This is a genomic window from Caulobacter sp. LARHSG274, from assembly GCF_052871235.1.
Genome location: NZ_JBIXJO010000004.1, coordinates 222,649 through 271,607 on the forward strand (window position 1 = coordinate 222,649; position 48,959 = coordinate 271,607).

The 48,959-nt window shown below is 69.4% G+C and carries 48 protein-coding genes and 1 pseudogene (1 of these 49 running past the window's edge); 28 read left to right on the top strand and 21 right to left on the bottom strand.

The annotated features are described in order from the left end of the window. Positions 1 to 55, bottom strand: partial view of a DUF1328 domain-containing protein gene (locus ACIPQB_RS11265; protein WP_446485315.1) — the 5' end (the start) only. 122 nt of this gene lie to the left of the window's left edge; 55 of the gene's 177 nt are visible here — the first part of the coding sequence; the start codon lies at positions 53 to 55; its stop codon lies off the left edge, out of view. 112 nt (positions 56 to 167) lie between these two features. On the opposite strand from ACIPQB_RS11265, the gene cobT reads away from it, so the two are divergent. The 3 genes from cobT to ACIPQB_RS11280 all read left to right on the top strand — a co-directional run bounded on the left by cobT (position 168) and on the right by ACIPQB_RS11280 (position 3,993). After that, the gene (gene cobT, locus ACIPQB_RS11270; protein WP_446485316.1) at positions 168 to 2,096 is read left to right on the top strand and encodes a cobaltochelatase subunit CobT; all 1,929 of its coding nucleotides are present in this window, start codon (positions 168 to 170) and stop codon (positions 2,094 to 2,096) included. Continuing rightward, positions 2,093 to 3,178 (top strand): esterase-like activity of phytase family protein, encoded by a 1,086-nt coding sequence (locus tag ACIPQB_RS11275; protein WP_446485317.1) that lies wholly within the window; start codon positions 2,093 to 2,095, stop codon positions 3,176 to 3,178. Before cobT ends, ACIPQB_RS11275 begins: the two co-directional genes overlap by 4 nt. Positions 3,179 to 3,693: 515 nt before the next feature. Then, positions 3,694 to 3,993, top strand: coding sequence for a hypothetical protein (locus ACIPQB_RS11280; RefSeq protein WP_446485318.1), 300 nt, complete (start codon positions 3,694 to 3,696; stop codon positions 3,991 to 3,993). Between the two features lie 289 nt (positions 3,994 to 4,282). Here ACIPQB_RS11280 and ACIPQB_RS11285 read toward each other — a convergent pair whose 3' ends face one another. From ACIPQB_RS11285 to ACIPQB_RS11305, 5 genes are all read right to left on the bottom strand, one after another. After that, entirely contained in the window at positions 4,283 to 4,597 is a 315-nt protein-coding gene (locus ACIPQB_RS11285; protein WP_446485319.1) for a glycine zipper domain-containing protein, read from the bottom strand. A gap of 144 nt (positions 4,598 to 4,741) precedes the next feature. Next, positions 4,742 to 5,740, bottom strand: coding sequence for a glycine zipper 2TM domain-containing protein (locus ACIPQB_RS11290; protein ID WP_446485320.1), 999 nt, complete (start codon positions 5,738 to 5,740; stop codon positions 4,742 to 4,744). A gap of 129 nt (positions 5,741 to 5,869) precedes the next feature. Further along, a complete protein-coding gene (gene ubiG, locus ACIPQB_RS11295) occupies positions 5,870 to 6,631 on the bottom strand; it encodes a bifunctional 2-polyprenyl-6-hydroxyphenol methylase/3-demethylubiquinol 3-O-methyltransferase UbiG (RefSeq protein ID WP_446485321.1) in 762 nt (253 codons plus the stop codon). A 2-nt stretch (positions 6,632 to 6,633) separates the two neighbouring features. Continuing rightward, on the bottom strand, positions 6,634 to 7,020 hold the full coding sequence (locus tag ACIPQB_RS11300; protein ID WP_446485322.1) for a type II toxin-antitoxin system VapC family toxin: 387 nt from the start codon (positions 7,018 to 7,020) through the stop codon (positions 6,634 to 6,636). Continuing rightward, positions 7,010 to 7,528, bottom strand: a complete 519-nt coding sequence (locus ACIPQB_RS11305) for an AbrB/MazE/SpoVT family DNA-binding domain-containing protein (RefSeq protein WP_446485323.1) — start codon at positions 7,526 to 7,528, stop codon at positions 7,010 to 7,012. The genes ACIPQB_RS11300 and ACIPQB_RS11305 overlap by 11 nt, the downstream gene beginning before the upstream one ends. A 205-nt stretch (positions 7,529 to 7,733) precedes the next feature. On the opposite strand from ACIPQB_RS11305, the gene ACIPQB_RS11310 reads away from it, so the two are divergent. Beyond that, positions 7,734 to 8,981 carry an aspartate kinase gene (locus ACIPQB_RS11310; protein ID WP_446485324.1) on the top strand — a complete coding sequence of 416 codons (1,248 nt, stop codon included), beginning with the start codon at positions 7,734 to 7,736 and terminating at the stop codon, positions 8,979 to 8,981. A 71-nt stretch (positions 8,982 to 9,052) separates the two neighbouring features. Here ACIPQB_RS11310 and ACIPQB_RS11315 read toward each other — a convergent pair. Then, positions 9,053 to 9,124: pseudogene (locus tag ACIPQB_RS11315) on the bottom strand (hypothetical protein); the annotation flags it as partial. A 64-nt stretch (positions 9,125 to 9,188) separates the two neighbouring features. Between ACIPQB_RS11315 and ACIPQB_RS11320 the strand changes: the two are divergent. From ACIPQB_RS11320 to ACIPQB_RS11350, 7 genes are all read left to right on the top strand, one after another. Continuing rightward, entirely contained in the window at positions 9,189 to 9,650 is a 462-nt protein-coding gene (locus ACIPQB_RS11320) for a hypothetical protein (RefSeq protein ID WP_446485325.1), read from the top strand. Positions 9,651 to 9,749: 99 nt separating this feature from the next. Then, positions 9,750 to 11,087, top strand: a complete 1,338-nt coding sequence (locus ACIPQB_RS11325) for an alpha-L-fucosidase (protein WP_446485326.1) — start codon at positions 9,750 to 9,752, stop codon at positions 11,085 to 11,087. 35 nt (positions 11,088 to 11,122) lie between these two features. Beyond that, positions 11,123 to 11,851, top strand: a complete 729-nt coding sequence (locus ACIPQB_RS11330; protein WP_446485327.1) for a helix-turn-helix domain-containing protein — start codon at positions 11,123 to 11,125, stop codon at positions 11,849 to 11,851. A 204-nt stretch (positions 11,852 to 12,055) separates the two neighbouring features. Further along, entirely contained in the window at positions 12,056 to 13,000 is a 945-nt protein-coding gene (locus ACIPQB_RS11335; protein WP_446485328.1) for a DMT family transporter, read from the top strand. A gap of 136 nt (positions 13,001 to 13,136) precedes the next feature. After that, positions 13,137 to 13,634 carry a glycine zipper 2TM domain-containing protein gene (locus ACIPQB_RS11340; RefSeq protein WP_446485329.1) on the top strand — a complete coding sequence of 166 codons (498 nt, stop codon included), beginning with the start codon at positions 13,137 to 13,139 and terminating at the stop codon, positions 13,632 to 13,634. 200 nt (positions 13,635 to 13,834) lie between these two features. After that, positions 13,835 to 16,099, top strand: coding sequence for a phosphoenolpyruvate--protein phosphotransferase (gene ptsP / locus ACIPQB_RS11345; RefSeq protein WP_446485330.1), 2,265 nt, complete (start codon positions 13,835 to 13,837; stop codon positions 16,097 to 16,099). Positions 16,100 to 16,255: 156 nt separating this feature from the next. Further along, entirely contained in the window at positions 16,256 to 17,314 is a 1,059-nt protein-coding gene (locus tag ACIPQB_RS11350) for a helix-turn-helix domain-containing protein (protein WP_446485331.1), read from the top strand. A gap of 12 nt (positions 17,315 to 17,326) precedes the next feature. Here ACIPQB_RS11350 and ACIPQB_RS11355 read toward each other — a convergent pair whose 3' ends face one another. Further along, positions 17,327 to 17,722, bottom strand: a complete 396-nt coding sequence (locus tag ACIPQB_RS11355; RefSeq protein WP_446485332.1) for a hypothetical protein — start codon at positions 17,720 to 17,722, stop codon at positions 17,327 to 17,329. A 142-nt stretch (positions 17,723 to 17,864) separates the two neighbouring features. Between ACIPQB_RS11355 and ispG the strand changes: the two genes are divergently transcribed. Then, positions 17,865 to 19,004, top strand: a complete 1,140-nt coding sequence (ispG, locus tag ACIPQB_RS11360) for a flavodoxin-dependent (E)-4-hydroxy-3-methylbut-2-enyl-diphosphate synthase (protein ID WP_446485333.1) — start codon at positions 17,865 to 17,867, stop codon at positions 19,002 to 19,004. An 86-nt stretch (positions 19,005 to 19,090) separates the two neighbouring features. Continuing rightward, positions 19,091 to 19,666, top strand: a complete 576-nt coding sequence (locus ACIPQB_RS11365; RefSeq protein WP_446485334.1) for a YajG family lipoprotein — start codon at positions 19,091 to 19,093, stop codon at positions 19,664 to 19,666. Positions 19,667 to 19,726: 60 nt separating this feature from the next. On the opposite strand, the gene ACIPQB_RS11370 is transcribed toward ACIPQB_RS11365, so the two are convergent. Beyond that, complete coding sequence (locus ACIPQB_RS11370) at positions 19,727 to 20,209, bottom strand: hypothetical protein (protein ID WP_446485335.1); 483 nt, start codon at positions 20,207 to 20,209, stop codon at positions 19,727 to 19,729. 100 nt (positions 20,210 to 20,309) lie between these two features. Then, a complete protein-coding gene (locus tag ACIPQB_RS11375) occupies positions 20,310 to 21,701 on the bottom strand; it encodes an aminotransferase-like domain-containing protein (RefSeq protein WP_446485336.1) in 1,392 nt (463 codons plus the stop codon). 109 nt (positions 21,702 to 21,810) lie between these two features. On the opposite strand from ACIPQB_RS11375, the gene ACIPQB_RS11380 reads away from it, so the two are divergent. Further along, positions 21,811 to 22,488 (top strand): LysE family translocator, encoded by a 678-nt coding sequence (locus ACIPQB_RS11380; RefSeq protein ID WP_446485337.1) that lies wholly within the window; start codon positions 21,811 to 21,813, stop codon positions 22,486 to 22,488. Between the two features lie 62 nt (positions 22,489 to 22,550). Beyond that, the gene (locus ACIPQB_RS11385; RefSeq protein ID WP_446485338.1) at positions 22,551 to 23,030 is read left to right on the top strand and encodes a molybdopterin-dependent oxidoreductase; all 480 of its coding nucleotides are present in this window, start codon (positions 22,551 to 22,553) and stop codon (positions 23,028 to 23,030) included. A 35-nt stretch (positions 23,031 to 23,065) separates the two neighbouring features. Here ACIPQB_RS11385 and ACIPQB_RS11390 read toward each other — a convergent pair whose 3' ends face one another. Then, positions 23,066 to 23,578, bottom strand: coding sequence for a DUF1993 domain-containing protein (locus tag ACIPQB_RS11390; RefSeq protein ID WP_446485339.1), 513 nt, complete (start codon positions 23,576 to 23,578; stop codon positions 23,066 to 23,068). 136 nt (positions 23,579 to 23,714) lie between these two features. Between ACIPQB_RS11390 and prfA the strand changes: the two genes are divergently transcribed. Continuing rightward, a complete protein-coding gene (gene prfA, locus ACIPQB_RS11395) occupies positions 23,715 to 24,779 on the top strand; it encodes a peptide chain release factor 1 (protein WP_446485340.1) in 1,065 nt (354 codons plus the stop codon). Between the two features lie 366 nt (positions 24,780 to 25,145). Next, positions 25,146 to 28,160 (top strand): TonB-dependent receptor domain-containing protein, encoded by a 3,015-nt coding sequence (locus tag ACIPQB_RS11400; RefSeq protein ID WP_446485341.1) that lies wholly within the window; start codon positions 25,146 to 25,148, stop codon positions 28,158 to 28,160. A 66-nt stretch (positions 28,161 to 28,226) separates the two neighbouring features. On the opposite strand, the gene ACIPQB_RS11405 is transcribed toward ACIPQB_RS11400, so the two are convergent. Together ACIPQB_RS11405 and ACIPQB_RS11410 are read right to left on the bottom strand one after the other, a co-directional pair. Continuing rightward, positions 28,227 to 28,751 (bottom strand): GNAT family N-acetyltransferase, encoded by a 525-nt coding sequence (locus ACIPQB_RS11405; RefSeq protein ID WP_446485342.1) that lies wholly within the window; start codon positions 28,749 to 28,751, stop codon positions 28,227 to 28,229. Positions 28,752 to 28,789: 38 nt separating this feature from the next. Next, positions 28,790 to 30,049, bottom strand: a complete 1,260-nt coding sequence (locus tag ACIPQB_RS11410; protein ID WP_446485343.1) for a YihY/virulence factor BrkB family protein — start codon at positions 30,047 to 30,049, stop codon at positions 28,790 to 28,792. Between the two features lie 108 nt (positions 30,050 to 30,157). Between ACIPQB_RS11410 and ACIPQB_RS11415 the strand changes: the two genes are divergently transcribed. Continuing rightward, positions 30,158 to 30,919 (top strand): MOSC domain-containing protein, encoded by a 762-nt coding sequence (locus ACIPQB_RS11415; RefSeq protein WP_446485344.1) that lies wholly within the window; start codon positions 30,158 to 30,160, stop codon positions 30,917 to 30,919. Here ACIPQB_RS11415 and ACIPQB_RS11420 read toward each other — a convergent pair. Both ACIPQB_RS11420 and ACIPQB_RS11425 read right to left on the bottom strand, forming a co-directional pair. Continuing rightward, on the bottom strand, positions 30,916 to 31,212 hold the full coding sequence (locus ACIPQB_RS11420) for a type II toxin-antitoxin system RelE/ParE family toxin (protein ID WP_446485345.1): 297 nt from the start codon (positions 31,210 to 31,212) through the stop codon (positions 30,916 to 30,918). The genes ACIPQB_RS11415 and ACIPQB_RS11420 overlap by 4 nt on opposite strands. Continuing rightward, on the bottom strand, positions 31,209 to 31,460 hold the full coding sequence (locus tag ACIPQB_RS11425; protein WP_446485346.1) for a type II toxin-antitoxin system ParD family antitoxin: 252 nt from the start codon (positions 31,458 to 31,460) through the stop codon (positions 31,209 to 31,211). Before ACIPQB_RS11425 ends, ACIPQB_RS11420 begins: the two co-directional genes overlap by 4 nt. Positions 31,461 to 31,544: 84 nt before the next feature. Between ACIPQB_RS11425 and prmC the strand changes: the two genes are divergently transcribed. The 7 genes from prmC to ACIPQB_RS11460 all read left to right on the top strand — a co-directional run bounded on the left by prmC (position 31,545) and on the right by ACIPQB_RS11460 (position 40,092). Continuing rightward, positions 31,545 to 32,396: a peptide chain release factor N(5)-glutamine methyltransferase gene (prmC, locus tag ACIPQB_RS11430; RefSeq protein ID WP_446485347.1), complete on the top strand. Its 852-nt coding sequence runs from the start codon at positions 31,545 to 31,547 to the stop codon at positions 32,394 to 32,396. A 286-nt stretch (positions 32,397 to 32,682) separates the two neighbouring features. After that, a complete protein-coding gene (locus ACIPQB_RS11435; protein WP_446485348.1) occupies positions 32,683 to 33,783 on the top strand; it encodes a DUF4167 domain-containing protein in 1,101 nt (366 codons plus the stop codon). Between the two features lie 238 nt (positions 33,784 to 34,021). Beyond that, positions 34,022 to 35,065 carry a sensor histidine kinase gene (locus ACIPQB_RS11440; RefSeq protein ID WP_446485349.1) on the top strand — a complete coding sequence of 348 codons (1,044 nt, stop codon included), beginning with the start codon at positions 34,022 to 34,024 and terminating at the stop codon, positions 35,063 to 35,065. A gap of 13 nt (positions 35,066 to 35,078) precedes the next feature. Further along, positions 35,079 to 35,414: a response regulator gene (locus tag ACIPQB_RS11445; protein WP_446485367.1), complete on the top strand. Its 336-nt coding sequence runs from the start codon at positions 35,079 to 35,081 to the stop codon at positions 35,412 to 35,414. Positions 35,415 to 35,500: 86 nt separating this feature from the next. Beyond that, a complete protein-coding gene (locus ACIPQB_RS11450; protein WP_446485350.1) occupies positions 35,501 to 36,250 on the top strand; it encodes a M48 family metallopeptidase in 750 nt (249 codons plus the stop codon). 248 nt (positions 36,251 to 36,498) lie between these two features. Then, positions 36,499 to 39,090 (top strand): ATP-dependent chaperone ClpB, encoded by a 2,592-nt coding sequence (clpB, locus tag ACIPQB_RS11455; RefSeq protein ID WP_446485351.1) that lies wholly within the window; start codon positions 36,499 to 36,501, stop codon positions 39,088 to 39,090. A gap of 432 nt (positions 39,091 to 39,522) precedes the next feature. Continuing rightward, positions 39,523 to 40,092, top strand: a complete 570-nt coding sequence (locus ACIPQB_RS11460; protein ID WP_446485352.1) for an OmpA family protein — start codon at positions 39,523 to 39,525, stop codon at positions 40,090 to 40,092. Positions 40,093 to 40,161: 69 nt separating this feature from the next. Here ACIPQB_RS11460 and ACIPQB_RS11465 read toward each other — a convergent pair whose 3' ends face one another. The 3 genes from ACIPQB_RS11465 to bla all read right to left on the bottom strand — a co-directional run bounded on the left by ACIPQB_RS11465 (position 40,162) and on the right by bla (position 44,367). Next, positions 40,162 to 40,803, bottom strand: a complete 642-nt coding sequence (locus ACIPQB_RS11465; protein WP_446485353.1) for a glutathione S-transferase family protein — start codon at positions 40,801 to 40,803, stop codon at positions 40,162 to 40,164. Positions 40,804 to 40,878: 75 nt separating this feature from the next. Then, positions 40,879 to 43,356: an MASE1 domain-containing protein gene (locus tag ACIPQB_RS11470; RefSeq protein ID WP_446485354.1), complete on the bottom strand. Its 2,478-nt coding sequence runs from the start codon at positions 43,354 to 43,356 to the stop codon at positions 40,879 to 40,881. A gap of 120 nt (positions 43,357 to 43,476) precedes the next feature. Continuing rightward, entirely contained in the window at positions 43,477 to 44,367 is an 891-nt protein-coding gene (bla, locus tag ACIPQB_RS11475) for a class A beta-lactamase (RefSeq protein ID WP_446485355.1), read from the bottom strand. Between the two features lie 94 nt (positions 44,368 to 44,461). Here bla and ACIPQB_RS11480 point away from each other — a divergent pair, with 94 nt between their 5' ends. Next, positions 44,462 to 45,331 carry a LysR substrate-binding domain-containing protein gene (locus tag ACIPQB_RS11480; RefSeq protein WP_446485356.1) on the top strand — a complete coding sequence of 290 codons (870 nt, stop codon included), beginning with the start codon at positions 44,462 to 44,464 and terminating at the stop codon, positions 45,329 to 45,331. Here ACIPQB_RS11480 and ACIPQB_RS11485 read toward each other — a convergent pair. Next, positions 45,328 to 45,600, bottom strand: a complete 273-nt coding sequence (locus ACIPQB_RS11485) for a GNAT family N-acetyltransferase (protein WP_446485357.1) — start codon at positions 45,598 to 45,600, stop codon at positions 45,328 to 45,330. The genes ACIPQB_RS11480 and ACIPQB_RS11485 overlap by 4 nt on opposite strands. 85 nt (positions 45,601 to 45,685) lie before the next feature. Between ACIPQB_RS11485 and ACIPQB_RS11490 the strand changes: the two genes are divergently transcribed. Beyond that, the gene (locus ACIPQB_RS11490; RefSeq protein WP_446485358.1) at positions 45,686 to 46,267 is read left to right on the top strand and encodes a DUF3617 domain-containing protein; all 582 of its coding nucleotides are present in this window, start codon (positions 45,686 to 45,688) and stop codon (positions 46,265 to 46,267) included. 4 nt (positions 46,268 to 46,271) lie between these two features. On the opposite strand, the gene ACIPQB_RS11495 is transcribed toward ACIPQB_RS11490, so the two are convergent. Then, positions 46,272 to 47,471 (bottom strand): acetyl-CoA C-acyltransferase, encoded by a 1,200-nt coding sequence (locus ACIPQB_RS11495; protein WP_446485359.1) that lies wholly within the window; start codon positions 47,469 to 47,471, stop codon positions 46,272 to 46,274. A 218-nt stretch (positions 47,472 to 47,689) separates the two neighbouring features. On the opposite strand from ACIPQB_RS11495, the gene ACIPQB_RS11500 reads away from it, so the two are divergent. After that, positions 47,690 to 48,193, top strand: coding sequence for a winged helix-turn-helix transcriptional regulator (locus ACIPQB_RS11500; protein WP_446485360.1), 504 nt, complete (start codon positions 47,690 to 47,692; stop codon positions 48,191 to 48,193). A gap of 132 nt (positions 48,194 to 48,325) precedes the next feature. On the opposite strand, the gene ACIPQB_RS11505 is transcribed toward ACIPQB_RS11500, so the two are convergent. Then, on the bottom strand, positions 48,326 to 48,472 hold the full coding sequence (locus ACIPQB_RS11505) for a hypothetical protein (protein WP_446485361.1): 147 nt from the start codon (positions 48,470 to 48,472) through the stop codon (positions 48,326 to 48,328). Positions 48,473 to 48,959: the final 487 nt, after the last annotated feature.

Sequence of the window (48,959 nt, forward strand, 5' to 3'; positions counted from 1 at the left end):
CCAGGGCGCCGGCGATCACGGCGACGACGGCCAGGATGAGGGCCCATTTCAGCATGATGGTTTCCTTCCAGGGCTTGGCCCGCCTGCTGCGGGTCTCGCTCAGGCAAACGCGTCCTCGACGCGCGGTGTTCCTTGTTTTCGCCGCCCAGGCTGGGTAACCCATTCCCATGGCCTCCAAGCCCGAAAGCCCGACCGAACCCTTCAAGCGCGCCCTGGCCCACGCGGCGCGGTCGCTCGCCGAGACCCCCGACCTGGAGGTGGTGTTCTCGGGCGAGGGGCCCAGCCTGGTCGGCAAGCGCGCGGTGCTGCCGCACCCGCCGCGCGACCTCAATTCCCGGGAAGCCGCCCGCATCCGCGGCCTCGCCGACCAGATGGCCCTGCGCCTGGCCCACCACGACCCGGTCGCCCACGCCCGGGCCCGGCCCGGCTCGCCCGACGGCCAGGCGGCCTTCGAGGCCATCGAACAGGCCCGGCTGGAGGCGATCGGCAGCAATGCCCTGGGCGGGGTGCGCGCCAACCTGACCGCAGCGCTGGAGGCCCGGCTCGAAAAGCAGGGCCTGACCCGCAACATCGCCACCGACCGCCAGGCCGCCCCGATGGCCGAGATCCTGTCGCTGATGGTCCGCGAGCGCCTGACCGGCGACACCCCGCCCGACGGGGCCAAGGCCCTGGTCGACATCCTGCGCGCCGACATCGAGGCCCGGGCCGGCAAGGACCTCGACCGCCTGCTGGCCTCGATCGACGACCAGGCCGCCTTCGCCCGCGTCACCCGCGAGATCCTCCGCGACCTCGACCTGGGCGAGGAGATGTCCGAGGCCACCGAACAGTCGGACGAGGACGAGGGCGACGAGGACCAGAACACCGAGGCCGCCGACGACGACCAGGGCGAAGGCGAGGGCGACCAGTCCGACGGCGCCTCGCCGCAGGAGACCGAGAGCTCCGAGCGCGAGACCGAGGCCGGCGACGAGGAGATGGTCCAGTCCGACGACCAGGGCGAGGCCGAGGACACCGAGGAGGCGCCGGAGATGGGCGACGGCGCCAAGCCGGCCCGTCCCGACGCCGGCCAGGGCCCGGCCGGCGAGCCGCCCTACAAGGTCTTCACCACCGCCCATGACGAGGTGGTGCCGGCCGAGGACCTGTGCGACGCCGACGAGCTGACCCGGCTGCGGGCCTATCTCGATCAGCAGCTGGCGGCCTTCTCCAGCGTGGTCTCGCGCCTGGCCAACAAGCTGCAGCGCCGGCTGCTGGCCCAGCAGAACCGCGCCTGGACCTTCGACCTGGAGGAGGGGATGCTCGACGTCGCCCGCCTGACCCGGGTGATCATCGACCCCACCGCCCCGCTGTCGTTCAAGCAGGAGGAGGACGTCGAGTTCCGCGACACGGTCGTCACCCTGCTGATCGACAATTCCGGCTCGATGCGCGGCCGGCCGATCATGGTGGCGGCGGTCTGCGCCGACATCCTGGCCCGCACCCTGGAGCGCTGCGCGGTCAAGGTCGAGGTGCTGGGCTTCACCACCCGGGCCTGGAAGGGCGGCAGCGCCCGCGACGAGTGGATCAAGGCCGGCAAGCCGCCGGCCCCCGGCCGCCTCAACGACCTGCGCCACATCATCTACAAGAGCGCCGACGCCCCGTGGCGGCGGGCCCGCAAGAACCTCGGCCTGATGATGCGCGAGGGGCTGCTGAAGGAGAACATCGACGGCGAGGCCCTGATGTGGGCCCACCAGCGGCTGATCGGCCGGCCTGAAGCCCGCCGCATTCTGATGGTGATTTCCGACGGCGCGCCGGTGGACGACTCCACCCTCAGCGTCAATTCGGGCCACTATCTGGAGCGCCATTTGCGCCAGGTCATCGCCGAGATCGAGACCCGCAGTCCGGTCGAGCTGATCGCCGTCGGCATCGGCCATGACGTCACCCGCTACTACCGCCGGGCCGTGACCATCGTCGATGTCGAGCAGCTGGGCGGGGCCCTGGTCGACCAGCTGGCCGGGCTGTTCGACGAGGAGCCCAAGGCGGTCAAGCGGGCCCGGGGCCTGCTGGCCGCGCCGCCGACCGTGCAGCCGTCCGCGCCGAAACCGGCTCGCAAGGTTCCGGCGTGATCGGAGGCTGGCGCACCCTGCTGGTGGCCGGGCTGGCCACCGCCTCGCTGTCGCAGTGCGGCAAGAAGCCGGAGCCGGCGGTGCTGCCGGTCGCCCCGGTCAAGGTCGGGCCCGAGATCAGCCTGGTCACCACGCCCGTGCCGCTGACCACCGCCAATCCGCCGCCGGCCGCCCTGGCGGCGGGGGCGATCGGCCGCTTCGTCTATGCCGGCGGCGTGGCCGTCAGCAGCCCCGACACCGCCCGCCTGCACGGCCTGTCGGACCTGAAGATCGCCCCCAACGGCGCGATCGTCGCGGTCAGCGACGACGGCGACCTGTTCGAGGCCCGGCTGAAGCTGGACGAGGCCGGCCGGCTGGTCGGCCTGACCGACGGCAAGCTCTCGCCGCTGAAGGGTCCCGACGGCCAGCCGCTGCAGGGCAAGGACAAGGCCGACGCCGAGGGCCTGGCGCTGATGCCCAATGGCGACCGGCTGGTCAGCTTCGAGCGCGACGCCCGCATCTGGCTCTATCCGCGGCTGGCGGACGGCAGCTTCGGCCCGCCGCGCCCGGCCCCGATGCCGGCCACCACCTTTCCCGACAACGAAGGCATGGAGGCCCTGACCGCCTATCCGATCGCCGGGCCGGACGCCTATCTGGTCGGCGGCGAGGAGGGCGAGACCTGGCTGTGCCGGCTGTCGACCAGCTGCCAGGGCCTGGCCCCGCAGTCGCCGCCCGACTTCACCTGGGGCCTGACCGCCTTCGCCAGCTTCGAGGGTCAGGCCATCGCCACCCTGCACCGGGCGCTGGACCCGATTCGCGGCTGGCGCGCCCAGGTGCGGTTCGTGGTCGATCCCCGCGCCCCGGCCGCCAAGCAGGTCTGGGCCGCCAGCCTGACCCTGGACGGGGCGGTCAGCCGCGACAATTTCGAGGGCCTGGCCCTGACCCGCACCCCGGCCGGGGCGACCCGGGTCTATCTGCTGGCCGACGACAACGACATGAGCTTCGAGCGCACCCTGCTGATGGCCTTCGACTGGACCGCCCCGCCGCCGGCCCCGCCCGCCCCGCCCGCGCCGCCGAAGGTCAGGAAGCCCCGTCGGCGTTAGGGGGCTGAGGGGGATTTCCGGGCCCATGCGGATCGGGCGCGGCTTGAAAATGACACCAGCGGCAGCTGATTTCCGAACGTTCTCACCCTCCTATAACTTCGTCATCCCGGGCCTCGTGCCCGGGACCCATCGTTCAGCCGACGGTGAAGCGCAATGGCGCGCTGGCGCGCCACTTCGCTGCCCTTGCGGCGGATAAATGGGTCCCGGGCACAAGGCCCGGGATGACGGCGAGAAGGGGAAAGCGAGGAATTGGAGAGGACTTGAACTCGAAGCGCTGGGTATGAGCGCGTGTCCTCATTTTGGCTCCGGCGCCCAGATCCGCGCCGCCTTGCAGCTCGCCGTGTCGCGCCGAACACGGGCCGAAGTAGTTTCTTGTGCAACGCAACATTCTCGTTGACTGACAACGTTGTCATGTTACCGGTACCTATGACGGCTGAGCGGGCGAGATCCCAACGGCCGTCAGAGGAACGCGTCGGGAGGTGGTTGAACCCCAACCCCCTTTCGGAACTAAGATCATGAAGAAGATGTTTGTCCTGGCCGCCACGGCCATGGTTCTGACCACCGCCTCGTCGGCCTTCGCCGCCGAGCAGCACGTCAAGGTTCGCGGCCGCACCGCCGCCGAGGTCCACGCCGACATCGTCGCCGCGGCCACCAGCGTCTGCCGCGAAGAACTCAGCGGCTATGACAGGGACGCGATCACCTACTGCATCCGCGACACCACCCGCGACGCGGTCCGCCGCGTCGACAGCCCGATCCTGACCGCCTACGACAAGGCCGCCTTCCGGCCCAGCGGCCTGCAGAAGGTCAGCTTCTAAGGCCAAGCGGCCTTTGATTTCGACCCTTCACGCCTAATCAGCCCGTCATCCCGGGCCTTGTGCCCGGGACCCAGGGTTCAGCTGACGGTGCGCTGCCTTGGCGCGCCAGCGCGCCACGCCTCCGCCCTTGCGGCGGACAGATGGGTCCCGGGCACGAGGCCCGGGATGACGGCGAAGGGGAGCGAGGGGGCGAACTCAAGAGCCCTTGGTATTAAGGACGAGTCGGGCGGTCTCCGCCCCGCTCCGCCGCTCATCCCGGCCCAGCCGGGATGAGCGGACGGGCTTCCGCTTAGTAGTAGCGGTACTCGTAGTGGCAGTTCTTCTTCTTGGAATTGTGCTTGGCGATCTGGTTGCCGGCGACCGCGCCGACCACGCCGCCGAGCACGGCGCCTTCGGTCTTGTTGCCGTGACCGGCCACGACCGCGCCGAGGGTGCCGCCGGTCAGGCCGCCGACCACCGTGCCCTTGTTGCGGGCGCTCTTGGTGCTCTTGCAGACCAGCACGCGGTGACGCGACTGATGGGCGTCGGCGGCAGTGACCGCGACGGTGGACGCCGTGAAGCCGAGAGCGACTACGACGGCGAGAGTTTTCAGTTGGGCGCGCATGGCGGCCTCCGTTTCTGTGTTGTCCTTGAGTCAAGAACGCTCAAGCTTGGGTTCGGTTCGCAACGTGCGATAAGCCACTGTCGGCTGTTCGACCTGAACCGGGGATGAAACGGCGCCGTCGGCGCCGTTCATCCCTTGTCCAGCTTAGCCCTGCACGCGGTAGCGACCTTCGGCGTCGGGGCAGACCCGCACGTAGCGGGTCTCGGTCCGGCCGTTATAGTCGGTCGGGGCCGGGGCCAGACGACAGCGGCGGCTGTAGTTTTCGTAGTCGGCGCCGACGCTGGCCCGGTACTGGCTGCTTTCGCGATAGGGCACGGTGTCGTCATAGGTCCAGTAGGCGCCCTGGGCGTCGCAGCGGTTCTTGGTCGCGGCGTTGCCGATGCCGGCCCCGACGCCCGCCCCGACCACGGCCCCCAGCACCGTGCCTTCCGGCTTGGCGTTGCGGGCGGCCAGGTTCGAGCCGGCCACCGCCCCGATCAGCGCCCCGATCACCCCGCCGGCCACGGCGTTCTTCTTGGCGTCGGTGCGGCAGGGCTCGGTGTAGGAGGCGTTGTCGCCATAGGCCCCGGCATAGGGCGAGGTGTAGCGCGTCGCGTATTCCGGATAGCGGCGGTCATAGGCCCCGTCGCCATAGCGGCGGTCGTAGTCGGCGCGGGCGCGCTCATAGTCGGCCCGGTCGCGGTCATACTGGGCGCGCTGGTCCAGATAGTCGCGATTGTCGCCATAGGCGCGGCCATCGCCGCTGAACCGCGCGGCGCCGTCGGGATAGCGACGGTCATAGGCCCCCATGCCGTACTGGCGGTCGTAGTCGCGCCGAGCGTCTTCATAGGCCTGGCGGTCGCGCCAGGTCGGGCTGACATAGCGCGCGGCATATTGCGGATAGCGGCGGTCATAGGCCCCGACGCCGTGGCGACGGTCGTAGCGGGCGCGGGCGCGCTCGTACTGGGCGCGGTCGGCCTCGTAGGCTTGCCGCTCGGCCTGGTAGTCAGCCGACCGTTGCTCATAGTCGGCGCGCTGGTCGCCGTAGGTCTGGAGGCGTTGCTGGTAGGCCGGGTCGGGCGAGGCGTATTGCGCCAGAGCAGGCGCGGCGGGGCTGAAGGCGATGGCCGAGGCCATCAACCAGGCTGAATATTTGGAAGTCATCGACAGTCTCCGTTCGGACGAACGGACCGACGGCGGGCCCCCTGAAGCGGGTCGCCAATCCTTTGTGTCCCTGAGACTTAAAGCCCCGGCGACAGTGAAGGTTCCATCGGCGGCGATCTCGTCGAACTGTCAGGCGGGCTTGGTCACCGTCATCATGTAGTTGATGTCGACATCGGCCGAGCGGCTCCAGCGGCCGGTCAACGGGTTGTAGGCGACGCCGAACGGGCCCTGCATCGCCACGGGCTCGCTCGCCAGGAAGGCGCGAAGCTCGTCGGGCTTGAGGAACTGCTTCCAGTCGTGGGTGCCGGGCGGCACCCAGCGTAGCACGTACTCGGCCCCGATCTTGGCCAGGGCCAGGGCCTTGAGCGTGCGATTGAGCGTGGCGACGATCATCAGGCCGCCGGGCGCCAGCAGCCGCGCGCAGGTGCGCAGGAACTCGCCGGGATCGGCCACGTGTTCGATGACCTCCATGGTCAGCACCACGTCGAACGGCCCCGCGCCCTCGGCCAGCAGCTGTTCGGCGGTGGCGGGACGGTAGCCGATCGCCAGCCCCTGTTCGGCGGCGTGGGCGGCGGCGGTCTTGATGTTGTTCTCCGAGGCGTCGATGGCGGTGACGTCGAAGCCCAGCCGCGCCATCGGCTCGCTGAGCAGGCCGCCGCCGCAGCCGATGTCGAGCAGGCTCAGGCCCTCGAACGGCGTGCGGGCGTTGCCGTCGCGCTCGAACCGCGCCAGGGCCTGCTCCCGGATGAAGCCCAGCCGGCAGGGATTAAAGACGTGCAGCGGCGCGAACTTGCCGCGCGGGTCCCACCATTCGGCCGCGATGGCCGAGAACCGCGCCACGTCGGTGGGGTCGATGCTCCAGGAGGGGGGGGCGGAAACGGGCTGGGTCATGGTCAGCGTATGAGCACGACTTCGACCGGAAGGTCCAGATCGGCCCAGGCGCGATCCGTGGTCATGGCGGGCAGCTTTTCGCGAATGGCCAGGGCCAGGCACGCGCGGTCGCCCAGGGACAGGCCCTTGTGGCGGGTGGCGGCGCGGAGGAGGGCGGTCCGCATGGCCAGATCGCGATCGAAATCGGCGACGACGAGCGAAAAGTCGTTCAGTTGGCGATCGACCTGATCGGGCGACAGGCCGCTGTCCAGCAACTTGGACATCACTTCGGCGAGATTGACCGCGCTGATCGCGGCGCCGGGCAAGGCGACCGCGACGTGCTCCCGGCCCCGTTCCCGAAAGGCCAGGGCGAGGATCGCCGAAGAGTCCACCACGACCTCAGTCGTCACGGCGCACCCTGGCCCGGACCATCCCGCTTTCAAGGGTTTCGATCGCGGCTTCGCGCCGACGCTCCTCGATCAGGTCTTCCGAAGCCAGCATGCCGGGAGGCGGCGGCTGGGCCTGTCGGGCCTTCATGAGCCGAATCCCGGTCATGCCGCTGACAAGCGTAAAGCTCTCCTCGCCCAGGTCGGCGATGATGACGCCGCCTGGCCCAGCGCCCAGCGCCTTCAGCACCTCGGGCGGCAAGACCACCGAGCCGTTCGCCTCGACGGTCAGGAAATAGGTATGGGGCGGCGTGTACTGAAAGGGCTTGGCGTCGGCCTCGGCCATGCCGTCGGCCGCCATTGAGGTCAGCCGGGGCGGACCGGGCTCCTCCAGCACGTTCCACACATGCTGATACCGCTTGCCGAGGATGCGGGCGATCTCGGCGCGGGGATAGCCGGCGGCGGCCAGGGCGCGGATCTTGCCGGCGACGGTCTTTTGGCCCCGCAGCAGCGTTTCAAGGTCGGGCGACATGGCGGTTCTCCATCATACGGAAAACAGGTAGGTAGTTAGGTAGGTTGCGGTAAATGAGTCAAGCCGCCGGCCCCGCGACGAAAAAGACAGCTTGGCGACATTGCCGTTGCGCCGTCGCGCCGCTAGAAGACCGCGGCTTGCGCGTACGGCGAGGTTCCGCCGCTCGCGACGCAAGAATTGACCTTAGGTTTTGACGGGGTAGGGCGTGTCACGTCTGGTGATGAAGTTCGGCGGCACCTCGGTGGCCGACCTGGAGCGCATCCGCCGGGTGGCGCGCCTGGTCGCGGCCGAGGTCGCGACCGGCAAGCAGGTGGCGGTGGTGGTCTCGGCCATGTCGGGCAAGACCAACGAGCTGGTGGCCTGGACCGACGGCTCGGGCCGCGCGGCCCAGGGCCTGCCGGAATCGGACGACGAGTACGACGCCGTCGTCGCCTCGGGCGAGCAGGTGACCGCCGGCCTGCTGGCCATGACCCTGCGCAACATGGGCCTGAACGCCCGCTCGTTCCTGGGCTGGCAGGTGCCGATCCTGACCGACGACGCCCACGGCCGGGCCCGCATCGAGGACATCCCGCCGGCCAATCTGGAAGCCGCCTTCGCGGCCGGCCAGATCGCGGTGATCGCCGGCTTCCAGGGCGTGACCCCCGACCAGCGCATCACCACCCTGGGCCGGGGCGGCTCGGACACCAGCGCTGTGGCCATCGCCGCGGCCCTGAAGGGCGCCTGCGACATCTATACCGACGTCGACGGCGTCTACACGACCGACCCTCGGATCGAGAGCAAGGCCAGGCGCCTGGCCAAGATCTCCTACGAGGAAATGCTGGAAATGGCCTCGCTGGGGGCCAAGGTGCTGCAGACTCGCTCGGTCGAGATGGCCATGGCCCATCGCGTCCCGGTGCGGGTGCTGTCGAGTTTCGTCGAGCCGGGCGAAGCCCCGGGCCAAGGTACGATCGTCTGCGACGAGGAAGAAATCATGGAAAAGCGCATCGTCTCGGGCGTCGCCTATAGCCGCGACGAAGCCAAGATCACCCTGCTGGGCCTGCCCGACCATCCGGGCGTGTCGTCGCAGATCTTCGGCCGGCTGGCCGAGGCCAACGTCAATGTCGACATGATCGTGCAGTCGCGCGCCCGCAGCGCCGACACCGCCAACATGGAGTTCACGGTCGGCAAGCGCGACGCCGTCCGCGCCGTCGAGATCGTCCGCAAGGCCCAGAAGGAGATCGGCTTCGAGGACGTGGCGGTCAACGAGGACGTCGCCAAGGTGTCGGTGATCGGGGTGGGCATGCGCAGCCACGCCGGCGTCGCCCAGTCGATGTTCCAGGCCCTGGCCGAGAAGAACATCAACATCCAGGTCATCTCGACCTCGGAGATCAAGATCTCGGTCCTGATCGACGCGGCCTATACCGAGCTGGCGGTGCGGGCCCTGCACGCGGCCTACGGGCTGGACCAGCTGTAGTCGAGCGCGGAGGGACGCCCCCTCCGTCGGCTTCGCCGCCACCTCCCCCGTTGCACGGGGGAGGAGAAGGACCCTCGCTCCTCACCCGCATCGCGGGGGAGGTGGCGCGCTGCGAATACGCAGCGTGACGGAGGGGGCGTCCCGGAGCGTTAGCAAAACGTCGCCTTCTGACGTTATGACGTCAAAACGTCACCCCCAGGAGCGCCCATGTCGGTCTTCCATTTCGATCCCGAGAAGAAGTCCGTCACCTTCGCCGGCGAGGCGGGGCTGGAGCTGCTGTACGACCTGCTGCTGCGGGCCAAGTTCGGCGACGGCTATGAGAAGCCGCTGCTGGTCAGCCCGTGGCTGGCCTCGCTGCTGCGCAAGCTCGACCAGGCCCTGCCCGACGACGGCCAGTGGTTCCCCGAGCAGCCCGGCCGGCCGGTGTTCGACGAGGACGACCTGCTGGCCATGGGCGACGCGGTGATCGAGGAAGGCCATACCGTCGGCTGGTGGACCATGACCGAGCCGGAGAAGCGGGCCTATCTGCGCGAGGTGATCGCCGCCCCGCACCCCCTGACCGACGCCGAGGTCGCGTTCATCGAGCGCGACATCGATGGCGCCGTCGAGCAGGCCCGCCAGCTGGTCGCGGCGGTCAGCGAGCCCCTGGCCCAGCCGGGTCACGGCTAGGGACGTCCACCCGACCTTGACGTCATATTTGAAATAGTATTCTCTATTGAAATCCCCCCGCATCGCGTAGCCTCTCCGAAAAATGCGGGAGGGAATGTCATGCTGGCTCGTCGCCACCTGTTGCTCGGGGCCGCCGCCGCCGCCTTCGCGCCGCCCGCGCTGAGCGCCCAGGTCCTGACCGACGAGCAGCGATCGGCCCTGAAGACCGCCAACACCGACCCAACCCTGGCGCCCGACCTGCTGCTGTCCGAGCAGGACATGGCCTGGTGGCGCGACGCCAAGTTCGGCGTCTTCGTCCATTGGGGGCTCTATGCGATCCCGGCCCAGGGCGAGTGGCGCATGTTCAACGACAAGGTTTCGCCGGAAGCCTACGCGAGGCTCGCCGCGGAATTCCACCCCCGTCACTATGACCCCGACAGCTGGGTCGCGCTGGCGAAGGCGGCGGGCGCCCGCTACATGGTGCTCACGACGCGCCACCACGACGGCTTCGCCCTGTGGGACAGCCCGGCCAGCTACCGCCATTTCGACGCCATGCATTCGGCGGCCCATCGCGACCTGGTCGCCCCGTTCGTCGACGCCGTCCGCCGCCAGGGGCTTCGCGTCGGTCTCTACTATTCGCCGATCGACTGGCGCTTCCCGGCCTATTTCCGGCCGAAGGAACTGCCGGACAACGCCGCCCTGTTCAAGCGCCAGACCTACGCCCAGGTCGAGGAGCTGATGCGCCGCTATGGCCGCATCGACGTGCTGTGGTGGGACGGCGGCTGGCTGGCGCACAAGGGCACGGACGCCGACGCCGCCTGGTTCTGGGAGCCCGACAAGCTGAACCGCATGGTGCGCAAATACCAGCCGAAGATCGTCATCAACCCCCGCTCGGGCTGGCAGGGCGACAACCAGGTCGAGGAAGGCGGCGCGCCGATCAAGGGCCCAATCCGCGCCCGTCCGTGGGAAAAGGCCTTCACGATCAACACGCGCGCCTGGGGCTACACGCCCGAAGACAATGTCCTCAGCGCCGACCAGGTGGTGCGGCTGCTGGTCGACGCCGTGGTGCGCAACGGCAATATCATCGCCAATGTCGGTCCCGATCCCGACGGCGTCATTCCGCCCAGGCAGACCGAGACGCTGAAGGGCGTCGGGCTCTGGCTGGAGCGCCACGGCCGGGCCGTCTACGGCACGCGGCCGGGGCCGTTGCAGCCGGTCGACGGCGTCTATGGCGCGACGACCGCCGGCGACAGCGTCTTTGTCCACATCGTCGGCTGGCCCGCCGACGAACTGTTGCTGCCGCCTCTGCCCCGGAAGGTCGTCGAGGCCCGGAACCTGTCCGGCGAGACGGTCCGGTGGACGGCCGACGCCAAGGGCCATACCCTGGCCGTGCCGCCGTCGTCGCGCGGATCGGCCGTCACCGTCATCGAACTGAGGCTGGCGCCGGAAGCGGCATAGATGACGCGCTGATTGCCGCTGAGGTCGTAGGCACGATGACCGAGTTGATCGCCCAGCTGTCCCTGCGCCGCTACGGCGCCGACGCCGATCCGCACGTGCATGACGATTTCGACCAGATCGTCCTGCCTCGGCGGGGCGTGCTGGAGATGGAGATCGACGGCCGCGGCGGCCGGGTCCAGGCCGGGCAGGCGGCCCTGGTCCGCTGCGGGACCCGCCACGCCTTCGCCGCGGCCGGCGACAACCTGTTCGTGGTGGCCAATATCGGCGCCGAGCTGATCGCGCCGTTCGAAGGACTGAGGGAGCGCGCCTTCCTGCCGGTCGATGCGCCGGTGCGCGGCCTGCTCGACTACATCGCCGGCGACGCGGCGGGCGAGGTGGACGACGCCGTGGCGGCCCTGTGGGCGCCGCTGCTGCTGCGCGGCCTGGCCGCCGCCCCGTCGATCGCCGATCCGCGCCTGGCCCGGGCCGCGGCCCGGGTCGAGCGCGACTTCGCCCGGCCGCTGGCGGTCAAGGCCCTGGCCGTCGAGGCGGGCATGAGCCAGAGCCGCTTCTTCGCCGCCTTCGCCGCGGCGTTCGGCCAGACGCCGCACGGCTACCTGGTCGACGCGCGCCTGCGGGCGGCGCAGCGACTGCTGTCGGAGACGTCGCTGTCGATCGCCCAGGTCGCGCTCCGCACGGGGCACGCCGACCAGAGCGCCCTGACCCGGGCCATGCGGACGCGGCTGGGAACGACGCCGGGGGCGTGGCGGCAAAGGCGCATTTAAACCGCTCATCCCGGCGAATGCCGGGACCCAGATGGAATGGCATTTGGGCTGACGCCAAAGGACTCCGAGCCCTTCCAATCATCCACACCGCTATGGGATCTGGGTCCCGGCATTCGCCGGGATGAGCGGATGTATTGGAGGTTTTGCCTAAACACCCGGAGCTTTCGCCAAGCCTCCCACGCTGCGCTCTGCTACCTGCCGGCCATGACCCACCAGCAGCGCCTCCTGATCGGACTTCTCTGCGGCCTCGTCGCCGGGGCCTTCTGGGGCGGGGTGTTCCTGGCGCCGGAGCTGCTGGCCGCCTTCACGCCGCTGCAGATGACCGCCGGCCGCTATCTCTGCTACGGCCTGGCCTCGGCGGTTCTGCTGGCGCCCAGCGCGCGCAAGGTGCTGGGCCGGCTGACCCTCGCCGACTGGCGCGACCTGGCGGGGCTGAGCCTGCTGGGCAACATCGTCTACTATGTCGGGCTGGCGGTGTCGGTGCAGATCGCCGGGGTCGCGCCGGCCTCGCTGATCATCGGCCTGCTGCCGGTGACCATCACCCTGGTCGGCGCCAAACCCGGCGAGGGCGTGCCCTTGCGCAAGCTGGCCGCGCCGCTGCTGCTGGTCGCCGCCGGCGTGGTCTGCATCAATCTCGCCGCCTTCCAGACCGCCGGCGGCGTCAGCCCCGGGCGGCTTTCGCTGGGCCTGCTCGCGGCGGCCGGGGCGCTGGCGGTGTGGACGGTCTATGCGGTGTGGAACGCCCGCCGCCTGGCGGCGACGCCGCGCTTCACCAGCCACGAATGGTCGCTGCTGACCGGGGTGGTCACCGGCCTGCTGTCGCTGCTGCTGATCGTCCCGGCCTTCGCCCAAGGCCGGGCGCATGCGCAAGGCGACTGGCTGCTGTTCGGCGGCGTCAGCCTGGCCGTGGCCCTGGGGGCCTCGGTGATCGGCAACGGCCTGTGGAACGCCGCCAGTCGCCTGTTGCCGCTCAGCCTGTCGGGCCAGCTGATCGTCTTCGAGACCCTGTTCGCCCTGCTGTACGGCTTCCTGCACGAGGGCCGATGGCCCCACCCCCTGGAGACGGCGGCCATCGTCCTGATGCTGGCCGGGGTGCTGTGGTCGGTGCATCTGCACCGACCGCCGGCCGAGGCTCACCCCGCGCAGTAGGCGATCTCCCCGAACATGACCGCCACCTGAACATCGCCGTTCAGAACGGGTTCAAGGCGCGAATGCGACAAAGGCCTCAACAGCGCCGCACCGGACCTTTCCGGACCTGGCGACGCTTCGCAGATGGAGCAACGCCATGAAGACCTTTGGTAAGTTCACGAAGATCGCCGTCGCCGCGGCCCTGACCGGCGCCGTCGTCCTGCCGGCCTCGGCCGCCCTGGCCGGCGACCGCAGCAACAAGACCGAGCGCGCCATCCTCGGCGCCGTGATCGGCGGCCTCGCCGGCGCGGCCCTGTCGGACGGCGACAACGGCGGCATCGCCATCGGCGCCGTCGCCGGCGCCGCCCTGGGCGCCTCGACGGGCCATGGCGACCGCTACGACCGCGACCACCGCTATTCCAGCGGCTATCGCGACAGCCGCTACGGCGGCGGCTATGGCTCGCGTTACGGCAACGGCTATGGCTACGGCGGCGGCTACGACCGGTCGAGCTATGACAATCGCCATGACCGCGATCATCGCCGCGACCGCTACGACACCCGCTATGACTCCGGCTACGGCGGCGGTTACGGCTATCAGCGCGAGGGCGGCTATTACGGCCAACGCGATGGCGGCTATTACGGCGGCCGCCGCTAAGGCCTGATCCCGCCGACGAACGGGCGCCGTCCTTCCCCAAGGGCGGCGCCTTTTCGCGTCCGGCGCACGATTTGCCTGTCGGCGAACGCTGTGCGGCGCGCGAAATCTGCTATAGCCGCCTGAGCACGATGCGGCTTTCCAACCCCTGGCGCTTTTGTCAGGCTGAGCCGCGTCGAGCCACGGGGAGTGCGCGCGTAAACATGGCGGCGTCAGGGATCGCTGTTCGGGGACCTCGCAGCCTGCTTCGGCAGATTCGCGAGGCCATGGCCGGCGGCGGCCCCGCCCAGGCCAAGCTCGACATGGTGGTGCGCACCATCGCCATCTCGATGGTCGCCGAGGTCTGCTCGATCTATCTGCGCCGCGCCAGCGGCGACCTGGAGCTGTTCGCCACCGAGGGCCTGGATCCCGGCGCCGTCCACGTCACCCGCATGAAGCCGGGCGAGGGCCTAGTCGGCGAGACCATGCGCCTGGGCAGGCCGCTGAACCTGTCGGACGCCGCCAGCCACCCGGCCTTCTCCTACCGGCCCGAGACCGGCGAAGATCCCTACCACGCCTTCCTGGCCGTGCCGCTGCTGCGCGGCGGCCGCTCGATCGGCGTGCTGGTCGTCCAGAACCGCACCGAGCGGGTCTATGGCGAGGACGAGGTCGAGGACCTGCAGATCATCGCCATGGTCCTGGCCGAGATGGTCAGCTCCAGCGAACTGCTGGGCCTGGCCGAGCTCAAGGACGTCGAGATCGCGCCCCACAAGCCCGAGCGGCTGAAGGGCGCGCGGTTCGCCGAGGGACTGGCCTATGGCGTGGCGGTGCTGCACGAGCAGCCGGTCGCCCCCGAGCAGCTGCTGTCCGACGACGCCCTGGCCGAGGAAGCCCGGCTGAAATGGGCGGTCGAGGCCCTGCAGACCCAGATCGACGAGATGTTGGAGGGCCAGCACGGCCTGGTCGGCGCCTCCTACGAGGTGCTCGAGACCTACCGGATGTTCGCCCACGACCGCGGCTGGAACCGGTCGCTGCAGGAAGCCGTGCGCTCGGGCCTGACGGCCGAGGCCGCGGTCGAGCGGGTGCGCTCGGAGCACCGCGCCCGCCTGGGCCAGGCCCGCGACCCCTATCTGCGCGAGCGCCTGCACGACCTGGAGGACCTCAACGACCGGCTGCTGCGCCACCTGTCGGGCGACGTCCACGCCGTGCGGGTCCTGCCCGACGACGCGATCCTGATCGCCCGTAACCTCGGCCCGGCCGACCTGCTGGAATACGACCGCACCAAGCTCAAGGGCATCCTGCTGGAGGAGGGCTCGGCCGCCAGCCACGCCGGCGTCGTCGCCCGGGCCCTGGACATTCCCTGCGTCGGCCGCCTGGCCGGCCTGCGCGACCGGGTCAACGAGGGCGACCCGGTGGTGGTCGACGCCGAGACCGCCGAGGCCTGGCTGCGGCCGCGCTCCGACGTGGTCAAGGCGCTGAAGGCCCGGATGGAGGTCCGCGCCCAGCGCAAGGCCGAGTTCGCCCGCCTGCGCGACACCCCCGCCGTCACCAAGGACGGCGACAAGATCACCCTGCTGATGAACGCCGGCCTGGCCGTCGATCTCGACATCCTCGGCGAGACCGGGGCCGAGGGCATCGGCCTGTTCCGCACCGAGTTCCAGTTCATGGTCGCCGAGGAGATGCCGCGGCTCGAAGCCCAGACCAGCCTCTACGAAAAGGTGCTGGACGCGGCCGAGGGCATGCCGGTGACCTTCCGCACCCTCGACCTCGGCGGCGACAAGCTGCTGCCGTACATGGAGCTGGAGCGCGAGGACAATCCGGCCCTGGGCTGGCGGGCGATCCGCATGGGCCTGGACCGGCCGGCCCTGCTGCGCATGCAGATCCGCGCCCTGATCAAGGCCGCGCGCGGCCGGCCGCTGCGGATCATGTTCCCGCTGGTGGCCAATGTCGACGAGTTCCGCGCCGCCCGCGCCTTCGTCGACCAGGAGGTGGCCTGGGCCCTGAAGCGCGGCCGGCCCGAGCCGGCGCGGCTGGACGTCGGGGCGATGATCGAGGCGCCCTCGCTGCTGTGGCATTTGGACGCTCTGCTGCCGATGACCGACTTCGTTTCGGTCGGCACCAACGACCTGATGCAGTACATGTTCGCCGCCGACCGGGGCAATCCGCGGGTGTCGGACCGCTACGACCCGCTGTCGCCGGCCGCCCTGCGGGCGCTCAAGACCATCCAGCAGGCCTGCGCCGACACCGGCACGCCGGTCTCGGTCTGCGGCGAGATGGCGGGGCGGCCGCTGGAGGCCTTCGCCTTGCTGGCCTTGGGTTTTGATGGCCTGTCGATGCCGCCGGCCGGCATCGGGCCCGTCAAGCAGATGGTGCTGTCCTGCGATCGCGAGGCCGCCCGCCGCAATGTCGAGGCCCTGCTCAAGACCTCGGCCGGCTCGCTGCGCGGCGAAATCGAAACCCTGGCCCGGAAGCTTTACGTCGCCGTCTGACGGCTCTGGTTCTTAACCGACCGTGGCTGTATAGTGTATTGAATCCGGCGACTTACTTTGATAACGGCTATGAAGTGTTAACGAATTCCGGCTATAAACGTCGGGCCTATTCGTCAAGTTCTCGCGTGACGCGCATTTTGGAGTGACATGGCAGCCATGCCGCTGGATACGGGCAGGGTTCCTCACTTGCACCTGGTCGCCGACGGCGATCCGGAAGACGCGTCGATGCCGGCGTATCAGCCCTCGGTGGATCACGGTCCCGACCTGGGCGCGGCCTTGCGGGCGGCGCGGGAATTCCGCGGCCTGGGCCTGGGCGAGGTCGCCGAGGCCACCCGCATCCGCCAGAGCTATATCGAGGCCATCGAGGACATGCGGCTCGAAGAGCTGCCCTCGCGCCCGTTCACCATCGGCTATGTGAAGTCCTACGCCAAGCTGCTGGGCCTGGACGGCGACGCCGCCGTCGCCCGCTTCAAGCTGGACGCGCCGGACGACAACGAGCCCCTGCGCGCCCCGGTCGGCGTGCGCCACGAGCGCGATCCGCGCCTGGGCCTGATCCTGGTGCTGGGCGTGCTGGTCGTGGCCGCCATCGTGCTGTGGAACGTCGCCCAGCGGGCCATCGCCAAGGACGAACCGCCGACCCAGGTGGCCCAGTCCCAGGCCAGCGCCGCCGTCGCCGGCCCCGCCGCCGTTCCGGTCGACCCCGCCGCCACGCCCGGCTCGGTATCGCTGGGCGCGCCGCTGCCCGCGCCGGTGGAATCGACCACGCCCGAGCCCTACAAGACCCCCGGCCTCGACGACGCCGCCGCCAACGGCGGTTCGGCCGACGCCGTGACCGCCGCCTCCAAGGCCCGCGCCGCCGACGCCCTGACCGCCGCCGCCGCGCCGTTGCTCAATCTGGGCGCCCCGTTCCGCGCCAAGGGCGCGGTGTACGGCGCCAATCCCGCCGACGCCTCGGGCGTCATCCTGCAGGCCCGCAAGCCAGCCTCGCTGGCGGTGCACGGCGCCGGGGAGTCGACCTATTTCGCCCGCTGGATGGCCGCCGGCGAAGCCTTCCGCGCCCCGCGCACGGCGGGGCTGACCGCCGACGTCTCCGATCCCGCGGCCTTCGACGTCTATGTCAACGGCGCCCTGGCCAGCCGCCTGTCGGCGCCGCAGGTGGCGCTGAGCAAGCTGGCGGTCGCTCCGCCGGTCCCGGCGACGGTCACGCGCCCCTAAATTTCGCTGGCGTCATTCGGTCCTGAAGACCTGTTTGAATTCGGCGTGTTTGAGAATGTCCGGCCAGCGTACGCCGTGTTGGCCGATGGTTCGTTCGCCGAAAAGCGGCTTTATCGGACATACGTAGATCATACACCGCCCGTCGCCAAAGTCCCGAAACATCATGATCCGGTCGCGGGCATGCCAATCAGCAGAGCCGAACACCTCGTCGCCACGGCCGGGCGTGCTGATCATGGCTCCCTCGGCGTGCGTATAGGCCGAGAAGTGGCATCGTCCGTAGGGCGGGAAATCGACGGTCCGTTCATCAACGGCGATGACGCCGTCGATGTGGGAGAGTAGGTAGTTTAGCGCCTTCTTGCGGTTTGCGTGCTGATGCCCATTGCCTTTTGTAAGAAACGCCCTGGTCATGATGTCCTCGATTTCGTGTAGCGAAGCGTCGAGGCTATGCTGGGTTGCGTCAATGCGTGCAGAGAAAACTGCGTGAGGTTGGCGTTCGCGACATTTCCTTGATGCTCTTGGGTTCCAGCTGCAAACCTCCTAGATTGACGCCATGGCCGCAGACCACACCCACGTCCGACCCTGGCGCATGATCGAGCGCCGCAAGTCGCGGAAGATCCGCGTCGGCAATGTCGAGGTGGGCGGCGACGCGCCGATCACCGTCCAGTCGATGACCAACACCCTGACCAGCGACGCCAAGGCGACCCTGGAGCAGATCCGCCAGCTGGAGGAGGCCGGGGCCGACATCGTCCGCGTCTCGTGCCCGGACACCGACTCGACGGCGGCCTTCAAGACCATCGCCCGCGAGGCCCGCGTGCCGCTGGTGGCCGACATCCACTTCCACTACAAGCGCGGCATCGAGGCCGCCCAGGCCGGCGCGGCCTGCCTGCGGATCAATCCGGGCAATATCGGCAGCGCCGACCGGGTGCGCGACGTGATCAACGCCGCCAAGGACCACGGCTGCTCGATCCGCATCGGCGTCAACGCCGGCTCGCTGGAGCGCGAGCTGCTGGAACGCTATGGCGAGCCCTGTCCCGAGGCCATGGTCGAGAGCGCCCTCAACCACGCCAAGATCCTGCAGGACCACGACTTCCACGAGTTCAAGATCTCGGTGAAGGCCTCCGACCCGTTCCTGACCGTGGCCGCCTACCAGCAGCTGGCCGAGGCCATCGACTGCCCGCTGCACCTGGGCGTCACCGAGGCCGGGGCCCTGCGCACCGGCACGGTCAAGAGCGCCATCGGCATGGGCTCGATGCTGTGGGCCGGCATCGGCGACACCATCCGCGTGTCGCTGGCCGCCGACCCGGTCGAGGAGATCAAGGTCGGCTTCGACATCCTCAAGTCGCTGGGCCTGCGCCACCGCGGCGTCAACATCATCGCCTGCCCGTCCTGCGCCCGGCAGGGCTTCAACGTCATCAAGACGGTCGAGGCCCTGGAAGAGCGCCTGGCCCACATCTCCCAGCCGATGTCGCTGTCGATCATCGGCTGCGTGGTCAACGGCCCCGGCGAGGCGCTGATGACCGACCTGGGCTTCACCGGCGGCGGGGCCGGCTCGGGCATGGTTTATATGGCCGGCAAGCCCGACCACAAGCAGTCCAACGACGGCATGATCGACCACATCGTCGAACTGGTCGAACAACGCGCGGCCCAGCTGAAGGCCGCCGCCGAGGGCGAGGCGATCGCGGCGGAGTAGCTTCACCTGGAGCTTGACTTTAGGTGGCGCTGTCGGAAATGTCCCGCTTACGGCGATTGTCGCCGCTGTTCTGGGGGCTTATCCAAATGAGAATTCTGGCTGTCGTCGCGCTGGCCGCGATGGTGACGGCGTGCGCCACCACCGAGGAAACGGTTTCCGTCGGCTACGCGCCTGCGCCGGCGTCGGCCGTGGCGGGCGCCGAGGCGATCCAGGTCACGGTCACCGCCGTCGACGCCCGCACCACCAATCGCGCCCGCATCTCCACCAAGATCAACGGCTATGGCATGGAGATGGCCCCGATCCGCTCGAAGGAGGAGGTGGCCGACATCGTCCGTGACGCGCTGAGCGCCGAGTTCAAGCAGCACGGCTACAAGCTGGCGGCGGGCGGTCCGAAGGTCGAGGCCAAGGTCACCACCTTCTACAATCAATTCGGCGTCGGCATGTGGTCCGGCAAGGCCAATTCCGAAGTGAACCTGACGGTCGCGGTGACCTCGCCGTCGGGGGCTCAGGTCTACAGCCGCGACCTGGCCGGCAAGGCCAGCAAGACGGTGCAGATGGCCGGCGGCAAGAACGCGGCCCTTTCGCTGAGCGAGGCCCTGGCCGACGATTTCAAGACCCTGTTCGCCGACGAGGCCTTCACCAAGGCGCTGTCGGCCCAGTAGGCCGAACGTGAAAGGGCGCGGAAGCCTCGGCCTCCGCGCCCCTCCATTCGTGCTTGCCGCCTAGCGGGCGATGAAGGCGCGCTTGCAGATTTCCGTGCCGAAGCCCGAAGACATCTGGCCTTCGGCGTCGGCCATGGCCGCCGCGGCGATCAGGCCGCCGCCGCCGGTCGAGCGGTCGATCTCGTAGTCGGCCACCACCTTGTCGGTCGCCGGGTCGATCAACTGGGCCACGCCCTTGATCTTGTTGGACGAGCCCACCAGGATCGTCATGCCGGCGTTGGCCTTCTTGAAGTCGGTGATGTTGACCTTCAGCAGCAGCGGCTGGGCGCCCTTGGCGCAGCCGGCGAGTTTTTCCGAGACGTTCTTCTTGAAGGTGGTTTCGAACGCGGCGCTGGCGCCGGTCGGCGTATTGACCGAGATCTCCTTGACGAAGGCGTTCTTGGAAATGTCCGACGAGATTTGGGCGATGGTGTCGCCCCCCGATTGGGTCACGCAGCCGGCCGTCAACAGGGCCATGGCGGTGACGAGAACGATACGACGCATAACAGCTCCAACGACTTAGATCGGCTGAAACTGTTTCAGCCCCCGCCTCACCATAGCAAAGCTCTAGGTTGCGACGGAAGGGGTGTTCTCCTGTTTGTTTTCAGATCACCGCCCGCGGCCGCTCCTCCACCCCCGCCAGGGCCGAGGCCACCACCCGCAGGCCGCGCTCCAGTTCGGCCTGGTCCCGGGCCGCGCCGAGGCAGAGGCGGACGCCGGTCGTCAGGCCGGGTTCGACGATCGGCGCGGCGGGCGGGGTGAGCTCGACGCCGCCGCGCAGGGTCCGTCCGGCCAGGCGTTCGGCCTCCAGTTCGCTCATCGGCAGCCAGACATGCGGGCTGGCGGCCGAGCCGGGCGGCTCCATCGCCGAGCCGAGCAGGGCGCGGGCGAGGTCCAGCCGGGCGGCCATTTCGGCGCGGATCTCGGCGGCGATGGCGTCGGCCGCGCCGTCCTCGATCCACTGGGTGGCGATCAGCCCGCCGAAGTTGGGCGGGGCGTAGAACTGGGCGCGCACCGCGCCGAGCAGGCGTTCGAAATGGTCGCCGGGCGGGGCGACCAGGAAGCCGACCCGCAGGCCCGGAGCCAGCGACTTGGACACGCCGGTCACATAGAACGTGCGCTCCGGGGCCAGCACCGCCAGCGGCGGGGCCTCGGTCTCGTCGCCGAAGATGGCGTAGATGCCGTCCTCGACGATCGTCAGGTCGCGCCGCCGGGCGACGGCGACGATCTCGGCCCGCCGAGCCGCGCCCATCGTCCGGCCGGTCGGGTTCTGCAGCGAGGGCAGCAGGAACACCACCCGGGCGCCGTCGGCGGCCGCGCGGTCGAGGGCCTCGGGCAGCAGGCCCTGGCCGTCCATGGCCACGCCGCGCAGGCGATAGCCGACATGGTCGGCCAGGGCCTTGAAGCCGGGGAAGGTGGCGGCCTCGCACAGCACCGTGTCGCCGGGGCGGCAGAGGGTCGACAGGGCCAGGGTCAGGGCGTGCTGGGCGCCGGCGCAGCACAGGGTCCGCCGCCAGTCGGCGCCGTCCAGGCCGGCGCTGCGCTGCAGCCAGGCCGCCCCGGCCCGGCGCTGGCGCTCCAGCCCCGCCGAAGGGGCGTAGGCCAGGTTCTCCAGCAGGTCGGGCCGGCGCCGCAGCCGCGCCAGGGTCTCGCCGATCCGCGCGGCGCTCGGCGCCAGGGGGGCGATGTTCTGGCTCAGATTGATCGGCGCAGCGTCGTCGGCCGGCCGCGCCGGCGCGCCCTCGCGGGTCGACGGACCATGCACGAAGCTGCCGCGCCCGACATGGGCCTGCACCAGCCCAGCCTTCTCGGCCTCGACATAGGCGCGGGTCACGGTGCCCAGGCCCAGGCCCAGGCGGTGGGCCAGGTCGCGCTGCGGCGGCAGGCGGTCGCCGTCGCCCAGGGCCCCCGAGGCGATGTCGGCGCGCAGGGCGTCCAGCAGCCGCTCATAGAGCGGGGCGGTGCCGGGCGGCAGGGTCGGGGTCCATCCGGCCATCGAGGTCTCCAGAATTGTCACTGGAACAATATAGGTTTTGACACATGATGCAATTGGCAAGATGACCGTGACATTCCTGTCCTGAGGCTCGTCTCAAGGAGTGTCCGCCATGACCGCCCAGCTGCTGCTCGCCTTCGTCCTGTTCGCCGTCGTCACCGCCGGCACGCCCGGCCCCAACAACATGATGCTGCTGGCCGCGGGCGCGAACTTCGGTTTCAAGCGGACCATCGTGCACATCCTGGGGATCAGCTGCGGCCTGGGGGTGATGGTGCTGGCCATGGGCCTGGGCCTGAGCGGGGCGTTCAAGGCCTGGCCGGTGCTGCACGACGTGCTGCGCTGGGTCGGCGGGGCCTATCTGCTGTGGCTGGCCTGGAAGATCGCCACCGCCAAGGGGATCGGCGATCGGGAGGCCGATACAAAGCCGATGACCTTCCTGGGCGCGGCCGCCTTCCAGTGGGTCAATCCCAAGGCCTGGGCCATGGCCCTGACCGCGACCACCACCTACACGCCCGAGGGCTCGTCCCTGGCGGTGGTGATCGTGGCCGGGACCTTCATGCTGGTCGGCGCGCCGTGCAGCGCCGCCTGGGCCGGCTTCGGCCAGGGCCTGCGGCGGTTCCTCGACCGGCCGCCGGTGCTGCGGGCCTTCAACCTGACCATGGCCGCCCTGCTGGTGGCCTCGCTCTATCCGCTGGTGGTGGAGACCGGGCGCGCCAGGCCGACCGAGGCGCCGCGCGAACTGGCCGCGGGCGGGTTCCCGCTGTTGCCGCGGATCAGCTGGCGGGGGTGAGCGGGGGCTTGCCAGGCGCCGCGGATCGGGCGCAGATCGGGGCTCAATCGAAGGTTCGCCCCATGCGCTTCCCGCTCGCCCTGGCCGCCGCCGTCGCCGCCCTGGCCTGGACCCCCGCCCTGGCCCAGGGCCTCAAGGTCACGGTGGTCGGCCGCGACTCCATCGTCCTGACACCCGCCGACCTCAAGGCCCTGCCGCGGGCCAAGGCGACCTTCCAGGCCAAGGGCCATGCGGTGACCTTCGAGGGGGCGGTGCTCAACGCCGCCCTGCTGAAGGCCGGCGTGGTCTCGGGCGACCGGCTGATGGGCCGTTACCTGAACCAGGTGGTGGTGGCCAAGGCGGCCGACGGCTTCACCAGCATCCTGTCCCTGGCCGAGACCGACCCGTTCTACCGCACCAATCCGGTGATCATCGCCGACACCAAGGACGGCCAGCCGCTCGACGCCAAGGAGGGGCCCTACCGCCTGGTGGTCGACGGCGACCTGCATCCCTCGCGCTCGCCGCGCCAGGTGGTGTCGATCGAGGTCAAGCCGGCGTTCTGAACGCCCTCGGCTCTGGGGAGGCGAGGGCGCCTCGCTCAGCTCCGGATTTGCCCCAGATAGTCGAGCTTGCCGATCTGCACGCCCTTGTGCCGCAGGATATCGTAGGCCGTGGTGACGTGGAAGAAGACGTTCGGCAGGACGAAGCCGAGCAGATAGTCCTCGCCGGTGAAGGGCAGGGGACCGCTCGGGGTCGGCAGCTCGACCGTGCGGTCCTCGCTGCCCTCGAAGGCCTGGGGATCGGCGCTTTCGACGAAGGCCAGGGTGTCGGCGATGCGTTTCTGAAGCTCGGCGAAGGTCGTCTCCTCGTCGGGCATGGCCGGGGCCGTCACGCCCGTCAGCCGGGCCACGGCGCCCTTGGCGGAGTCCGACGCCCGCTGCACCTGGCCCGACAGCGGCAGCATGTCCTCGGCCAGACGGGCGCCGACCAGGGCGGCCGGGTCCAGGCCCTGGGCCTTGGCGTGGGCCTCGCCCTTCTCCAGCAGGGTGGCCAGCACCTTCAGGGCGCGGGCGAGGACGGGAACGGTGGCGCGATGCATCGTAAGCGACATGGAAAGCTCCGGAGCTGGGCCGGGGTGGTCCCGGCCCCGCCAAGATAGGAAGCCGCCGTGAAGCTTTGTAGACGGGGTGACGCCGCGCCGTTCGAGCGGTACAGAGGCCGCCCGCCAACCGATGTGACGTTCCCCCTTGCGACTGCCCCAGGCCCGCCTCGACCAAGTTCTCGACCGCTTCCGTGAAGTCGAAGCCCGCATGGGGGCCGCGACCGACGGCGCCGAGATCGTCAAGCTCTCCAAGGAGCACGCCGAACTGCGGCCGGTGGCCGAGGCCGTCCAGGCCCTGACCAAGCTGGCCGCCGAGCGCGCCGAACTTGAGGAGATGGCCGGCGATCCGGAGATGGCGGCCATGGTCGCCGACGAGATCCGGGCGCTGGACGACAAGCTGCCGGCCATGGAGCGCGACCTGGCCCTGATGCTGGCCCCCAAGGACAAGGACGAGAACGCTTCGGCCATCCTGGAAGTGCGGGCCGGCACGGGGGGCGACGAGGCGGCCCTGTTCGCCGGCGACCTGTTCCGCATGTACCAGCGCTACGCCCAGCTGCAGGGCTGGAAGGTCGAGGTCGACAGCGTCTCCGAGGGCGAGATGGGCGGCTACAAGGAAATCATCGCCTCGATCACCGGCGACGGCGTGTTCGGCCGGCTGAAGTTCGAGAGCGGCGTCCACCGGGTGCAGCGGGTGCCCGAGACCGAGGCGCAAGGGCGCATCCACACCTCGGCGGCGACGGTGGCGGTGCTGCCCGAGGCCGAGGACGTCGAGATCGACATCAAGGACAGCGACCTGCGGATCGACACCTACCGCTCGTCCGGGGCTGGCGGCCAGCACGTCAACAAGACCGATTCGGCCGTGCGCATCACCCACCTGCCGACCGGGGTGGTGGTGACCAGCTCGGAGAAGAGCCAGCACCAGAACCGCGCCCGGGCGATGAAGAACCTCAAGGCCCGGCTCTACGACATGCAGCGCGAGGCCCTGGACAGCGCCCGCTCCGACGCCCGCAAGAGCCAGGTCGGCAGCGGCGACCGCTCCGAGCGGATCCGCACCTACAACTTCCCCCAGGGCCGGGTCACCGACCACCGCATCAACCTGACCCTCTACAACCTGGCCAAGGTGATCGAGGGCGAGGCCCTGGACGACGTGATCAAGCCGCTGATCGCCGAGGACCAGGCGGCGCGATTGGCGAGCCTGGAAGAGGGCTGAGGTTCGGCGCTCGGCGGCGAGGGTCCGCGGCCGGCGGCGCCGGCCTTGCGTCCGTCTGGTGCGGCGAGCCCTTTTTGCCAGCCGGAAGCCGGTAAGAGCCTTGCCGTTTTGCGCCTTTCCTGCTCGGGGAAACGGCCTTCGCTTGGTGCGCAGAACATTGCTATCGCAAAACGATAAATATCAGGTATGCAATGTGTGGCGATAATGCGACACGAAGAGCCGGTTGAGATTGCAGGCCTGAAAAGCGCATTGACCGCAGGTCGATCCTACCCCTAGCTCCGCCGCAACCGGGTTCAAAATTCTGAACCTTCGGGAAGTGTGCGGCCGGTGTCGCAGATGACATCGATGCCATTGGGGATCTTTACCTTGAAAATTACGTCTGTTCGGGAGCGCCTGCTGGCCTCCTCGATGATCTGCGGCGCGGCCGTGGCGATGCTCGGCGCGACCCAGGCGGCGGCTCAGACCGCCGCGCCGGCGGCTCCGGAGCAAACCGAAGTCGAAGAGATTGTCGTCACCGGTTCGCTGTTCCGCCGCACTGACACCGAGACCCCGTCGCCGGTCACCGTGCTGACCACCGAGACCCTGCAACGCGCCGGCATCACCACGGCGACCGACGCCATCCGCTCGATCTCGGCCGACGGCGCCGGCTCGATCGGCACCGGCTTCCAGAGCGGCTTCAGCGCCGGCGGCGCGGCCGTCTCGCTGCGCGGCCTGGGCGTCTCGTCGACCCTGGTGCTGGTCGACGGCCTGCGCTCGGCCAACTTCCCGATCAGCGACGACGGCCACAACGCCTATGTCGACCTCAACAGCATCCCGTTCAGCCTGATCGACCGCGTCGAGGTGCTGAAGGACGGGGCGTCCTCGACCTACGGCGCCGACGCCATCGGCGGCGTCGTCAACTTGATCATGAAGAAGCAGTTCAACGGCATCGCCGGCAGCGCCGAGTTCGGCCAGAGCCAGGAACGCGACGCGCGCCACACCCGCGGCGACCTGACGCTCGGCTTCGGCGACTATGCCGAAAAGGGCTGGAACTTCTACGTCAACGGCGAATACCAGAAGGACGGCCGCGTCACCAACCACAGCCGCGGCTTCCCCTACAACACCCTGGACCTGCGGCCGATCGGCGGTCTCGACAACAACACCGCCGACAGTTCGCTGACCACGGCGACCCCCAGCGCGGTCGTCGTGCGCACGACTCAGACCGACTTGAACAATCCCCTGGCCGGCGGCGCCGTTCCGTTCGCCGACGGCACCTACATCGACTCCAAGGGCCTCGTTCAGAACTACAGCAACTACACGACGCTGAACCTGAATTGCCTTGGCGGAACCTACAACGCCACGAGCGGCGGCGCGCGCGGCACGGGTTGCAAGTACGATCTGGTCGACCTCTACAACCAGATCGCGCCGAAGCAGGAGCGCTATGCGTTCAACACGCGGCTGAGCGTGCGTCTGGCCGACAATATCGAGGCCTACGCGACCGGCAGCTATTCGCGTGACTTCGTCAGCATCAAGAACCAGCCGCGCGCCCTGCGCAACACCCAGCCCTTCGGCGGGCTGGCCTCGCAGGCCTCAAGCAACCCGGGTCTGGTGCTGCCGGTCTGGATCTGCTCGGCGGGCGCCAACTGCGCCGCCGCCGCTGATCGGCGCCTGAACCCGAACAATCCCTACGCCACCGCTCTCGGCGGCGCCGATCCGGCGAACAACGCGGCCCGCATCTATTACCTGTTCGGTGACATCCCCGCCGGCAGCGATCGCACCAATGAAGTGATCCGCGGCACCGCCGGCCTGAAGGGCGATGTCGATGGCGACTGGAACTGGCGGGTCGAAGCCGTCGGCGCCAAGGACAAGCTGAGCATCACGCAGTACGGCTACCTCAACATCGCGAACCTGATGAACGCGATCAATACCGGCGCCTACGACTTCGTGAACCCGAGCAATAACAGCGCCGCGATTCGCAACTTCGTCTCGCCCAACATCAAGACCCCGTCGGATGCGACGATGATGTCGCTCGACGCCTCGGTCACCAAGCGTCTGTGGGCCCTGCCGGGCGGCGACATGCAACTGGCCGTCGGCGGCCAGGTTCGTCGTGAAGAGCTGACCAACAACAACCAGAACGCCAAGCTCGACACCTATTCGCTGACCACCTCGTCGGCGTTCGGCAAGCACACTGTCTCGGCTGCGTACGCCGAACTGCTGGCCCCGGTGCTGGACAACCTCGAAGTCAACGCCTCGGGCCGGTACGACCACTATTCGGAAGGCTTCAGCCATTTCTCGCCGAAGATTGGCGTGAAATACACGCCACTGCGGCAGCTGGCGTTCCGCGGCACGTTCTCCAAGGGCTTCCGGGCGCCGACCTTCGCCGAGTCGAACGCCGCCAGCCAATATGCCGGCTTCGCGACCTATGCGACGCCGGCCTCGTTCCAGAACGCCCACGGCGGTCTGGTGTCAGCCGGCAACACCAACCCCTACGCCCAATCCTATGGACTGGGCGGCGGCTATGGCGGCAATCCGAAGCTGAAGCCTGAACTGTCGCGTAGCTTCACGGCCGGCCTGATCGCCGAACCCACCCCGTGGCTCAGCCTGACCGTCGACTACTACGACGTGAAGAAGTCGCGCCTGATCGTCGCCGGCCCGCTGCTCGCCAAGGCGAAGGACGCCTACTACTCGAAGACCAACGCCGCGGACGCCTGCGCCGCGGTGGCGGCCGTCGGGCCGGGCTATTCGTGCAACCTGGTCGATGCGCCCGATCCGCTGTTCCCGAACGCCCTGCCGCGCGTCCTGATCATCAACGCGCCCTATGAGAACGTGAACTTCGCCAAGACCTCCGGCATCGACTTCTCGGCGACGGTCAAGACGACGCTGCCCTACGACGTCAAGTTCACCAGCCGCATCGAAGCGACCCACGTCCTCAAGTACGATCTGCACACCTCCGACGGCGTGCAGAAGTACGCCGGCACGCTGGGGCCGTACCAGCTGTCGTCGGGCAACGGCACGCCCGACTGGCGCGGCAACTGGCAGAACACGGTCGAGTTCGGCCGCTACAGCCTGTCGGCCACCGCCTACTATGTCGGCAAGATCAAGTCGGTCGCCGCCGACCAGCGGGCGAGCACCGACTGCGTCTCGTTCAACCAGTATGCGACCGGCGACAAGGTGCTGGGCGACCGGTTCTGCTACATCAAGAAGTTCATCAACGTCGACATGAACGGCACGATGGACGTGACTGAAAACGTCACGGCCTTTGTGAACGTGGGCAACGTGTTCAACGAGCGGGCCCCGGTCGCGCCGGGCGCCTATGCCAGCGCTCCGAACTACCTGACGACCTTCCACTATGCCGGCCTGATCGGCCGGACGTTCAAGACCGGCATCCGCTTCAAGTTCTAAGCGGCGGCTTCTTGCAGAGAGAGGGCCGGCTCCGCGAGGAGCCGGCCCTTTTTCTTTGCCGCCGCCTCAGACCGCCTTTTCCATCACCACGAACCGCAGGTCCTCGCGCAGCGGCTTGCCGAAGCGGTCGTCGCCGTGCGGGAAGGGGCGGGTCTCGCCGGTCAGGGCGTAGCCGCGGCGCTGGTACCAGGCGATCAGGGTGTCGCGAATGTGGACCACGGTCATGCGGATGCGGCGGGCGCCCTGGTCGCGGGCGTGGGCCTCGGCCTGGGCCAGCAGGGTCGCGCCCAGCCGGCGGTCCTGCAGGTCGGGGCGGATGGTCAGCATGCCCAGGTACCAGGCTTTGTCGTCGGCCGGCTCCAGCCAGACGCAGCCCAGCAGCGGACCGTCGGCCGCGTCGCGCAGGGTCAGCAGCACGGCCTGCGGACTGTCGGCCAGGTCCTGGCGCAGGGTGTCCAGGTCGATGCGCTGGCCGTCGATATAGCCGGCCTCGGTGGTCCAGCCGGCCTGGGCGCCCTGGCCGCGATAGGCGGAATTGACCAGGGCGACGATGGCGGGGAAGTCGGGTTCGGCGGCGGGGGCGAAGATCATCGGCCAGACTTAGCGAGCCGGGTCGCCGTCGCCAAGCTTCAGTCGTCGGCCTGCGAAGGCGGCGGCCGGGTCCGGCCCCAGCCTGAGGCGCGGGTCCAGTAGCGGCCCGACACCCGCTTGACCGTGCCGGCCTCGCGCTTGATCACCTCCCAGGGGTGGAAGGCCAGGCCGACGGTGTCGGCCATGGCCGCGCCGCGCTGGCCCATCGGCAGCTCCGGACCGGTGGTGGAGTCGATGGCGGTCTGGTGTTCGATCTCGGCGTTCAGCTCGGCCCCGATCAGCACGGTCAGGATCGAGAACCACATCCAGACCATGAAGGCGATCACCGCCCCCAGCGGGCCGTAGGTGGCGTCGTAATGGGCCAGGCGATTGACATAGAGCGAAAAGCCCAGCGAGCCGCCCAGCCAGGCGGCGGCTCCGAACACCGCCCCCAGCACCACCCAGCGCCAGCGCGGCCGGGCCCGGCAGGGGGCGAAGCGATAGAGCAAGGCGAAGGCGAAGGCGGTCACCGCCAGCACCGCCAACCAGCGCAGCGGAATCCACACTCCGCCGATCGCCCCCAGCCCCAGGGCCTTGAAGGCGATCGGGGCGGCGATCAGCACGGCGGCGATGACCACCGCATAGATCAGGGCGCAGAAGGTGAAGACGTAGGTCAGGGCCGTCTTGGCGAAGAAGTGCCGCTTCTCCTCCTCGTCATAGGCCACGTTCAGCCCGTCGAAGAGCGCCTTCATGCTGGCGTTGGCGCTCCAGATCGACAGCAGCAGGCTGACCACGAAGGCCACGCCCAGCTTGGCCTGCTCCTGGCTGGCCAGGCGCAGCATCTGCTCGCCGATGATCTGGACGACGCTGGCGGGGAAGACGCTCGACATCTCCTGCAGCTGCTTCTCGACCGCCCCGACGTCGGCGAACAGGCCGTACAGGGCCACGAAGGCGCCGATGGCCGGGAAGATGGCCAGCAGGGTGTAGAAGGTCACGCCCCCGGCCACGGCCGGCAAGCCGTCGGCGCCGATCTCGCGGCCGGTGCGCCAGAGGATGTCGCGCCAGCCGCGCCAGGGGATATGGTGCGGCTGGCGGGCGGCCCGGCCGCGCCGGGGCTCGGCCTCGTCGAATTCGTGCGGCGGCATGGCCCGGTCTTCGGACAGGCCGGGCGGGTGTTCGATCGGGGTTTCCGACGAGCCCGGCGCGCGCCGAGGGAAGGCGAAGGGCGCCAGGGCCAGCAGCACGATCCAGGGCGCCAGGTGATAGGGGCGGGAAGCGATCCACGACCGGATGGGGCGTCGTGGCGTGTTGTCGGTCATGCGCGGCCTCCCGCATGGGAAATCCCGCAGCGGCGCCCTAGTTCCTAAAGCGCAAGTTGTTCGCGGCCAAGCCTTGCCTCGGCCGTCGTCCTCGTTGATTTTGCCGCCATGCAAGCCCAGGTCGCCGCCCTCTATCGCCATCCCGTCAAGGGGTTCACGCCCGAACGCCTCAGCCAGGTCGAGCTGGCGGCCGGGGCCTGCTTTCCCTGCGACCGGCTCTACGCCGTCGAGGACGGGCCCAGCGGCTTCGATCCGGCCGCGCCGGACCACGTCTCGAAGATGAAGTTCACGGTGCTGGCCAAGATCCCGCGGGTCGCCCGGGCCCGCACCGCCTATGACGAGGCCAGCGGCGTGCTGACCGCCCGCGCCGAGGGCCAGGCCGACTTCGCCGGCGACCTGCGCGCCGATCCCGGACGGCGCGGCTTCGAGGCCTGGCTGGCGGCCCTGCTGGGCGAGGAGGCCCGCGGGCCGCTGCGGGTGATCGCCGGGCCGGGCGCCCACCGCTTCATGGACAGCCGCTCGGGCTTCGTCTCGGTCGTCAACCTGGCCAGCGTCCGCGACCTGCAGGATCGGCTGGGCCGCCCGGTCGATCCCCTGCGGTTCCGCGCCAACCTCTATGTCGAGGGCTGGCCGGCCTGGGTCGAGAACGACTGGACCGGCCGGGCGATGCGGGTCGGCGAGGCCCGCGCCGAGGTGCTCAAGCCCATCGTCCGCTGCGCCGCCACCCATGTCGACCCGACCACCGCCGAGCGCGACATCGAGGTGGTCAAGGCGCTGTTCGACCTCTACGGCCACATGCACTGCGGCGTCTATCTGAAGGTGGAGCAGGGCGGGGCGGTGCGCGAGGGGGATGGGGTGGAGTTGGCTTAGTGCTCTGACAATGCGCGCGTGGCGTCCATGTTCTGATGCAGCACGCGGACGATCATGATCACGCCGTCTTGAAGGCGATAGAGGATCATGTGTGAGCCGACAGGTCGCCTTCTATAAGCCGGAAGGTCTTCGAGCACAGCTCCAACGGACGGGCGTTCCGCCACCAGTTCTATCGCGGTCCGTATATCGTGAAGATAGGTTGCGCCTCGCCTGGCGCCCCACTGGCCGCGCGAATAGTCCCAGATGTTGTCGAGGTCACGACGGGCTTTGTGTGAAAGCCGGTAGGCCTTCACTCCGATACACCTTCGCTCTGGAGCTTTTCCGCGATGAAGGCGTCGAAATCGAAGTCCTCGATAAAGCCGCTTTCCTCGCCTTCGATCAATGCAGCGCGTAGAGCCGCCAATCGTGCTTCTCGCTCCTCCAGCAACCGCAGTCCTGCCCGTATGACTTCGCTGGCTGAGCCATAGCGGCCGTCGCTGATCTGGCCTTCAATGAAGGCCTGAAAATGGTCGCCGAGGCTGATAGAGGTGTTCTTGCTCATCGTATCCTCCGACCAACAGAGTACCAAAAATTGGTACCCATCTCAATATCGCCCTGTCGCTTCTGACGCGCTAAGGAGCCGCCCATGACCCTGACCCTCGTCAAAGCCTGGAACGCCGCCAAGGATCGTCTGAAGACCGTTCAGATCGACCAGCCGGCCATCGACGCCCGCCTGCTGCTGGAGGTGGCCGCCGACGTCACCCGCACCGATATCATCACCGATCCCTATCGGGTGCTGACCGAAGCCCAGATGGCGACGCTGGACGATTTCCTGAACCGCCGCGCCCGGCGCGAGCCGGTCAGCCACATCATCGGCCGCAAGGGGTTCTGGAAGATCCTGCTGCAGGTCAACAAGAACGTCCTGACCCCGCGCCCCGAGACCGAGGTCATCGTCGACGAGGTGCTCAAGGCCTTCCCCGAGCAGATGGCCTTCCACATGCTCGACCTCGGCGTCGGTTCGGGCACGATCCTGCTGGCGGTGCTGGCCGAGCGCCCGGCCGCCAAGGGGCTGGGAATCGACGTCTCCGAAGAGGCGCTGGCGGTGGCCCGCGAGAACGCCGCCAATCTCGGCCTCGACGGCCGCGCGGCCCTGCTGCGCGGCGACTGGACCACGGGCCTGGGCGACGCCAGCTTCGACCTGGTGGTCTCCAACCCGCCCTATATCGCCACCCACGTGATCGAAACCCTCGAGCCCGAGGTGCGCGACCATGAGCCGCGCCTGGCCCTGGACGGCGGGCCCGACGGCCTGGACGCCTATCGCCTGCTGGCCGGCGAGATCCTGCGGGTGCTCAAGCCCGGGGCGATGTTCGCCGTCGAGATCGGCTACGACCAGTCCCAGGCGGTCGAGGCGCTGTTCCGCCAGGCGGGGGCCGACAATGTCCGCACCGTCAAGGACCTTTCCACCCACGACCGCGTTGTCACCGGTTCCAGGCCGTGACCTTGAAAAATCCCTTGGAAAGCCAGACATGAGGCGCTAGACGAGTAATGTCTCCTTCCAAATCGCCGGGTGACGGGAAGAGCGATCGTTCCTGACGATCGTAGGACTCCCCCGGCAGGCGCGAACGGCCGACCATGCCGATCGCCGCGCCCGAACCGGGCGGAGGCTCTACGGAAACCAGCGTCTCTAGGACATCGAAGGCAGGACCTAAAGGGTTCCACCCCGCTCAAGAGACCAAACAGCCGGACGCGACGATGATCGCCCCCGGATAGGTTCAGAAGAGAAGATGAGAGATTTCAAGGGCATGAAGCGCCAGCGCGGCCGCAATAATCGCGGCGGAGCGGGCGGCGGCGGCAAGCCTCAGCAGCACAACGCCAACCGGGCCTTCGATTCGAACGGCCCCGAAGGCGTCAAGGTTCGCGGCGCGGCCCAGAGCGTTTACGAAAAGTACCAGCAGCTGGCCCGCGACGCGACCTCGTCCGGCGACCGGGTGCTGGCCGAGAACTACTTGCAGCACGCCGAGCACTATTTCCGCGTCCTGCGGGCCATTCAGCCGAATCGGCCGGTCAGCGACATCATCGGCAAGGACGCCTACTCGGCCTACGAGATCGATTTCGAGGCCGAGCCGGAAGAACAGTCCGAAGCGCCCGAAGCCGTCCAGGCCGAGCCCCAGGGCGAAGGCGACAGCGGCGACGGCCAGGGCGGCGAAAACCGCCGCGACCGCTTCGAGAACCGCCAGCGCGACGATCGTCCGCGCGACGACCGCCCCCGCGAGAACCGCGACCGCTTCGAAGGCCAGGGCGGACAAGGCCAGGGCCAGGGCCGCCGCGACCGCTGGCGTGACCGCGAGGACCGTCCCCGCGACGACAACCGCCCGCCGCGCGAGGATCGCCAGCAGGACAATCGTCCTCGTGACGAGCGTCCCCGCGACGAACGTCCTCGTGAAGACCGCCCGCGGGATGACCGCCCCCGTGACGATCGGCCGCGCGAAGACCGCTTCCGTGACGACCGACCCCGCGACGAGCGCCCCCGTGAAGACCGGCCTGTCGCCGCCGAGCCGTCCGAGGCGCCCGTCGAGGCCCGCCGCGAGCGTCCGCGCCGCGAACGCGCGCCGCGCGACCGGGATCCGCTGGCGGTGATCGAGCCCCAGGCCACGCCGCTGCCGGAAGCCTCCGCCAGCCAGGGCTCGCCCCTGCTGCGCGGCCAGGACGGCGACGTCAGCCACGCCCCGGCCTTCCTCGGCCGCAAGGCCCTGCGCGCCGAAGCGCCGGCCGAGGCCGCGCCCGCCGCTCCAACGGCCGAGGGCGAAGAGGTCAAGAAACCCCGCCGCCGCCGCGCCCCGCGCAGCTTCGAGGGCGCTCCGGCTTCGGAGTCCGAAGAGGCGTAGAGGTCTCGCCCGACCTGTACGGGGAACCCGAGCCCAGCCCGCAGGGGCTGCCCGGGTTCCCCGCCTACCAGCTGCAGACCATCGTCGCCGACCCGGCCGTCAATTCCTCTGCAAGGTGGTCAAACTTTACGCGGACGGGAAATAGGCGTGGCGCCTGCGTTCCCGTTAAGGATAAGTTCCTAGGCGGATCACAACTTCGACGCTAAGCTTGTCCCTCGCTGAAGGGGGCGAACCGGCCATGCCCGGAATTGTGGACACCGAGCGTCGAAACGACGTCAGCCCGAGCGATGTCGAGGCGCGCTATCGCGCCATCGTCGACACCGCCGTCGATGCGATCGTGGTGATCGACGAGATGGGCCGGGTCGAGGCCTTCAACCCAGCCGCCGAGCGCCTGTTCGGCTATTCGTCGGAGGAGATGTTCGGGCGCAACATCCATATCCTGATGCCCGAGCCCTATCACGCCGAGCACGACGGCTATCTGGGCCGCTATCGCGAGACCGGCGAGCGGCGGATCATCGGCATCGGCCGCGAGGTCTCCGGCCGGCGGCGCGACGGCTCGACCTTTCCGCTGGAGCTGTCGATCGCCGAGTGGCGCGAGGACGGCAAGCGCTTCTTCACCGGGGTGATGCGCGACGTCACCGAGCGCAAGCGGGCCGAGGAGCTGCAGCTGCTGCTGGTCAACGAGCTCAATCACCGGGTCAAGAACACCCTGGCCACGGTGCAGTCGGTGGCCGGCCAGACCCTGCGCAACGCCACCGACCTGGACGGCGCCCGCGATTCCCTGAACACCCGGTTGCTGGCCCTGGCCCGCGCCCACGACATCCTGACCCGCGAGAGCTGGGACGGAGCGGACCTGCGCGACGTGGTCGCCTCGCTGATCGGATCGCACGGCGATTCGACTCGATTCAGGATCGACGGGCCGCCCCTGCGGCTGGCGCCCAAGGCGGCGCTGTCGCTGTCCCTCGCCCTGCATGAATTGATGACCAATGCGACGAAGTATGGCGCACTGTCCAACGAGACGGGGCGGGTGGCCCTGACCTGGGCGCGCGTCAACGATGACGGGGTCGAGCGCCTGAAATTGCGTTGGGAGGAAATCGATGGCCCTTCGGTCAGCACGCCAAGCCGCCAGGGCTTCGGCAGCCGTCTCATCACTGGCGGGTTGGCGCGGGAACTGGGCGGTGAGGTCCGGCTCGACTACCCGCCGACCGGCGTCGTCTGCACGATCACGTCCGAGTTCGCCAAGCCCGGAGAGCCCAGCCGCTTCACCCGCGGCGCCGCCTGAGCCGCTTCGCGTACTGGTCGTCGAGGACGAGCTGTTCGTCGCCATGCTGGTCGAGGACCTGCTGGGCGACCTGGGCTGCGCGATCATCGGGCCGGTCTGCTCGGCGACCGAGGCCGAGGCGGCGGCGCGCACCGCGGTCTTCGACTTCGCCCTGCTGGACGTCAATCTCGACGGCGAGACCTCGTTCGCCGCCGCCGACGTGCTGCGCGAGCGCAAGATCCCGTTCGCCTTCGTGACCGGCTATGGCGAGCAGGGCGTGCGCCTGGACCTGCGCGACGTGCCGGTGCTGTCCAAGCCGATCGATCCGCGACGCCTGGCCCAGGTGATCGAGTCTTCCCGAGGCGATTGAAGCGGCCGGCGCCCGTCTGGCGCGTGGACAAGCGGGGTCCCGATCCGCCAAGGTGGGGCCGTCCCTTCTTCCGCCGGAGTCCCGCCTTGCGTCCCGCGTTCGCCACCCTCGCCCTGATCCTCGCCGCCCAGGGCCTGACCGCCTGCGCCTACAATCCCGAGCTGGGCCGCCAGCAGATGACCATCGTCGACGACGCCAGCCTGGCCCAGGCCGGCGAGCAGGCCTGGAGCCAGGCCCTGGCCAAGAGCACCGTCAGCCGCGACCGGGCCTCCAACGTCCGCGTGCGCGCCGTCGGTCAGCGGGTGGTCAACGCCGCCGGCCTGGGCCAGCGGCCCTGGGACTATGCGGTGTTCGAGGACAACGCCCCCAACGCCTTCGTCCTGCCCGGCGGCCATGTGGGCGTGACCACGGGCCTGCTGAACCTGGTCGACAACGACGACCAGCTGGCCGCGGTGATCGGGCACGAAGCCGGCCACGTGGTCGCGCGCCACGCCGCCGAGCGCCAGTCGCAGACCCTGACCTCCAGCCTGGTGCTGGGCGTGCTGGGCGCGGCGGCGGGATCATCCGACGCGGCCCGGGCGATCAACAGCTATGGCGGGGCGGGCGCCAAGTACGGCTTCCTGCTGCCGTTCTCGCGCAGGCAGGAGCTGGAGGCCGACCGCCTGGGCGTCGACTTCATGCAGCGGGCCGGCTACCGGCCGCGCGAGGCGGTGATCCTGTGGCTGCACATGCAGGCCAACGGCGGCCCCAACACCCCGCAGTTCGCCTCGACCCACCCGTCCGACGCCGCGCGGATCCAGGCGCTGGAAGCCTATATCGCCCAAAGGGGATGGTAGGGGTTCTCCTCCCCCGTGCAACGGGGGAGGTGGCCGCGAAGCGGTCGGAGGGGGCGTTCGGCCGCCACACGACGCCCCCTCCGTCACGATGCGTATTCGCATCGCGCCACCTCCCCCGCTTGGCGGGGGAGGAGAAGACAGGTTCCGGCAGGCGGCCTTGTGTGGCGGATCGGCCACACTACATCCCCGTGGGACGGGTTGCGCTTGATCAAGGCGACCCGGCTCAATCCGCCTGAACTGGGGATATCATGAAGATCGACCTCTATTCCGACCGCGCCAAGCAAGCCGTGCAATCGGCCCAGAGCCTGGCCCTGGCCCGCGGCCACCAGCAGCTTGGCCCCGAACACCTGCTCAAGGTCCTGCTCGAGGAGAAGGACGGCCTGAGCCGCGCCCTGATCCAGAGCGCCGGCGGCCGGCCCGACGCCGCCGATGCGGCGACCGACGCCCTGCTGGCCAAGACTCCCCGTGTCGACGGGGCCGGCGGCCAGCTCTACATGAAGCCCGACACCGCCCGGGTGTTCGACGCCGCCGAGACCGGCGCCCAGAAGGCCGGCGACGCCTTCGTCACCACCGAGCGGCTGCTGATCGCCATCGCCAAGGAAGGCGGCGACGCGGCCAAGGTCCTGAAGGAGGCCGGGGCCTCGGCCCAGGGCCTGGAGACCGCCGCTGCGGCCGTGCGCAAGGGCCGCACCGCCGACAGCGCCAGCGCCGAGGAAGGCTATGACGCGCTGAAGCGCTACGCCCGCGACCTGACCCAGGCGGCCCGAGACGGCAAGATCGACCCGGTGATCGGCCGCGACGAGGAGATCCGCCGCACGATCCAGGTGCTCAGCCGCCGCACCAAGAACAACCCCGTCCTGATCGGCGAGCCCGGGGTCGGCAAGACCGCCATCGTCGAGGGCCTGGCCCAGCGCATCGTCAATGGCGACGTGCCCGAGAGCCTGAAGGACAAGAAGCTCTTGTCGCTCGACATGGGCAGCCTGATCGCCGGCGCGAAGTACCGCGGCGAGTTCGAGGAGCGGCTGAAGGCCGTGCTCGGCGAGGTCACGGCCGCCGAGGGCTCGATCATCCTGTTCATCGACGAGATGCACACTCTGGTCGGAGCCGGCAAGAGCGACGGGGCGATGGACGCCTCCAACCTGCTGAAGCCCGCCCTGGCCCGCGGCGAGCTGCACTGCGTGGGCGCCACCACGCTCGACGAGTACCGCAAGCACGTCGAGAAGGACGCCGCCCTGGCCCGGCGCTTCCAGCCGGTGTTCGTGCAGGAGCCGACGGTGGAGGACACCGTCTCGATCCTGCGCGGCCTGAAGGAGAAGTACGAGGTCCACCACGGGGTGCGGATCAGCGACAGCGCCATCGTCGCCGCCGCCACCCTCAGCAACCGCTACATCGCCGACCGCTTCCTGCCCGACAAGGCCATCGACCTGGTCGACGAGGCCGCCAGCCGGGTGCGGATGCAGATCGACAGCAAGCCCGAGGAGCTCGACGAGATCGACCGCCGCCTGGTGCAGCTGAAGATCGAGCGCGAGGCCCTGAGCAAGGAGACCGACGCGGCCTCCAAGCAGCGGCTGGAAAACCTCGAGACCGAGATCGACGACCTGCAGTTCCGCTCCGACGAGATGACGGCGCGCTGGAAGGCCGAGAAGGACAAGGTCGGCGGCGCCGCCCAGGCCCGCGAGGCCCTGGACCGCCTGCGCGCCGACCTGGCGACGGCCCAGCGGGCCGGCGACTTCGCCCGGGCCGGCCAGATCCAGTACGGCGAGATCCCCGCCCTGGAACGCCGCCTGGCCGAGGCCGAGGCCGGCGAGAACGGCGCGGGCGGCAAGGCCCTGACTCCCGAAGTCGTCGACGCCGAGCAGATCGCCGCGGTGGTCAGCCGCTGGACCGGGGTGCCGGTCGAGAAGATGCTGGAAGGCGAGCGCGAGAAGCTGCTGCAGATGGAGGACGCCCTGCGCGGCCGCGTCGTCGGCCAGGACGAGGCGCTGGAGGCGGTGTCCGACGCCGTCCGCCGCGCCCGGGCCGGCCTGCACGACCCGTCCAAGCCGATCGGCTCGTTCCTGTTCCTGGGCCCGACGGGCGTGGGCAAGACCGAGCTGACCAAGGCCCTGGCCGAGTTCATGTTCGCCGACGAGCATGCGATCACCCGCATGGACATGAGCGAGTACATGGAAAAGCACTCGGTTAGCCGGATGATCGGCGCGCCCCCCGGCTATGTCGGCTACGACGAGGGCGGGGCCCTGACCGAGGCCGTGCGCCGGCGGCCCTACCAGGTGCTGCTGTTCGATGAGATCGAGAAGGCCCACCCCGACGTCTTCAACGTGCTCCTTCAAGTGCTGGATGATGGCCGTCTCACAGACGGGCAAGGTCGGACGGTCGATTTCAGGAACACCCTGATCATCATGACCTCCAACCTCGGCTCCGAATACCTGGCCGGCCAGGAGGACGGGTCCGACGTCGAGGAAGTTCGCCCGCTGGTGATGAACACGGTGCGCGGCCACTTCCGGCCCGAGTTCCTCAACCGGATCGACGAGATCATCCTGTTCAAGCGCCTGTCGCGCGCGAACATGGGCGACATCGTCCGCATTCAGCTGCAGCGGGTCGACAAGATGCTGGCCGAGCGCCGCATGACCCTGGCGCTCGACGCCGAGGCCCTGCAGTGGCTGGCCGACAAGGGCTATGACCCGGTCTATGGCGCCAGGCCGCTCAAGCGGGTGATCCAGAAGGACTTGGTCGACCCGATCGCCAAGAAGCTGCTCGGCGGCGAGCTGGAGGACGGCGGGGTGATCGCGGTCGGGGCCGGCGACGGCGGCCTGGCGATCGGCAAGGCGACGCTGCAATAGGGCGTTGGCGAAGGGCGGAATCCGGCGGGTTCCGCCCTTTGTCGTTCAGGGCCCTTGCGCCGCAACGGCGATAGGGCCAAATCACACCTGTACAGACCCCGACCGCCGCGCCCAAGGGCAGCTGCGAGCCCGCCGGACGACCCCAGGACCGCCCAAGGCGAGGGCCCCCAGCGAATAGTTGTCTTTACCTGAGTTCGCGATCTGATTGCACCAATCGTAAAAATATTTCTTGGGAACCCAGGCGGCCGATCCGCGTACGCGCGCGTTACTTAAGAAGTGGCGCGGAATCCCTCGGCGACCGGACCAAGTTCGTCCAGAACAGGCCCAGAATTCGCCGCTTTCGGATGTCGGTTTCGAGTGAAGAAGCGCCGCCGCTGTGTTGTTCTACAGCTCAGCTTGGTGTTTCGACTCTAAACAAGCGGAAGGCAACCCATGGTTAGCGGCAAATACAAGATGATGATGGTGAGCGCTCTGCTCGTGGGCGGGCTGTCCGTCAGCGGCTGCGCCACCAAGAAGTACGTCAATACCCAGGTGGGCCAGGTCACCACCCGGGTCGATGCTCAGGAGACCCACCTGGGCGAGTTGGACAAGACGACCCAGGAGGCGCTGCAGCGCGCCACCGAGGCCGGCAAGCTGGCCGAGGGCAAGTTCCTCTATTCGGTAGTGCTCAGCGACGACAGCGTGAAGTTCCCCCTCAACAAGCATGAGCTGTCGCCGGAGGCCGAGCAGCGCCTGGCCGACTTCGCGGCCAAGCTCAAGGGCGACAACAAGAACGTCTATCTCGAGGTCCAGGGCTTCACCGACAGCACCGGCGATCCCGCCTACAACGAAAACCTGGGCGGCGCCCGGGCCGAGGCTGTGCGCAAGTTCCTCAGCAAGCAGGGCGTGCCCCTGAACCGGATCGCGACGATCTCGTACGGGGAAGACGATCCCGTCGCCCCGAACGACACCCCCGACGGCCGGGCGCAGAACCGCCGGGTGGTGATCCAGGTGTTGGCTTAAGTACCGCGTACCGGCAGGGGGATCGCTCGCGCGGTCCCCCTCCGGCCCTTTGCGGCGGAAATCCCGCCGTCAGGCGTCAGCCTTTTCCTTCGCCGCGGCGATCAGGGCGTCGTCGATCTCCGCCGCCCGCTTGGCGGCCGGACGTTCGCTCAGCCCCGCCCAATAGGCCTGGAAGGCCGGGCGCTTGTCGATCGAACCGAACATCATGCCCCAGCCGATCTGCGCGCCGACATAGACGTCGGCCGCCGAGAACCGGTCGCCGGCCAGGTACTGGCGGCCGGCGACCGCCTGTTCGAGGGCGTCCAGCGTGTGCTCCAGGCAGCCGTAGCCGGCCATCACCCGCCGCTCGACCGGGACCTCGAAGCCCATCGACTTGTTGGTCACCGCCGCCTCAAGCGGGCCGCAGCCGAACATCAGCCAACGGTAATAGACGCCGCGCTGCGGGTCGCTGGTGGCGGGCGCGAGGTTGGCCGCGGGGAAGGCGTCGGCCAGATAGGCGCAGATCGCCGCGCCCTCGGTGACGGTCACGCCGCGATGGGTGATCGCCGGCACCTTGCCCATCGGGTTGATCGCCAGATAGGCCGGTGCCTTCATGGTGCTGGCGAAGTCGAGGATCTCGGTGCGATAGGCGGCGCCGGTCTCTTCCAGCATCCAGCGGATGATCCGTCCGCGCGACATGGGGTTGGTGTAGAAAACGAGTTCTTCGCTCATGGCGGCCTCCCTTTAAGGTGGCGCGATCCTAGCGCTCTCGTTTGACGGCGCAATGTCGCCCCGAGCGATCTTCGATCAGGCCAGGGGCTCCAGCGCCCGGGCGGGCGCCGAGGTCATGGCGGCGTTCAGCGCGCCGACCAGGCCGGCGGCGGTCATCGGCTTGGACACCGCCCCGTCGAAGACCTCGCCCGGCCCGCCGGACCGCGCGTCGGCCGAGAAGGCGATGATCGGGGTGCGGGCGTTGGGGCCGCCTTCGCCGCGGATGCGGGCGGCGGCCTGGGCGCCGTCGAGCCGCGGCATGCGCAGGTCCATCAGTATGGCGTCGAACGGCGCGGCGGTCGCCGCAGCCACGCCGGCCTCGCCGTCGACGGCTTCGTCGACCTGGGCGCCCATGGCGGTCAGGATGGCGTGGACCAGCTCGCGATTGGCCGGATTGTCGTCGACCACCAGCACCCGGCAGGCCGGGGGCAGGCTGGAGGGTTCGTCCGGCTCGGCGACCTCGGCCTCGGCCTCGACCACCGGCGGGGCGGCGATGTGGAAGTGGAAGCGAGCGCCGTGGCCGGGAACGCTGGTCACGCCGATCTCGCCGCCCATCGCCTCGACCAGGCCCTTGCAGATGGCCAGGCCCAGGCCCGTGCCGCCGTGCTTGCGGGTCAGGCCGCCGTCGACCTGCGAGAAGCGGCGGAACAACAGGTCGACGTCGTCGGACGCCACCCCCGGACCGGTGTCGGAGACCGCCAGGTCGAGGCGCTGGCCGGCCGCGTCGTAGCGGGCCTCGACGGTCACCGCGCCGGTCTCGGTGAACTTCATGGCGTTGCCGACCAGGTTCAGCAGCACCTGGCGCAGGCGGCCGCCGTCGATCAGCAGCTCGGCCGGCAGGTCGGCCAGGCCCTCGGCCCGCAGCGGCAGGCCCTTGGCCTGGGCCTCCAGCGAGAACAGCTCCAGCGCCTCTTCGATCAGCTGGGCCGGGGCGACCGGCTCGGGATCGAGCTCCAGATGGCCGGCTTCCAGCTTCGAGAAGTCGAGAATGTCGTTGATGGTGGTCAGCAGCGCCTTGCCGCCGCTGAGCACCCGGCCGATGAACCGCCGCGCGTCGGGCGACAGGTCCGGCTCGTCGTCGACCAGGCGCGCAAAGCCCAGCACCGAGGTCAGGGGCGTGCGCAGCTCATGGCTCATATTGGCCAGGAACTCGCCCTTCACCGCCGCCGCCGTCTCGGCCGCGGCCCGCGCCTGGCGCAGCTGGCATTCCATGGCCTTTTGTTCGGTGACGTCGCGGACGATGTCGATGATGCCGGTGGCCCGGCCGGTGACCGGGTCGCGCAGCAGGGCGGGGCGCGACTCCAGCCAGATCTCGCCGCCGTCCTTGCGCACGGCACGGTACTCGATGCGGTTCTGGGTGCGGGCCGGAAGCTGGGCCTCCACGGCGGCGCGGACCCGGGCCATGTCGTCGGGATGCACCACCCGCATGCCTTCGCGGCCAACCAGCTCCTCGGGCGCATAGCCGGTGACCGCCAGGCAGGCCGGCGAGGCGTACTGGACGACGCCGTGGATGTCGCTGTGGATGATCATGTCCTGAGCGGTCTCGGCCAGCAGGCGATAGCGGGCCTCGCTGCGGGCCACGCAGGCGTTGGCCTCGGTCATGTTGCGCAGCATCTGGCGCCGGCGGCGTTCGATCGAGGCGACCGGCAGGCTGACGAAGATCGCAACCGCCAGGAACAGCTGCAGGACGATGGCCTGGCCCTGCGAGCCGTGCTGCATCAGGGCGATCGGGCCATGGCCGGCCAGGGTGAACAGCACCGCCACGGCCGCCACCAGGGTGGCGCTGAGGGCCGCGCCCAGCACCTCCAGCCGCCAGGCCACCAGCAGCATCATCGGCGGCACGATGAACAGCAGCGGATAGCGGGACTGGGCGAAGACGGCGATCGTCACCGCCAGCAGCAGGGCCAGGCTGGCGACGCCGCTGATCGACAGCGGCCGCTGGCGCAGATAGTCCGGGGCGCGCACCAGGGCCAGCATGCAGGGGGTGATGGTCATCATCCCCAGGATGTCGCCCAGCGTCCAGGTGGCGATATTGGTCAGCAGGTCGCCGCCGCGCATGGCGGTGTGGAGGCTGGCGGCGACGGCGCTGGTCATAAGCGGTCCCAGCAGGCCGCAGACCAGGGCGAAGGCGATCATGTCGCGCGGCTGGCCCAGATCGACCTCGTCGCCGGCGAACCGGCGCACGCCCCAGGCGCAAACGAAGATCTGCAGGACGTTGCAGCCGACCAGCACGATATTGACGACGAGCGGGTCGCCGACATGGGCGCCCGCCGACAGGCCGCCGGCCAGGCATCCCAGCAGCAGGGCCGGCCAGTGGCGGCCGCGGCTCGACAGCAGGGCGGCCACGCCGAAGCCGTTGGACAGCCAGATCGGCGTCACCTGGCCATAGGCGCTGGGGAACTCGACGCAGAGATAGGCCAGCACCGCATAGCCCAGGGCGCCGACCACGACATAGGCCGCGTCCTTCAGGAGGTCGCCGCCCTTCCAGCCGGGCGCCGTCGTCGTCTCTGCCATTCCGCCTGCGTCCTGGGAGCCCCGCTTCCGGGCGAAGCTGGGGCGTCCAAGGCCCATCTTTAGGCCCATTGCCTTAAGGAACAGTGGCTTCAGGGCGTTGCGGCTGTGACGGCGGCCGGGTTAGCGCCCGAACCCGGCCGAGACCAGGATCCGGGCGACCTCGGCGATCACGGCGTTGCGGGCGTCGTCGTCGATGGCGGCGCCGGTCAGATAGGCGGCGACCAGGAGCAGCGGCCGGCCGGGCGGCCAGATCACGGCGACGTCGTTGGTGGTGGTCCTGCCGTCGCTGCCGGTCCTGTCGCCGACCCGCCAGCCGGGCGGCAGGCCGGCCCGCAGGCGGCGGTCGCCGGTCTGGTTGGCGACCAGCCAGTCGACCAGGCGCTGGCGCGAGGCCGACGACAGCGCCGCGCCCAGGGTCAGGGCCCGGACGCTGCCCAGCATCGCCCGCGGCGAGGTGGTGTCGCGCGGGTCGCCGGGGCGGGCCTCGTTCAGGTCCGGCTCATGACGATCCAGCCGGGTGACCGGGTCGCCCAGGGTCCGCAGGAAGGCGGTCAGGGCCGGCGGACCGCCGAAGCTGTCGAGCAGCAGATTGGCGGCGGCGTTGTCGCTGCGGGTGACCGTCGCCTCGCAGAGTTCGCCGACCGTCAGGCCGGCGCCGACATGCTTTTCGGTGACCGGCGAGGTGAAGAGCAGCGCTTCCTTGCCGTAGACGATCCGGCGGTCCAGCCGCTCCAGGCCCCGGTCGACCCGCGACAGCACCAGGCCCGCAACCAGGACCTTGAAGGTGCTGCACAGCGGGAAGCGCTCGTCCGCCCGGTGGCCGAAGGCGGCGCCGGTGCGGGTGTCGAGGGCCGCCACGCCCAGGCGGCCGCCGCTGCGCGACTCCAGGGCGACCATACTGCGGCTAATGCCGCTGGTCAGGCGGACGCTCTGGGCGGCCAAGCCGGGGCGGGCGATGGCCAGGGCCGGCAGGCCGGCGAACGCGCTCAGCAGAAGTCTTCTGTCGATCATCGGGGTCTCCCTGTCCGGCAAGATGCGCGGACCGTGACGGGATCGACAAACGATGATAGTTCGCACAAGACCCTAGGAAAATTTGGGTGTTGGAATGAGCCGCGCGCAGCTTCCGTTGAACGCCCTGCGGGCCTTCGAGGCCTCGGCCCGGCATCTCAGCTTCACCCGGGCGGCGATCGAGCTGTGCGTGACCCAGGCGGCCGTCAGCCATCAGGTCAAGGGACTGGAGCAGCGGCTCGGCGCCAGCCTGTTCCGCCGCCTGCCGCGCGGCCTGGCCCTGACCGACGAGGGCCTGGCCCTGCTGCCGGTGCTGCGCGACAGCTTCGAGCGCATGGGCGAGGTGCTGGAGCGGTTCTCCGGCGGCCGGGTGATGGAGGTGCTCAGCGTCGGGGTGGTCGGCACCTTCGCGGTCGGCTGGCTGCTGCCGCGGCTGCCGGCCTTCCGTGAGGCCCATCCGTTCATCGACCTGCGCCTGTTCACCAACAACAACCGGATCGACATCGCCGGCGAGGGGCTGGACTGCGCGGTGCGGTTCGGCGACGGGGCCTGGCATGGGACGGAGGCCGCGCCGCTGCTGGCCGCGCCGATGACGCCGCTGTGCGCGCCGGTCGTGGCCGAGCGGCTGCGGACGCCGGAAGCCCTGGCTTCGGAGGTGCTGCTGCGCAGCTACCGCGCCGACGACTGGCCCGACTGGTTCGCCGCCGCCTGCCTGGCGCCACCGCCGATCCGCGGGCCGGTGTTCGACTCCTCCTGGGTGATGGTCGAGGCGGCGATGCAGGGCGCCGGCGTCGCCCTGGCCCCGCCGCTGATGTTCGCGCGCGACCTTGAGCAGGGCCGGCTGGCGCGGCCGTTCGCGCTGGAGGTGTCGGCGGGGCGGTACTGGCTGACCTGGCTGAAGTCGCGGGCCATGACGCCGGCGCTGGCGGCGTTCCGGGACTGGCTGGTCGAGGCGGCGCAGGCCTAACTAGCAATCATCTCCGGATCGTTCCGCCGCAGCCAGGCCGAGGCGTAGCCGCACAGCGGCACGATCTTCATGCCCTCGCTACGGGCGGTCTGGGTGACCTGCCGCATCAGCCGTCCGGCCGCGCCGGTGCCGCGCAGGGCGGGGTCGGCCTCGACGTGGGGGATCACCAGGCGATGGCCGCTGCGCTGGTAGTCGGCGAAGGCGATGCGGCCGTCGACTTCGAGTTCGTAGCGGCTCTTGGCGGGGTTGTGGCTGAAGGCGTCTGTCATGGTTGGCATATGGGGCTGGACGGGGCGGGGCGCCAAGGATCACAACTGGCGGTCGGGGGAGCTAACGCGCGAGGGAGGCGGGGCGATGCGGGGTTTGACGGGAATTCTGGCCGTCGGGATTGTGGCGGCGATGGCGGGCTGCGGCGAGAAGCCGGCCGCGAAGGCGCCGGCCGAGGGGGCCGCTACGACCGCGCCGGCGGCCGCGCCGGCCAAGGTGTTCCAGGCCGCGGCCCCCAGGCGCAAGCCGGGCCTGTGGACCCAGACCATGGCGCTGCAGGGCTTCAGCCGCACCTTCCGCTACTGCGTCGACGAGACCTCCGACCAGAAGCTGGGTCTGTGGTCGCAGGACGGCGGCGGCCGGTGCCGGCAGGAACAGATGACCCGCGGCCCGGAAGGCGACTGGACCATCGTCTCCAGCTGCGATCTGGGCGCGGCCGGCCAGAACCGGAGCAACATCCATGTGACCGGCGATTTCGACAGCCGCTACGTCATGGACATCGCCGCCACCACGACCGGCGCCGCCCAGCCGACGATGAACGGCGAGCACAAGATGACCATGACCGCCGAATGGTCCGGGGCCTGTCCGTCCGGCTGGACCGCCGGCGACATGGAGATGCCCGGCGGCCGGCGGATGAACCTGCTGACCAAGACGGTTTCGGGCGGGTAGGGGGCTAGACCAGCTCCACCGCCATGGCCGTGGCCTCGCCGCCGCCGATGCACAGGCTGGCCAGGCCCCGCTTGCCGCCGCGCGCCTGCAGGGCTGAGATCAGGGTGCAGAGGATGCGGGCGCCGCTGGCCCCGATCGGGTGGCCCAGGGCGCAGGCCCCGCCGTTGACATTGAGCCGATCGGCGTCGAAGCCCAGTTCCTGCTGAGCGATCATCGCCACCACGGCGAAGGCCTCGTTGACCTCGAACAGGTCGACGTCGCCCACCGTCCAGCCGGCCTTGGCCAGCGCCTTGCGCATGGCCGGGACCGGGGCGGTGGTGAACAGGCTCGGTTCATGGGCGTGGGCCGCATGGGCGACGACGTGGGCGACCACCGGCAGGCCCAGGCGCTCGGCGACGCTCTGGCGGGTCATCACCAGGGCGGCCGCGCCATCGCTGATCGACGAGGAATTGGCCGCGGTGATCCCGCCGTCGCGGCTGAAGGCCGGGCGCAGGGTCGGGATCTTGGCGGGATCGGCCTTCAGCGGCTGCTCATCTGTGTCGACGACCTCGGTCCCCTTGCGGGTGACGACGCTGACGGAGGTGATCTCGGCCTTGAAGGCGCCGCCCTCGACGGCGGCCCTGGCCTTGGCCAGGCCGGCGACGGCGTAGGCGTCCATGGCGTCACGGCCGAACTGATAGTCGGCGGCGGTGTCCTCGGCGAAGGCCCCCATCAGCTTGCCGGGGGTATAGGCGTCCTCCAGGCCGTCCAGGTACATCGAATCCCACATCTGGTCGTGGCCGATGCGGGCCCCCGAGCGGTGCTTGGACAGCAGATAGGGGGCGTTGGTCATGCTCTCCATGCCGCCGGCGACGATGAGCTGGGCGCTGCCGGCCAGCAGGGCGTCATGGGCCATGATCGCCGCCTGCATGCCGCTGCCGCACATCTTGTTGACGGTGGTGGCCTCGACCGACAGCGGCAGGCCGGCCCCGACCGCCGCCTGGCGGGCGGGGGCCTGGCCGAGGCCGGCCGGCAGCACGCAGCCCATGAAGATCTGCTCGACCTGCTCGCCGGCGACGCCGGCCCGCGCGATCGCCGCCTTCACCGCCGTGGCGCCCAGCTCGGTCGCCTTGGCGCCGGCCAGGGTCCCCTGGAAGCCGCCCATCGGTGTGCGGGCGAAGGCGACGATGACGACCGGATCGCCGGCGGCATGGGGCGAGGACATGGATGAACTCCGACCTTGGGAAAGGGTGGCGGAATAAACCTCCTGCGGCCTGTCGAGGGCAAGACCATTCCGCGAAAAAGGGCGGCGGCGGAACAGCGTTCCGGCCGTCGCCCAGTCGTGCAACAAACCGAGAGAGTCAATTGCGAATAAAAACTTACTCGTGTTCGTCTGCAAACGCAACCCTTGCATTCCCCGAGGGAAAGCGTCAGGTTTCGAGCATGGGCCGCACCGCCGACTACACCAATGAACGCTGCTCGATCGCCGCCACGCTCGAGGTGGTCGGGGATCCCTGGACCCTGCTGATCCTGCGCGACGCCTTCCAGGGCGTGAAGCGGTTCGAGCAATGGCAGGAGCGGCTGGGCGTGGCCCGCAACGTGCTGGCCGCCCGGCTGAAAAGCCTGGTCGGGCACGGCGTGCTGGCGCCGCGGCGCTATTCCGAGCGCCCGCCGCGGCAGGAATATGTGCTGACCCCCAAGGGGCGCGAGCTGTCGGCGGTTCTGCTGACCATGGCCGAGTGGGGCGATCGCCACGTCTATGGCGTCGGCAACGGTCCGGTGCATTTCGTGCACAAGACCTGCGGCTGCGACTTCCACCCGCGCCTGGCCTGCGAGGCCTGCAGCCAGGTGATCGATCCGCGCGAGCTGACCCGCGTGGTGCACGAGGAACCGGCCCTGACCGTGGGCGAGGCGCTGGAAGCCTCGGCCGCCATCGCCGCCGAATAGGCCGTCGTCTCAGTCCGGTCCGTCGCCGTGTTGTTCAGGCTGGGCGCCATCAGGCGCGAGCGCTGATCCAGACTTGGCCGCAGGCGGACTCCGGACGCATCGGGAATTGGCCAGTGCGGAACGGTAGGCCGATTAGCGGATGATGGCCGACAGGCTGACGATCACGCCGGCCCACAGGGCGACGGTCGCGCCGATCACGCCCAGCTTGGTCAGCGAGATGTGACGATCGGGCTGGTGGTGATGCTGCTGGTGCTTGTGGGTGTAGGCGGTGCTGGCCATGGCTCTCAACTCCAAATTCTACAAACGCGTCAAAAACTTCGCCGCGGCGTGCAGTAGAGACGCATGGATGCCACAAAAGTTTCATTTGTCACTCGCTCTAAGCGAGAAAATTCACCTTATTTGACGAATCTTTTGCCGGGATCTCTTCCTGGCGGTTGAATTTTTAACAGTATTGTCAATTCCGGCCCGGGCGGCGATTATTCTGCTGAATTTTGAGGCGCAGCCGTGCAATCGCACGGGTTTCGGCGACGCGGCGGTCCTGGGTTGCAAAGGGGTGGGCGGGCGCGGTCGGGCGCCGCGCGGGCGAAGTCTAGTGTCCCGGTTCAAAAGTTCGCCAACTCAGGATTGCTCGACGGGCGCGTTGTAGACGCAGAACCGCTCGATGGATGCGAGGATGTCGTCGGCGGACTTGGTCCAGCGGAACGGCTTTGGGTCGGCGTTGTGGCGGTTGATGAAGTCTGAGATGTCGGCTTGGAGATCGGTGACG

What these genes read in the sequence shown, in the direction of transcription:
- ubiG (WP_446485321.1), bottom strand. Translation starts at nt 6,631, where the DNA reads ATGACCCAGCCCGTTTCCGCCCCCCCCTCCTGGAGCATCGACCCCACC.
- ACIPQB_RS11405 (WP_446485342.1), bottom strand. Translation starts at nt 28,751, where the DNA reads ATGATCTTCGCCCCCGCCGCCGAACCCGACTTCCCCGCCATCGTCGCC.
- ACIPQB_RS11435 (WP_446485348.1), top strand. Translation starts at nt 32,683, where the DNA reads ATGAGAGATTTCAAGGGCATGAAGCGCCAGCGCGGCCGCAATAATCGC.
- ACIPQB_RS11335 (WP_446485328.1), top strand. Translation starts at nt 12,056, where the DNA reads ATGACCCACCAGCAGCGCCTCCTGATCGGACTTCTCTGCGGCCTCGTC.
- clpB (WP_446485351.1), top strand. Translation starts at nt 36,499, where the DNA reads ATGAAGATCGACCTCTATTCCGACCGCGCCAAGCAAGCCGTGCAATCG.
- ACIPQB_RS11480 (WP_446485356.1), top strand. Translation starts at nt 44,462, where the DNA reads ATGAGCCGCGCGCAGCTTCCGTTGAACGCCCTGCGGGCCTTCGAGGCC.
- ACIPQB_RS11365 (WP_446485334.1), top strand. Translation starts at nt 19,091, where the DNA reads ATGAGAATTCTGGCTGTCGTCGCGCTGGCCGCGATGGTGACGGCGTGC.
- ACIPQB_RS11355 (WP_446485332.1), bottom strand. Translation starts at nt 17,722, where the DNA reads ATGACCAGGGCGTTTCTTACAAAAGGCAATGGGCATCAGCACGCAAAC.
- ACIPQB_RS11385 (WP_446485338.1), top strand. Translation starts at nt 22,551, where the DNA reads ATGCGCTTCCCGCTCGCCCTGGCCGCCGCCGTCGCCGCCCTGGCCTGG.
- ACIPQB_RS11495 (WP_446485359.1), bottom strand. Translation starts at nt 47,471, where the DNA reads ATGTCCTCGCCCCATGCCGCCGGCGATCCGGTCGTCATCGTCGCCTTC.
- ACIPQB_RS11370 (WP_446485335.1), bottom strand. Translation starts at nt 20,209, where the DNA reads ATGCGTCGTATCGTTCTCGTCACCGCCATGGCCCTGTTGACGGCCGGC.
- cobT (WP_446485316.1), top strand. Translation starts at nt 168, where the DNA reads ATGGCCTCCAAGCCCGAAAGCCCGACCGAACCCTTCAAGCGCGCCCTG.
- ACIPQB_RS11505 (WP_446485361.1), bottom strand. Translation starts at nt 48,472, where the DNA reads ATGGCCAGCACCGCCTACACCCACAAGCACCAGCAGCATCACCACCAG.
- ACIPQB_RS11425 (WP_446485346.1), bottom strand. Translation starts at nt 31,460, where the DNA reads ATGAGCAAGAACACCTCTATCAGCCTCGGCGACCATTTTCAGGCCTTC.
- ACIPQB_RS11490 (WP_446485358.1), top strand. Translation starts at nt 45,686, where the DNA reads ATGCGGGGTTTGACGGGAATTCTGGCCGTCGGGATTGTGGCGGCGATG.
- ACIPQB_RS11290 (WP_446485320.1), bottom strand. Translation starts at nt 5,740, where the DNA reads ATGACTTCCAAATATTCAGCCTGGTTGATGGCCTCGGCCATCGCCTTC.
- ACIPQB_RS11325 (WP_446485326.1), top strand. Translation starts at nt 9,750, where the DNA reads ATGCTGGCTCGTCGCCACCTGTTGCTCGGGGCCGCCGCCGCCGCCTTC.
- ACIPQB_RS11485 (WP_446485357.1), bottom strand. Translation starts at nt 45,600, where the DNA reads ATGACAGACGCCTTCAGCCACAACCCCGCCAAGAGCCGCTACGAACTC.
- ptsP (WP_446485330.1), top strand. Translation starts at nt 13,835, where the DNA reads ATGGCGGCGTCAGGGATCGCTGTTCGGGGACCTCGCAGCCTGCTTCGG.
- ACIPQB_RS11340 (WP_446485329.1), top strand. Translation starts at nt 13,137, where the DNA reads ATGAAGACCTTTGGTAAGTTCACGAAGATCGCCGTCGCCGCGGCCCTG.
- ispG (WP_446485333.1), top strand. Translation starts at nt 17,865, where the DNA reads ATGGCCGCAGACCACACCCACGTCCGACCCTGGCGCATGATCGAGCGC.
- ACIPQB_RS11460 (WP_446485352.1), top strand. Translation starts at nt 39,523, where the DNA reads ATGGTTAGCGGCAAATACAAGATGATGATGGTGAGCGCTCTGCTCGTG.
- ACIPQB_RS11350 (WP_446485331.1), top strand. Translation starts at nt 16,256, where the DNA reads ATGCCGCTGGATACGGGCAGGGTTCCTCACTTGCACCTGGTCGCCGAC.
- ACIPQB_RS11500 (WP_446485360.1), top strand. Translation starts at nt 47,690, where the DNA reads ATGGGCCGCACCGCCGACTACACCAATGAACGCTGCTCGATCGCCGCC.
- ACIPQB_RS11465 (WP_446485353.1), bottom strand. Translation starts at nt 40,803, where the DNA reads ATGAGCGAAGAACTCGTTTTCTACACCAACCCCATGTCGCGCGGACGG.
- ACIPQB_RS11280 (WP_446485318.1), top strand. Translation starts at nt 3,694, where the DNA reads ATGAAGAAGATGTTTGTCCTGGCCGCCACGGCCATGGTTCTGACCACC.
- prmC (WP_446485347.1), top strand. Translation starts at nt 31,545, where the DNA reads ATGACCCTGACCCTCGTCAAAGCCTGGAACGCCGCCAAGGATCGTCTG.
- ACIPQB_RS11285 (WP_446485319.1), bottom strand. Translation starts at nt 4,597, where the DNA reads ATGCGCGCCCAACTGAAAACTCTCGCCGTCGTAGTCGCTCTCGGCTTC.
- ACIPQB_RS11380 (WP_446485337.1), top strand. Translation starts at nt 21,811, where the DNA reads ATGACCGCCCAGCTGCTGCTCGCCTTCGTCCTGTTCGCCGTCGTCACC.
- ACIPQB_RS11440 (WP_446485349.1), top strand. Translation starts at nt 34,022, where the DNA reads ATGCCCGGAATTGTGGACACCGAGCGTCGAAACGACGTCAGCCCGAGC.
- ACIPQB_RS11390 (WP_446485339.1), bottom strand. Translation starts at nt 23,578, where the DNA reads ATGTCGCTTACGATGCATCGCGCCACCGTTCCCGTCCTCGCCCGCGCC.
- ACIPQB_RS11410 (WP_446485343.1), bottom strand. Translation starts at nt 30,049, where the DNA reads ATGACCGACAACACGCCACGACGCCCCATCCGGTCGTGGATCGCTTCC.
- ACIPQB_RS11320 (WP_446485325.1), top strand. Translation starts at nt 9,189, where the DNA reads ATGTCGGTCTTCCATTTCGATCCCGAGAAGAAGTCCGTCACCTTCGCC.
- bla (WP_446485355.1), bottom strand. Translation starts at nt 44,367, where the DNA reads ATGATCGACAGAAGACTTCTGCTGAGCGCGTTCGCCGGCCTGCCGGCC.
- ACIPQB_RS11415 (WP_446485344.1), top strand. Translation starts at nt 30,158, where the DNA reads ATGCAAGCCCAGGTCGCCGCCCTCTATCGCCATCCCGTCAAGGGGTTC.
- ACIPQB_RS11375 (WP_446485336.1), bottom strand. Translation starts at nt 21,701, where the DNA reads ATGGCCGGATGGACCCCGACCCTGCCGCCCGGCACCGCCCCGCTCTAT.
- ACIPQB_RS11470 (WP_446485354.1), bottom strand. Translation starts at nt 43,356, where the DNA reads ATGGCAGAGACGACGACGGCGCCCGGCTGGAAGGGCGGCGACCTCCTG.
- ACIPQB_RS11330 (WP_446485327.1), top strand. Translation starts at nt 11,123, where the DNA reads ATGACCGAGTTGATCGCCCAGCTGTCCCTGCGCCGCTACGGCGCCGAC.
- ACIPQB_RS11305 (WP_446485323.1), bottom strand. Translation starts at nt 7,528, where the DNA reads ATGTCGCCCGACCTTGAAACGCTGCTGCGGGGCCAAAAGACCGTCGCC.